We start from the raw sequence: 57671 nt of genomic DNA, 5'->3' as shown, positions 1-57671 counted from the left end.
ACCATCGAGGCTGACGCCACCGTTCGCGATCTGTTCGAACTGACCCGTCAACACAACATTTCCGGCGTGCCGGTCCTGCATGATGGCGAGCTCGTCGGCATCGTGACCTCCCGCGACGTGCGTTTCGAAAACCGTCTGGAAGCCACCGTTCGTGAAGTGATGACGCCTAAAGAGCGTCTGGTCACTGTTCGCGAAGGCGCCGACAAGTACGAAGTCCGCGACCTGCTGCACAAACACCGTCTCGAAAAAGTCCTGATTGTCGACGAGAAGTTCGCGCTCAAGGGCATGATGACCGTCAAGGACATCGAAAAATCCAAAGCCTACCCACTCGCCAGCAAGGACGATCAAGGTCGTCTGCGTGTTGGCGCTGCGGTCGGTACCGGTAAAGACACCGGCGAGCGAGTCAGCGCCCTGGTCGCTGCCGGCGTTGACGTCATCGTCGTCGACACCGCGCACGGTCATTCCAAAGGCGTGATCGACCGCGTTCGCTGGGTCAAGCAGAACTTCCCTGACGTACAGGTCATCGGCGGCAACATCGCGACCGGAGCGGCTGCTCGCGCGCTGGTCGAGGCGGGCGCTGACGGCGTCAAGGTCGGTATCGGCCCTGGCTCCATCTGCACCACCCGTATCGTTGCAGGCGTCGGCGTTCCGCAGATCAGCGCAATCGCCAACGTTGCCGCAGCGCTGGAAGGCACCGACGTTCCCCTGATCGCCGACGGTGGCATCCGTTTCTCCGGTGACCTGTCCAAGGCCATCGTTGCCGGTGCCTACAGTGTGATGATGGGCTCGATGTTCGCCGGTACCGAAGAGGCGCCGGGTGAAATCGAGCTCTTCCAGGGCCGTTCCTACAAAGCGTACCGTGGCATGGGTTCGCTGGGTGCGATGTCCCAGGCGCAAGGCTCCTCTGATCGGTACTTCCAGGATTCGTCCGAGGGCGCCGAGAAACTGGTACCGGAAGGTATCGAAGGTCGCGTGGCTTACAAGGGTTCGCTGGCGGCCATCATCCATCAACTGATGGGTGGTCTGCGCTCCTCCATGGGCTATACCGGCAGTGCCGATATTCAGGAAATGCGCACCAAGCCTGAATTCGTCCGCATCACCGGCGCCGGCATGGCCGAGTCTCACGTCCACGACGTGCAGATCACCAAGGAAGCGCCGAACTATCGCGTAGGTTGATCCGAAATGCGCCTGATAAACCGGGCGCGTTTCAAGAATTGTGTAGCGGGGCTGTTCATCACAGCCCCGTCTTGTTTCTGATTTTCGACGAGAATGACTCATGGCCCTCGACATTCACGCCCACCGTATCCTGATCCTCGACTTCGGCTCCCAGTACACCCAGTTGATCGCCCGTCGCGTGCGTGAGATCGGTGTGTATTGCGAACTGCACCCGTACGACATGGACGACGAAGCGATCCGCGAATTTGCTCCTAAAGGCGTCATCCTCGCCGGTGGCCCAGAGTCGGTACACGTCGCCGACAGTCCACGTTGCCCGCAAGCCGTTTTTGATCTTGGCGTTCCAGTCTTCGGTATCTGCTACGGCATGCAGACCATGGCCGAACAACTCGGTGGTCGCGTCGAAGGTTCCGAGCTGCGTGAATTCGGTTACGCCCGTGTCGACGTTGTCGGCAAGAGCCGTGTGCTGGATGGCATCGAAGATCACGTCGACGCTGACGGCGTTTTCGGTCTGGACGTGTGGATGAGCCACGGTGACAAGGTCACCGAAATCCCTGCAGGCTTCCACGTCCTGGCCAGCACTCCGAGCTGCCCGATCGCCGGCATGGCTGACGACACCCGTGGCTACTACGGTGTGCAGTTCCACCCGGAAGTGACCCACACCAAGCAGGGCGGTCGCATTCTCTCGCGCTTCATCCTCGACATCTGCGGCTGTGAAGCGCTGTGGACACCTTCGAAGATCGCTGAAGACGCCATCGCTCAGGTTCGCGCTCAGGTCGGCACCGACAACGTACTGCTGGGTCTGTCTGGCGGTGTTGACTCCTCGGTGGTTGCGGCACTGCTGCACAAGGCCATCGGCGATCAACTGACCTGCGTCTTCGTTGACAACGGTCTGCTGCGCCTGCACGAGGGTGAGCAAGTGATGGCCATGTTCGCCGAGAACATGGGTGTCAAGGTGATCCGCGCCAACGCCGAAGATCAGTTCCTCAACAACCTGGCTGGCGAAAGCGATCCAGAGAAGAAGCGCAAGATCATCGGTCGTACCTTCATCGACGTGTTCGATGCCGAGTCGAACAAGCTGCACAACATCAAGTACCTGGCGCAGGGCACTATTTACCCTGACGTGATCGAGTCCGCTGGCGCCAAAAGCGGCAAGGCACACGTGATCAAGTCGCACCACAACGTGGGCGGCCTGCCGGAAGAAATGAACCTGAAACTGGTCGAGCCACTGCGCGAACTGTTTAAAGATGAAGTCCGTCGTCTGGGCCTGGAACTGGGCTTGCCGTACGACATGGTCTACCGCCACCCGTTCCCGGGTCCGGGCCTGGGCGTTCGCATCCTCGGCGAAGTGAAGAAGGAATACGCCGACCTGCTGCGTCGCGCCGACCATATCTTCATCGAAGAGCTGCGCAAAGCCGACTGGTACCACAAAGTCAGCCAGGCCTTCGTTGTGTTCCAGCCGGTGAAATCGGTTGGGGTGGTCGGCGACGGCCGCCGTTACGCCTGGGTCGTTGCACTGCGTGCAGTTGAAACCATCGACTTCATGACTGCACGTTGGGCGCACCTGCCTTACGAGCTGCTGGAAACCGTCAGCGGCCGCATCATCAACGAAATCGAAGGCATCTCCCGCGTCACTTATGACGTGTCGAGCAAGCCGCCAGCGACGATTGAGTGGGAATGATTCCCGAGCTGAAGGCGTTGTAACGCGCTTGCAGTGACTGCGCGGAAAAGCCGGATGAACCCCTTGGGTTCAACCGGCTTTTTCGTTTCAGGCCGCTTGTTTCAAGCCGATCATATGGAGCGCCGTGATCAGCCCTTCGAGGGAGTTGAAGCGCCGCCCGCTGATCTGTGTCCATTTTGGGCGCTCTATGAACAGGCGACCACCATCAGACTTTATCGGCGTGCGGACGATTGACCCATTTGCACTGCGATGAAGCAGTTCTGCCTTGCCCGCGGTGCGCTGGATGATGAATGTCCCGACTCGGGACAGGCGAGATTCGACAGAAGTCGTGGGACCCGTTCCAGGAGGCTTGAGGCCGGCAACTTCCGTCTGGAGTCGTAAATCACTGGTGACTCGGCCTGCTGGTCGCCCCAGCGCGGTTATGGCGTCTTGTCCGGGATCCGGCGCGAATCCATGGGTTTGGCCGAGAGCAACGTCTTCCACTCGCAGACCGATCGCGCCTTCGAGCTCGGCCAAACCCGCGACACCCTTGAAGGTGTTCGCATGAGCATTGCCCACCAGCGCTATCCATTTTCCATTGTCCAAGGCCGCCTGATCCGCCCGGATAACGGTGTGAGCAAAATAGTTCATCATCTTGATTCGTAGCGAGCCGGACGGGTTCGACAAACCTGCGAGCCGGTAGCTGCTCATGCAGTCTATGGCGCGGATGCGAATGCGGTTTTCATTGGCAGCCTTCACAAGATTCAGAAACGTGTATTCGCCTGTACTGTCGGTGCGGTGGCCTCCATCCAGATACTCAAGATATGCTTTCAGTTTCTCCGGCATTTTTCCCGACTTGGCGAACAGGTCCAGGTCCGCCTGGTGCAGATCGGTTAACAGGTGTTCCAGATACAGCGTGCGGACTTTCTGTTTTGCCAACTGGCGCATGTTATCGATAAGGAATCGCTTGCTGCCAACGCTGTTGTGGCTTTCGCCGATGACGACGCCGGCGGTATCTTCATAAAGTTGTTTGAGCGCCTCCTTGGCGGTAGCCTCACTCGCTATGTGCGGTATGGTCGGGCGATCTGGAACCCGCGTATTCGCAAAAAAGGCTTCTGTGTCGCTCACCAGGTTGTTACGCATCACGAAGAAGGCTTCAAGGGCGCTGTTATCTGTCGCGGGGTTCAGGTAGCCCTCGAAAGGTTTGTCGTTGGGGTTTTCGATATCCGGACGAAGCACTTCCCTCAGGTTCTCCGGCATGTCGTAAGTTGTCGGCAGAGACGTACTTGAAGACGATGCAGGGCCTCTCCAGGGAAGCTTGCCCAGAAACTTACCGCCACCGCGCAGGCCAGGACGGTCGATCAACTCCCATTGCCCCGCATCAGTCATGCGCACGGGCGCATTGCGATAAAACGAGAAAGGGTTCTGCGGATCAATGATGACCCATGTGTTGAGTTCTTTGACATGGCGAACCTGATAGGCGAAGCCCTCGATCGAAATGTAGGTCTCGCCGATTTCATTCATGTAGATCCCGCGCATCGGGCCTTCTGTCGCAGGTGAGGCGAAGCCTTCCAGCAGTTCGTTGGTCTCGAATGTCGCCAGTATTTCATCCTGCCCTTCGGGATAGGTCGGGCCGGGCGGCAGAGGTTCAGGGGCCTTGACTGGCAGCGAGGACTCATCGGTCGGCTCCGCCAACCCTTCCGTTTCAACCTCAACGACCGGTTCGCCGGCCTCTGCGGATACTCCCCCAACCAAAAACAGGCTGTTGAGCAGCACGTCAATGCTGCCGAGGATGGCTCCCGTCACACCGCGCTTGCGTTCGGCAGTGGTGTGCCCGGTGACCGCCTGATCGATGTTCAGACCCACGTCGGCGATGCCGGCACCGACGACCGCCAGTGCCACAGGCCAGTCAATTGCGGCCATCGCGCCGAACACCTGATTGAAGGCGCGCAGATAGCCCATCCACATCTGTTTTCGCAGCTCGCCATTGGAGTGCAGTGCGAAGTCCGAATCCGCTTGCATCCGGGCTTTGGTAGCATCGCGAAGGTGGGTGAATGGATCATTGGTCAACGTGCGGTCGGCGCGGTTGATGACGGTTTGATCATGGTCACCCCAGTTGAAGAACATGAGGTCCAGCGCGTGGTGCAGACCTACCCCGTGGCCGCCCTCGGCATGGGTGGACATCGGGAAGTGCGACATGAACTGCGTGCGGTTGTCGATTTTATCGGTGTGGGTCATCAGCCACCACTGCAGCGCCTCCGGCGTTTCAAACACGTGGATGGCATCTGTCTCACCTGGCACATACAGGAATTGGCGGCCGCCGGGCTCGACGATACGCAGGATATCGCTGGCCTCGTAACCTGCAATATCAAGGGTCGCGACGCGCACGCCCTCAGCCAGAGGTGGTTGCGACTGCAGCATCGACACGCTGACGGGTTGGGAAAGGTCCAGGCCCAGCGCGGTGCTAAGCGCTGTGAACTCAGGTGTGCTCAGCATGCCGGCTTCGAGAGCGTCCAGTGCCTTGGCGATGAAGTTTGCCTTGGCCAGCGTTCTGAATTCATCCGCGCAGTCTCTCCAGAATGTGGCCATCTTGTCGTTGAACCGCGCTTTGACATTCAGCGTCCAGAACACGCTCAGTACGTCGGCGGGCAACAAACGCACTTCGTTGCTTTCGTCGAAGGTCTCTGCATCCGGCCCCGCGGTGTAAAAGCCGCCCATCATCTGCAGATTGTCGGCGTTGTCCTGGTCGTTGGCGCTGAAGCGGTGCATGACCAGTTGTGGCAACGTCAGCGATTCGACCGGTTTGCTCAGATGCTGCCAGCCGGTGAACGTCAGGGCGCTGCTGACGGAGCGGTCAAATCGATGCCAGTAAACGGTGTCAGGTTCGAGGTGGCTCAAACCAAACTTATGCAGGATGTCGTTGGCTACGTCGCGGGCCATTTGGCGCATGTCCGGGCAGGTGTCGACCAATTGTCGAGCCATCGCATTGAGCTGCTGGTGATCGGCAGAGGGCTGAGGAACAGAGGAAGTAAAGGAAGTCATATCCGTCGTCCTTGATGAATGAGCCGCCAGCTTCGGCGTTTGCCTCGTTCAATTGGTACTAAATATGTACCGCGCCTGACTTTTCCTAGTTTTCTATAAATGCAGGAGTATCGTATTCGCCGCTCGCATGTGCTCTTGGTTCCGCGTTCCCATTCGCTTTCATTGTTCAGGTGTTTTTGCTGATGTCCTTCACCCGTCGACAAATTCTCGGAGGTCTGGCCGGTCTTGCCGTGGTCGGGCTGGGCGCGGGCGGCGCTTCGCGTTACTGGCTCGGCAAGCGCGGTCCGGGAGAAGGGCATGACTACGAGCTGATCGCAGCGCCTTTAGATGTCGAACTCGTGCCCGGTTACCAGACACCGGCCTGGGCGTTTGGCGCGTCGGCACCTGGGACTGAATTGCGGGTTCGGCAGGGTGAGTGGTTGCGGGTACGTTTCATCAACCGGTTGCCGGTCGAAACCACGATTCACTGGCATGGCATTCGCCTTCCGCTGGAAATGGACGGCGTGCCGTATGTGTCCCAGCTACCGGTAAAACCGGGTGAGTATTTTGACTACAAATTTCGCGTGCCGGATGCTGGCAGCTATTGGTATCACCCGCACGTCAGCAGCAGCGAAGAGCTGGGGCGCGGCCTGGTCGGGCCGTTGATCGTCGAGGAGTGCGAAGCTACCGGTTTCCTGCATGAGCGGGTCGTCAGTCTGAAGAGCTGGCATGTGGACGAAGAGGGCGCTTTCACCGATTTCAGCATCACTCGCGAAGCGGCCCGGGAAGGTACTGCCGGGCGTTTATCGACCATCAACGGTGTGCCTCAGGCCGTTGTCGAATTGCCAGCGGGGCAAATTACGCGCGTGCGTATTCTCAACCTCGACAACACCGTGACCTATCGGCTGAACCTGCCGGGGGCGCAGGCGATGATCTACGCCCTTGACGGCAATCCGGTCAAACCGCGCGCGCTGGGCAAGGATTACTGGCTAGGGCCGGGGATGCGCATCTGTTTGGCGATCAAGGCGCCACCGGCAGGGGAGGCGTTGGCGCTGCGTAACGGGCCCGTGCGTCTGGGAACCTTTCGCTCGGTTGCCAACAATGATGCCCCCGGTGACTGGCCGCCAGAACTGCCGGCCAATCCGGTTGCCGAGCCTGATCTGGCCAACGCCGAAAAACTCAACTTCAACTTCGAATGGGTAGGCTCGATGTCGGTCAACGCCGAGGGCAAGCCGCCCAGCCTGTGGCAGATCAACGGCCAGGCCTGGGACATCACCGACAAGACCTGTGCCGACCGCCCCATTGCAAAGCTGATGAGGGGCAAGAGTTACATTTTCGAACTGAAGAACATGACCCAGTACCAGCATCCCATTCACCTGCACGGGATGAGTTTCAAGGTGATCGCCTCCAGTCGCAAGGAGGTGATCCCTTATTTCACCGACACCTATCTTTTAGGGCGAAACGAGCGCGCACGCATAGCGCTGGTAGCGGATAATCCCGGCGTGTGGATGTTCCACTGCCATGTGATCGATCACATGGAGACGGGTCTTATGGCAGCTATCGAGGTTTCGTAATGCGGCAGCCGCAAATCATTGATCGCAGCCGCGATCAGCATTTCATGCGCGAAGCACTGGTTCTGGCCTCCGAGGGCGCAATGCTGGGAGAGGTCCCGGTGGGTGCGGTTGTGGTTCAGGATGGCGTGATCATCGGGCGGGGTTACAACTGCCCGATCAGTGGCAGCGACCCGAGCGCCCACGCGGAGATGGTCGCGATTCGCAATGCCGCTCAGGCGGTGAGCAACTATCGCCTGCCGGGCGCCACGCTGTACGTCACGCTGGAGCCTTGCAGCATGTGTGCAGGTTTGATCGTGCATTCACGCATCACGCGTGTGGTCTACGGCGCCACCGAGCCCAAGGCGGGCGTGGTTCAAAGCCAGGGTCAGTTCTTTACCCAGCCGTTTCTCAATCACCGCGTGCTGTTCGAGGGCGGCGTATTGGGCGAGGAGTGCGGGACGATGCTGAGCGAGTTTTTCAGGATGAGAAGGGCGAGGTCTTAGCTCTGGGATTTGAGTACGCCGCTATTTTAATGGCGCTCATCCTATCCCCGGTTCTGCCTAACGGCAGAAGCGTTTCGACTTCGTCGAGTTACTTGGAAAAGCCCCAAGTAACCAAGGGCTTTTACTCCTGGCTGGGGTCTGACTTCGTCAGACTTCCTTCACTCCGGTCTCGCTCCGTGGGCCCGGCGTGAATGGGCCATCCATGGCCCACACGCCTCTCGCCGCATCCATGCGGCTCGACCCACTCCGCGAGACCTGCGTTCAGCCTGCACCCAAGTCGCGTTTGGCGGTGTCTGTGCCATTGCGCATCAAGATCAAAAACAAATCAAAAGCACGACACCTTCCTGCAGCAGTCCGGCTTGCCAGCGGTGGGGTCCTTGAGATCGCCGCCGCCGGCAAGCCGGACTGCTGCGTAAAGGTGTGGGGTTCTTGAACGCAAATCTTGCAGACGCCACAAATTGCGACTTTTCCCGGCCGGAGCACAGGTTTCGTGGAGTGGGTCGAGCGGCATGGATGCCGCGAGAGCCGCATCGGGCCATGGATGGCCCGTTTGCGGCGGGCCCACGGAACGGAACCTGTGCGCAGGGAACCCGACGAAGTCGGGCCGGGAAGGGAGCGCAGGCACTTGGTTACTTGGTGCTTTCAAGTAACTCGACGAAGTCGAAACAGGTCTGGCGTTAGCCAGAACAAAAAGCATCCCCGCAGCTAACGGATCAGCCCCCGACCTCAGCATCGACAAAAGACTAAAGCGGCGCCTTTTCTTCCGGCGGTTTGGTCTTGTCGACGCCAGGCACATGCAGATTACCTTCGGCCACCTGGCTGCCTTCCAGCTGTGGCTGGGTCACCCAGGTCAGGATGTCGTAATAACGACGGATGTTGGCGACGAAGCTGACGGGTTCACCGCCTCGGGCATAACCGTAGCGGGTCTTGCTGTACCACTTCTTCTGGGACAGACGTGGCAACATCTTTTTCACGTCCAGCCACTTGTTGGGGTTCAGCCCTTCGCTTTCCGCCATCTTGCGCGCATCGTCGAGATGGCCGGTGCCGATGTTGTAGGAGGCCAATGCCAACCAGGTGCGATCGGGCTCCTGAATCGTGTCCTCGAGCTGGTCCTTCACGTAGGCGAAATATTTCGCGCCGCCCTGGATACTCTGTTTGGCATCCAGCCGGTTGGACACGCCCATGGCCTGCGCGGTGCTCTGGGTCAGCATCATCAGCCCGCGAACGCCGGTCTTGGACGTCACGGCCGGTTGCCACAAGGACTCCTGATAACCGATGGCCGCCAACAGACGCCAGTCCACTTGCTCAGCCTTGGCCGCGGACTGGAAGTGCTTTTCGTACTTGGGCAGGCGTTCCTGCAAGTGCTGTGCGAAGGTGTAGGCGCCGACATAGCCCAGAACGTCGACGTGCCCGTAATAGCGATCCTTGAGCCGCTGGAGCATGCCGTTCTTCTGCATCTTGTCGAGGAAGCTGTTGATCTCGTTCAGCAGGCTGTTGTCATCGCCCAGGCCTACGGCCCAGCGCTGATCGCGGCCGTCACCCAGATCGAAACCGACGCGTACGTTGGGGAAGTACACCTGGTTCATCGCCAGTTCGTTGGAGTCGACCAGCGTCAGGTCGATCTGGCCCTCATCAACCATGCGCAGCAGGTCGACGACTTCGACCTGATCGGACTCTTCGTAGTTGATACCGGGGTACTTGAGCTTGAGCGCCGCCAGTTGCTCGGCATGACTGCTGCCCTTGAGTACCAGGATTCGCTTGCCGACCAGGTCGCCCGGATCGGTGGGGCGCGACTGGCCGTTGCGATAAATGACCTGGGGCGTGACTTCAAGGTAGGAATGCGAGAAACGCACCTGTTTGGCGCGGTTTTCTGTGCTGACCAGTCCGGCGGCGGCCAGGACCGGGCCACCCGGTTTGTTCATCTGGTCGAACAGGTCGTCAAGGTTGTCGGCTGTTTCGATCTTCAGCTCTACCCCCAGATCGTCGGCGAAACGCTTGACAAGTTCGTACTCGAAACCGGTTTCACCGTTGCGATCCTGAAAGTAGGTCGCCGGACTGTTGCGAGTGACAACGCGCAGAACGCCATCCTCCTTGACTCGTTCCAGTGTGTTGGGTTTCTCAACACAGGCACCGAGCAGCAGGAAGATTCCGGTTGCGATGAGCCACTTGGCACAGCGTGGGCGGAAATCGGATGGGGAAAACATCGGTGCAGTATACGCAAAGCGCACTGACCGCCATATCTCGACAGCGATGATCGCGTCTGATAGAGCGGTCAGATTTTTTACCGGTTTGGACATTCAATGCGTGAACACCGACATTCGGGCGCGTCGAGGCCGTGGTTTCGGGTGCCGAAAGTGGCGGTTTAGGCTAGAATGCACGGCCTCAAAGCACACCCCCTTCCCCGAGGCTGTCCCGACGATGTTGATCTTGCGTGGTGCTCCCGCCCTTTCCGCCTTCCGCCACAAGAAATTACTTGAGCAGCTGAACGATAAAGTTCCGGCTGTCAGTGGCCTGTACGCTGAATTCGCTCACTTCGCTGAGGTTACCGGCGTTCTGACCGAGGATGAGCAGCAAGTCCTTGCCCGTCTGTTGAAGTACGGCCCTAGCGTGCCGGTTCAAGAGCCTCGTGGCCGTCTGTTTCTGGTGCTGCCGCGTTTCGGCACCATCTCGCCGTGGTCGAGCAAGGCTACCGATATTGCCCGCAACTGCAGCCTGACCAAGGTCCAGCGTCTTGAGCGCGGTATTGCCTTCTATGTAGAAGGGCAGTTCAGCGAAGCTGAAGCACAGCTGATCGCCGACATCCTGCACGACCGCATGACCCAGCTTGTGCTGGGCGCGCTCGAGCAGGCAGCCGGTCTGTTCAGCCACGCCGAACCGAAGCCGCTGACTGCAGTCGACGTACTGGGTGGCGGTCGTGCCGCGCTGGAAAAAGCCAACGTCGAACTGGGCCTGGCCCTGGCCGAAGACGAAATCGATTATCTGGTCAACGCGTTCGTTGGCTTGAAGCGCAACCCGCACGACATCGAACTGATGATGTTCGCTCAGGCGAACTCCGAGCACTGCCGTCACAAGATCTTCAACGCGAGTTGGGACATCGATGGTCAGAGCCAGGAAAAAAGCCTGTTCGGCATGATCAAGAACACCTACCAGATGCACAACGAAGGCGTGCTGTCGGCGTACAAGGACAACGCTTCGGTCATCGTCGGTAGCGTGGCAGGCCGTTTCTTCCCGAACCCTGAAACCCGCCAGTACGGTGCGGTGCAGGAGCCGGTGCACATTCTGATGAAGGTGGAAACCCACAACCACCCGACTGCCATCGCTCCTTTTCCGGGCGCATCGACCGGTTCCGGCGGCGAGATTCGTGACGAAGGCGCAACCGGCCGTGGCGCCAAGCCAAAGGCTGGCCTGACTGGCTTCACCGTTTCCAACCTGAACATTCCAGGTTTCGAGCAGCCTTGGGAGAAGCCGTACGGCAAGCCCGAGCGTATCGTTACCCCGCTGGACATCATGATCGAAGGCCCGCTGGGCGGCGCCGCGTTCAACAACGAATTCGGTCGTCCGGCCCTGACCGGCTACTTCCGTACCTTCGAACAAAGCATCAACACCCCGCACGGCGAAGAAGTGCGGGGTTACCACAAGCCGATCATGCTGGCCGGTGGTATGGGCAACATCCGCGAAGAGCACGTACAGAAGGGCGAAATCACCATCGGCGCGAAGCTGATCGTGCTCGGTGGTCCGGCAATGCTGATCGGTCTGGGTGGTGGCGCGGCTTCGTCCATGGCGACCGGCACCAGCTCGGCGGATCTGGATTTCGCGTCCGTTCAGCGTGAAAACCCTGAGATGGAGCGCCGTTGCCAGGAAGTGATCGACCGTTGCTGGCAGCTGGGCGACGCCAACCCGATCGCCTTCATTCACGACGTCGGCGCGGGCGGTCTGTCCAACGCGTTCCCTGAACTGGTCAACGACGGCGGCCGTGGCGGTCGCTTCGAACTGCGTAACGTGCCGAACGACGAGCCAGGCATGGCGCCCCTGGAGATCTGGAGCAACGAGTCCCAGGAACGTTACGTTCTAGCCGTCAGCGCCCCTGATTTCGAGCGTTTCAAAGCCATCTGCGAACGTGAGCGTTGCCCGTTTGCCGTAGTCGGCGAAGCCACCGAAGAGCCACAACTGACGGTCACCGACAGCCACTTCGGCAACAGCCCGGTGGACATGCCACTGGAAGTGTTACTGGGCAAGGCGCCGCGCATGCACCGCTCGGCCACTCGCGAAACCGAGCTGGGCGACGATTTCGATCCGAGCACCCTGGACCTCGAAGACAGCGTACAGCGCGTGTTGCATCACCCGGCCGTGGCGAGCAAGAGCTTCCTGATCACCATTGGTGACCGCAGCATCACCGGTCTGGTCAACCGCGATCAAATGGTCGGCCCGTGGCAAGTGCCCGTGGCTGACGTCGCTGTCACCGCCACCAGCTTCGACGTTTACACCGGTGAAGCCATGGCGATGGGCGAGCGTACGCCGCTGGCATTGCTGGACGCTCCTGCGTCCGGTCGCATGGCAATCGGCGAGACCCTGACCAACATCGCGGCTTCGCGCATCGGCAAGATCTCCGACATCAAACTGTCGGCGAACTGGATGTCCGCAGCCGGTCACCCGGGTGAAGACGCGCGTCTGTATGACACCGTCAAAGCCGTCGGCATGGAGCTGTGCCCTGAGCTGGGGATCACGATTCCAGTGGGCAAGGACTCGATGTCCATGAAGACTCGCTGGAGCGATGAAGGCGCGGAAAAAACCGTCACTTCGCCGCTGTCGCTGATCGTCACCGGCTTCGCGCCAGTCACTGATATCCGCGGCACCCTGACCCCGCAACTGCGCATGGACAAGGGCGTCACAGACCTCATCCTGATCGACCTGGGCCGCGGCCAGAACCGCATGGGTGCGTCGATCCTCGCGCAGACCCACGGCAAGCTTGGCAAGGCTGCACCGGACGTCGATGACGCTGAAGACCTGAAGGCGTTCTTCGCCGTGATTCAGGGCCTCAACGCCGATGGTCATCTGCTGGCTTACCACGACCGTTCCGACGGTGGTCTGATGACCACCGCTCTGGAGATGGCCTTCGCCGGTCACTGCGGTCTGAACCTGCAACTCGATACGCTGACCGGCAAGCGTGAAAAAGCCGCGGCCATCCTGTTCAACGAAGAACTGGGCGCCTTGATCCAGGTGCGTCATGACGCCACCCCGTTGGTGCTCGCACAGTTCAGCGCAGCAGGCCTGGGCGAGAACTGCGTTGCCGTGATCGGCCAGCCGGTCAACAACAGCGAAGTGACCATCAGCCTGAACGGCGAAGAACTGTTCAAAGGCGATCGTCGTCTGCTGCAACGCCAGTGGAGCGAGACCAGCTACCAGATCCAGCGTCTGCGTGACAATGCCGATTGTGCCGATCAGGAGTTCGACGCACTGCTGGAAGAAGACAACCCGGGCCTGAGCGTCAAGCTGGGCTATGACGTCAACGACGACATCGCCGCGCCTTACATCAAGAAAGGCGTTCGCCCGCAAGTGGCGGTCCTGCGTGAGCAGGGTGTGAACGGTCAGGTGGAAATGGCGGCAGCGTTCGACCGCGCCGGTTTCGCCTCGGTAGACGTGCACATGTCTGACATCCTCGCGGGCCGTGTCGACTTGAACGAGTTCAAGGGGCTGGTCGCATGCGGTGGCTTCTCTTATGGCGACGTTCTCGGCGCCGGTGAAGGCTGGGCCAAGTCGGCACTGTTCAACACACGTGCACGTGACGCTTTCCAGGGCTTTTTCGAGCGCAGCGACAGCTTCGCCCTAGGCGTGTGCAACGGTTGCCAGATGATGTCTAACCTCCACGAGCTGATTCCGGGCAGCGAGTTCTGGCCTCACTTCGTGCGCAACCGCTCCGAGCAGTTCGAAGCGCGCGTCGCGATGGTCGAGATCCAGAAATCAGCGTCGATCTTCCTGCAAGGCATGGCCGGTTCGCGTATGCCGATCGCCATCGCTCACGGCGAAGGTCATGCGGAATTCAAGACCCCGGAGGCACTGTTGGAAAGCGATCTGTCCGGCACCGTGGCCATGCGCTTCGTCGACAACCACGGCAAGGTCACCGAAACCTACCCGGCCAACCCGAACGGCTCGCCGCGCGGTATCACTGGCCTGACGACTCGCGACGGACGCGTCACCATCATGATGCCGCACCCTGAGCGCGTGTTCCGTGCAGTGAACAACTCGTGGCGTCCGGATGAGTGGGCTGAAGACGGCGCCTGGATGCGCATGTTCCGCAACGCACGCGTCTGGGTTAACTGATCGACGATGTACAAGCTCGCCTTCTTCGTTCCGCCGAGCCATGTGGAGCAGGTCAAAAGCGCGTTGTTCGCCGCCGGTGCGGGGCGAATCGGCGCCTATGACAGCTGCTCATGGCAGGTGCTGGGTCGGGGCCAGTTTCGCCCGCTGGACGGCAGCCAGCCGTTCATTGGGCAGGCCGGCGAGATCGAGCAAGTGGAAGAATGGAAGGTCGAGCTTGTGGTCGCTGATGAGCTGATTCAACAGGCGGTGGCTGCGCTCAAGCACAGCCACCCCTATGAAACTCCGGCTTATGAGGTGTGGAAGCTGGAAAGTTTTTGAGTCACGTTTTGCATCCGACTCTGCCCTGGGGCCTGTCAGCCTGCCTTCACCATCCTCCGCAACGCCTCGCTCAACCCTTGAGCGTTTTCCCCCACCAACACATGCCAAACCCCATTGCCCAGACTTCTGACGCCCTGACTCCCCAGCGTTTCCAGCTGCGTCGCGGCCGGTGATTGCCCCTCCTTCAACTGCACCCGCAGACGCGTCAGTGCCACGCATTCGACATCCGCAATGCCGCTCCCGCCCAATGCCTTGAACCATTGCGCGGCCTGGCTGACATCCACTGGTTTTTGCGTCTCTGAAACCGCATGGGTATCAGTCGTGGAGGATTTGGTCGCAAGGGGCAAGGCTTCGCGCAACTCATCAGCAATGCTGTCTGCCAAAGGTCCGACCACAATCTGCAGGCTGCCGCCGTTGCCGGGCCGCACGACCGCCATCGCGCCCAGTGCCTTCAGTTCAGCGTCCTGCGCCAGATGGCGATCGACCATCTGAAGGCGCAGACGCGTGGTGCATGCGCCGATGCTCAGCAGGTTTTCCGCACCGCCCAACGCCTTGATATACGCGCCCGCACGATCACTTTGCGCAACATGAGCCGCCGTAGCGGTGACTTGTTCACGCCCCGGAGTCTTGAGGTTGAAACGCTTGATGCACTGGTCGAACACCACGTAGTAGACCACCGCATAGGCCAGCCCGAGCGGGAACACCAGCCAGCCGTTGGTGGACTTGCCCCAACCCAGCGCCATGTCGATGGCGCCGCCGGAGAAGGTAAAGCCAAGGTGGATGTTCAGCAGGTTGGCAAGCGCCATTGACAGCCCGGTCAGCAGGGCATGCACCACGTACAGCATCGGTGCGAGGAACATGAAGGCGAACTCGATGGGTTCGGTCACGCCAGTCAGCGCGGAGGTCAGTGCCATGGACAGCAGAATCCCGCCAATCAGCTTGCGTTGATCCGGCAGCGCGTTGCGGTACATCGCCAGACACGCAGCGGGCAGGCCGAAGATCATCATCGGAAACATCCCGGTCATGAACTGCCCCGCATGGGGATCGCCTGCGAAGTAGCGCGCCAGATCGCCGGTCACGGCGCGGCCGGTTTCAGGATCGGTGAAGGTGCCAAAGACGAACCATACCAGGTTGTTGAGGATGTGGTGCAGGCCCGTGATGATCAGGATGCGGTTCATCACGCCGAAGAAGAACGCACCGATACTCCCGCTCTCCAGCATTAACTGGCCCAGGCTGTTGATGCCGTTCTGCACCGGCGGCCAGATCAGGCCGAACAGCAAGCCAAGGGCCACGGCCGAAAGACCGGTAACGATCGGTACGAAACGTCGGCCACCGAAGAACGCCAGGTACTCCGGCAGGGCGATGTCCTTGAAGCGGTTGTACATCGCGCCGCCCAACAGCCCGGCGATGATCCCGGCGAGCATGCCCATGTCGATGTGCGGGTCGAGCACCTTGAGCGTCGAGGTCATGACCAGATAACCGATGGCGCCCGCCAGACCCGCCGTACCGTTATTGTCGCGAGCAAAACCTACGGCGATGCCGATGGCGAAGATCAGCGCCAGGTTGCTGAAGATCGCGTTGCCCGCCGAGTGGATGATCGCGATATCCAGCAGATCGCTGTCGCCCAGGCGCAGCAGCAGGCCGGCAATCGGCAAGATAGCGATGGGCAGCATCAGTGCCCGCCCCAGTCGCTGTAACCCTTCGATGAAGTGTTGGTACACGGCGTCTCTCCTTGTGTTCGTTCTTGTTATTCAGGCTCGTTCAGGCATTGGCGCGACGGGTCAGGACCTGGGTCTGAAAGGTGCTGCACGCCGCCCGGACATCGGCTGCGCCGCTCAGGCTGATCAGATGCTGCGCCAGCGCCTGACACTGTCGTGTGTCCAACTCGCGCACCTGCGCCTTGATTTCTGCAACTTGCGGCGGGCTCACCGACAACTCGCGTACGCCCAGCCCGATCAAAGCTGCTGTTGCCAGCGGATCGGACGCCAGCGCGCCGCACACGCCAACCCAGCGACCTTTGCTCGCTGCCGCCGTGCACGTCATGGCAATCAGGCGCAGCAGTGCGGGGTGCAGCGCATCGACACGCGCGGCGAGCCCGGCATGGTCGCGGTCCATCGCCAGCGTGTACTGCGACAGATCGTTGGTGCCAATGGAAAGAAAGTCAGCGTGTTCGGCCAATTGCTCGGCCATCAATGCGGCAGAAGGCACTTCGATCATCACGCCCAGTTCGGGGCGCTGGCTGATGCCTGCCTCACGCGCCAGTTCGTCAATGCGCTCGCGCACGGCCAGCAGTTCTCCGACCTCGGTGATCATCGGCAACAGGATGCGGCAACGCGCCAGTGGCTTGATCTGCAACAGCGCTCGTAACTGTTGGTCCAGCAATTCAGGGCGTGCCTGGCCCAGACGGATGCCACGCAGGCCCAGAACCGGATTGGCTTCGGCAGGCAGAGGCAAGTAGTCGAGCTGTTTATCGCCGCCGATATCAATGGTGCGGATGATGACCGGTTTATCGGGCATCGCATCGACCACCGACTGATAGGCCGTCAGTTGCTCGTCCTCGGTGGGTGCAGTGCTGCGATCGACGAACAGAAACTCGGTGCGCAGCAGACCTACCCCGTCTGCACCATTGAGTTGCGCGTTTTCGGCATCAGCGCGAGAGGCGACGTTGGCCGCGATATCGATGCTCACGCCATCCTGGGTCAAGGCGGGCAGATGGGCGTGTTGTTGCTGTACATGCCTTTGCTCTAACTTCTGCGCTCGCAGGCTGTGGATTTCTTTCAGCCGTGGGGCATCGGGCCAGAGCTCAAGGCGCGCGTTGTCGGCGTCCAGCACCACTTCCTGATTCGTCGATTCATGGACGATGTCCAGCAGCGCAGAACCCAGCGCCACCAGACAAGGCAGGCCCTTGCCCCGAGCGAGGATAGCGACGTGGGACGTGGCACCGCCTTCAGCCATGCAGATGCCGCCGATCCCGCATTGCGCGAGCATCAACAGATCGGAGGGTGTCAGTTCCCGGGCCACGACAATTGCCCCGGCGGGGACTTCGATATTGCGTGCCTCGCCGAGCAAGTTCAGCAGCACGCGCTGACGCAGGTCACGCAGATCGTTGGCGCGTTCGGCGAGCAGGGCGTTGCCGAGCTTTTCCAGTTTCGCGCATTGCGCCAGCACCGCCTGACTCCAGGCATGGGCCGCGCCCTGTCCCTGATCGATGGCGTCAAACGCGGCGTCCAGCAGGGCAGGGTCCTCGAGCATTGCCAGGTGAGTCGCGAAAATCGCGCCTTGCTCGTTGTGATCGTGGTCCAGCGACATACTGACGTCGGAGCGAACCTCCACCAGTGCTTCACTCAGGATCTGGCGTTGTTCTTCCGGCCGATGTCCGCCCGTATCGTCGTCCAGCTCAATGGCGTCCAGCCAGAACAGCGGGCCGCTGACCAGGCCCGGGGATGCGGTAACACCCCGCAAAATGCCGTTGGCATGATCTTTTTTCGCGTTCGGTCCGGGAGTGTCAACGGCCATCGCGCTATGAGGTTTTTCGTCGGGCGCAGGCGTCGAAAGGGCGTTGAGCAGTGCCTGCAACGCAACTTCACTGTCGTGACCCAGGCACACCACTTCCACTTCGTCCTGTTGAGTGATGCCCAGCCCCATCAACCCGGTGACGCTGTCGGTTGACGCGTGGGCACCTGCGAAATGCAGTTCTGCGTGGCTGGCGAACTGGCGCGCTGTCTGGCGTATCAGTGCAGCGGGTCGCGCATGCAGGCCGCCGTGGTGCGCCACGCGAATGCTGCCCCGCGCCTGTTTGGTGTGTACTTCAGAGCGCGCGCTCGGTTCGACGACCTGCGCCAGTGCGGTCACTTCCAGCAAGGGTTCGCCGACGTTCACCGAGCCTGATGCGCGAAGCTGTGCGAGGGAGAATTGATCGCCATTGAGCAGGATCAGCGCGCTCACCAGGCTGCGGCTGTTACAGGCCACTTTGTCCAGATCGAAGCGCAGCAGCGGTTGCCCCTCAGTGACGCGCTGGTTGTCTTTGACCAACGCTTCAAACCCTTCGCCGTTGAGCTCCACCGTATCGATGCCCACATGCAGCAGCCATTCACTGCCGTTGTCGGCGCGCAGGTTGATCGCATGGCGGGTGCGGGCGACGTTGATCACCACGCCCGCAAAGGGCGCGTGCAGCACGTCATCCAGCGGATCGATCGCCAATCCGTCGCCCATGGCGCCGCTGGAGAACACCGGGTCAGGAATGTTGGCGATTGTCAGTACGGCTCCGCTGAACGGGGCGCTGAACGTCATCTGTTTATTGTTATGCATGACATCGTCCTTGCAGGCGTCGGCCGAAGCGGCGCGGTATCAACGGGTTCTGGTGACTTTGCTCAAGTGCCGCGGCTGGTCCGGGTCAAGGCCGCGCGCGACAGCCAGCGCAGCGGCCATCACGTAGAAACTCTGGATGGCGAGAATCGGATCGAGGGCCGGGTGGTCGGCGCAACTGAGCGTCAGGTCGCGTTCGGCAATGTCGTCGGGGGCCGCAAGCAGGACCTTGGCGCCGCGCTGGCGCATGTCGCTGGCCAGCTGTAGAAGGCCCGCCTGTTCAGCACCGCGGGTTGCGAATATCAGCAGCGGATAGTGATCGTCGACCAGCGCCATCGGGCCGTGACGCACTTCGGCGCTACTGAACGCTTCGGCCTGAATCGCCGACGTTTCCTTGAATTTGAGTGCCGCCTCTTGAGCGATAGCGAATCCCGTGCCGCGTCCGATGACCATCAGGCGCTGACAGTCGCGAAGGGTCTCGGTGGCCGCTGACCAATCCTGACGTGCGGCTTCTTGCAAACGTTGGGGCAATGTCCGACCCGCCTGCAGAAGTGAGTCATCCTGCTGCCAGTGGGCGACCAGACGAGCGCTGGCGCTCAGGGTGGCAATGAAACTCTTGGTCGCTGCGACACTGAGCTCAGGGCCTGCGCTCAGCGGCAACACGTATTCACAGGCCTGTTCGAGTGGCGAACCCTCGACGTTGACCATGGCGATGCTCAGGGCGCCGCGCTCGCGCAACTTACGCAGACTGTCGACCAGATCCGGGCTTTCTCCTGACTGTGAAAACGCGATGGCGGGCTGGCCTCTCACCTGCATTGGCGAGTCGTGCAGAGTCACCACTGACATCGGCAACGAAGCGACGGGCACGCCGGTCAGCTGCATCGTCAGGTAGGCGAAATAGCTGGCCGCGTGGTCGGAACTGCCTCGCGCAACAGAGAGCACCACCTTAGGTTCAGACTGACGCAGGCGCTCGGCCACTTCGATCAGGCGAGGCTCCAGCACGTCCAGCTGACGCTGGATAACCTCTGCAGAGGCGAGCGCCTCATCGAGCATTTTTGAGTTCAATGGTTTCTCCTTCAACCATAACGGCGGTCAGTGTCAGATCACGATTCAGGTACACGGCATCGGCCCAGCTACCGGCTTGCAGGCGGCCGCGCTCTTCGATGCCGAGGTAGTCCGCAGGAAATTGCGACAGGCGCTGTGAGGCTTCGGCCAGCGGAAGGCCGATCTTCACCAGATTGCGCAGCGCCTGATCCATGGTCAGCGTGCTGCCCGCCAGCGTGCCGTCGGCAAGGCGCACGCCGCCCAGGCATTTGGTTACCGTGTGGCTGCCCAACTTGTATTCGCCGTCCGGCATGCCGGTGGCGGCAGTGGAGTCGGTTACGCAATACAGGCAGGGAATCGAACGCAGTGCGACGCGGATCGCCCCCGGATGCACATGCAGCAAGTCAGGGATCAATTCGGCGTAGCGGGCGTGGGCCAGCGCTGCGCCGACGATGCCTGGCTCGCGGTGATGCAACGGGCTCATGGCGTTGTAAAGATGGGTGAAACTGGTCGCGCCGGCCTCCAGCGCCTTGACGCCTTCTTCGTAGCTGCCCAGCGTGTGGCCGATTTGCAGCCGCACGCCCCTGGCAGCCAACGCCTGGATCAGCTCGACATGCCCGGCGATTTCCGGGGCGATGGTGATCACCTTGATCGGCGCGAGTTGCAGATAGTCTTCGACTTCGCCCAGCAAGGCCGCGTGGGCGTGATTGGGTTGCGCGCCGAGTTTTCCGGGATTGATGTAGGGGCCTTCCAGATGCACCCCTAGCACACGGGCAGTGCCTGACGCACGGCTCCGACAATAGCCGCCCAATTGTTCGAGTATCTGGCTGATTTCGCCGGCCGGGGCGGTCATGGTCGTGGCCAGCATTGACGTGGTGCCGAAGCGCAGGTGCGTGCGGGCGATGGTTGCGAAGCCTTGCGCGCCTTCCATGATGTCGCTGCCGCCCCCGCCGTGAACGTGCAGGTCGATGAAACCCGGCAGCACATAGGGCAGCTCATTGTCCCGTGGGTTGCAGGGCGTGCCGGAAATGCTCGTCACCCGACCGTCGCGATGCTGCAACTGGCCGCGAATCCAGCCGTCGGGGGTGAGGATGTTGTAATCGGACATGCAGGCTCCGTGTATGGCTGGCGCGTTTTAGCGGCGCAGCTCTGCGACGAAATCGTAGTAATCGTCGCGGCAGTAGGTGTCGGTCAGCTCGATGGGGGTGTTGTCGGCCAGGTAGCCGATCCGCGTCATCAGCAGCATCGCGGTACCGGCTTCGATGCCGACCAACGCCGCCATTTCTGCCGACGCATTGATCGCCCGGATGTGCTGTAGCGCACGGACCACCGGGCGGCCGATGGCGTCAAGGTGGGCGTATAGCGAATCGCCGATGGCTTGCGGGTCCGGCAACAGCGACGCCGGGAGCGCGCTGAGTTCGACGGCCATGACGGTGCCGTCTGCCTTGCGCAGGCGTTTGAGGCGCGCGACTTTTTCGGTGGGCGAAAGGCTCAGACGGATCAGTTCTTCGTGGGTCGGCAGGGCGATGTCGCGCTCCAGCCACTGCGAACTCGGCGTAAAGCCCTTGATGCGCAGCATCTCGCTGAAGCTGGAAAGCCGAGACAGGGGTTGTTCAAGGCGTGGGGTGATGAACGTGCCCGAGCCCTGGCTGCGCCGGATCAGGCCCTGTTCGAGCAGAATTTCGAGTGCCTTGCGAGCAGTGACGCGTGAGATGTTCAGGGCTTCACTGAGATTGCGTTCCGAGGGCAGTGCCTGCTCGGCCTTCCAGTGACCTGCGTGAATCGCCGCTTCCAGATTCCGCGCCAGCTGCAGATAGAGCGGTGTCGGCTGGCTGTCGTCGGGGCGCAGGTTGAGGATCGAATGCATGAACGTGTTCCGAAGTGATTTGAAATTATGCTCGGACTGTTTGCCGAAAATAATACCACTTGCATACCACGTCAACGGAATTGGTATTAGGGAGCGACGTTATTTGGTCACGGGATGGTGACTTTGCAGGATTTTGAGGCGGCGTAGCCTCGTAACAGACCGGTTTGTCGGCGGTGGCGATTTCGATGACGCCACCGTCGGCAAGCCGGACTGCTACAGGAAAGAGAGGTGGGTGGTATCAGAGGGGTTACGGCCGAATTTCGATCATCGTGCCGTCTTTGACCAGGTCCCAGACTTCGCGGATATCGCTGTTCTTCATGGCGATGCAGCCGTTGGTCCAGTCGAGCGTCTGGAAATACCACTCCGGGTAATCCTCGTCGACGGGGGTGCCGTGGATCATGATCATGCCGCCGGGGTTCACCCCTTCGCGGCGGGCGCGGGCGGAGTCGGAGATGTTGGGGTAGGAGATGTGCAGCGACAGGTTGAACGCGTCGCTGGTCTTGCGATAGTCCAGCCAGTAGAAGCCTTCCGGCGTGCGCTGGTCGCCTTCCTGCAGTTTTGGTCCCCTGGGGGATTTGCCCAGCGAGATGCGGTAGGTCTTCAAGGCTTCGCCCTTGCTGATCAACTGCAACTGATGCGCTGACTTGAGCACCAGGATCTTGTCGATGGTGCGGTCGGAGATGTCTTGGGTGTCGATGACCTTGCCGCCAATGAACTTCTGTTCACTGCCTTTGGGCACGATGGTCTGTGTGAACGCGGCCTGCGACAGCGGGACGAACGACAGACATAGAACGGCAAGCAACCAGCGCATTTACACGATATCCCTGAAGCCCGCGCAGTCACTGCGCGTCGTCATCTGATCAAGTGGTTTTAAGGGGCGGTGAGATAGACAGGCAATCGGTATGAACCGGGAATTCTTGATGCCGCCGGTCGATAAAGAAGCATTCTAGGGTACGTCGGACGGTGTGGAAAGCCAGCTCCGACCAGGGAATGTCGGCTTCGTCGAACAGCTTCACTTCAAGACTTTCGACCCCAGCGGCGAAATCTTCGCTGGCCATGTTGGCACGATAGAAAATATGGACCTGACTGATGTGCGGCACGTCGATCATCGAATACAGATGCAGGTCTTCGAGCACGGCGCAGGCTTCTTCAACCGTCTCCCGGCGCGCGGCCTGTTCGACGCTCTCGCCGTTCTCCATGAAACCTGCCGGCAGCGTCCAGTAGCCCAGGCGCGGTTCGATGGCACGGCGGCACAGCAGCACCTTGCCTTCCCAGACCGGCAACACACCCGCAACGATATTCGGGTTCTGATAGTGAATGGTGTGACAGTGATCGCACACGTAACGCAGGCGACTGTCGCCCTCGGGAATGCGCTGGATGACCTGTTCGCCGCACTGGCTGCAGAATTTCATGATCGAATCGGGTTCCTGTAGTCAGCGGCTATCTTGGCGTGCTGTGCAGGTGATCGGCAAGTGGCGTCTTTGTTTGTAATGTCTGCTCGTCCTGCAAGGGGTTGGGCGCCTTCCATCTTTGGTGCATCATGCCGGGTAGGCAACAGGACGAGAATTCCCATGCTGGACGAGCTACTTCGCCGTATAAGCAGCCACACGCCGGGCACTCTGGAGACGGATGCGCGTTTTCCCGAGGCGGCGGTGCTACTGCCCATCACTCGCAGTGACGAACCCGAACTGGTACTCACGCTACGTGCCAGCAGTCTGTCCACCCATGGTGGCGAAGTGGCGTTTCCCGGCGGGCGACGTGACCCTGAAGACCCCGACCTGGTGTTCACCGCCTTGCGCGAGGCCGAGGAAGAAATCGGTCTGCCCCCTGGCCTCGTCGAAGTCATCGGCCCGCTGAGCCCGTTGATCTCCAAACACGGCATCAAGGTCACGCCTTATGTGGGTGTGATTCCCGATTTCGTCGAGTACCGACCCAACGATGGCGAGATCGCCGCCGTCTTCACCGTTCCTCTGGCTTTTTTTCGACAGGACGCCCGCGAGCATACCCACCGGATCGACTATCAAGGCCGTAGCTGGTACGTGCCCAGTTACCGTTATGGTGAGTACAAGATCTGGGGGCTGACGGCGATCATGATCGTCGAGCTGATGAACGTGCTCTACGACAGCAACATCAGCCTGAATCACCCGCCCAAGCGCTCGATCATCCAGACCCTGAAGTCCTGATCCAACCCTTTCGTCCAACCGTGAGCCCTGCGCTCGACCCACGGCTTTAATGCCATGAGGAAAAAATAATATGAAATACCGTCTGGGGGATTCTCGTGTCGAAGCCCATCCTGAAAGCTGGATCGCACCCACTGCTACCCTGATTGGCAAGGTCAGGCTGCAGGCCAATGCCAGCGTCTGGTTCGGCGCGGTGCTGCGTGGCGATAACGAGCTGATCGACATCGGCGAGAACAGCAATGTGCAGGATGGCACTGTGATGCATACCGACATGGGCTCGCCGCTGACCATCGGCAAGAACGTGACCATTGGTCATAACGTCATGCTGCATGGCTGCACCGTAGACGACAACACGCTGATCGGCATCAATTCGGTGATCCTCAATGGCGCGAAAATCGGCAAATACTGCATCATCGGCGCCAATTCGCTGATCGGTGAGGGCAAGGTGATCCCCGATGGCTCACTGGTGATGGGCTCGCCGGGCAAGATCGTTCGTGAGCTGACCGACGCCCAGAAGAAAATGCTCGAAGCCAGCGCCGCGCATTACGTTCACAATGCACAGCGTTATGCTCGCGATCTCGCCCCGCAGGAAGACTGATGTCCACCGAACTACCGATGCACGTACAACCGCCCCACGAAAAGCCCGTTCGCTCACCCTGCGTGAGCATCTGTGCGCTGGACGACGCCGACATGTGCGTCGGTTGCCAGCGCACTGTGGCGGAAATCACCGGCTGGAGCCGCATGAGTAACGACCAGCGCCGAGCGGTGCTGGTGTTGTGCGATGAGCGGGCGAGGGCCAGCGGGCTGATGTTTTCGGTTCCACGGCCCGTCTGATGCTTTTTCTGCTCGCCTACATCAGCAGCGTCGTGCTGATCAATTATGCGTTTTCCACCGCCCCGGACCTGGACATCATCTGGTCTGCCTGGGGCGGGCTGGTCTTTGTCCTGCGCGACATGGTGCAGACCCGCTTCGGCCACGGCGCCATCGTGGCCATGCTCGCCGCGCTGGTGCTCTCCTACCTGACCAGCGACCCCGCCATCGCTGTGGCCAGCGCGACCGCCTTTGCAGTGTCCGAATGTATCGACTGGCTGGTGTTCTCCATCACCAAACGGCCGTTGCATGACCGGCTCTGGCTGAGTTCTGCGTTGAGCATCCCGGTGGACACCTTCCTGTTCTTCGGCATGATCGGCGCATTGACGCCCGCCGTGGTGGGCACCGCACTGGTATCCAAGTTCGCCGGTGTTACCGCCGTCTGGCTGATCATGGCGTGGCGCATACGCAAGAACGCTTGTCCGGGCTGAGGTCCTATTGGCGTGGTCTTCGTGGTAAATTGCGCGCCTTTCTCCCCTGCGGTTGCTCGCACATGGCGGGCTACCCTCGATATCTGCTCCACGAGGACCTGAGATGACTCAAATCGGAACTCCACTGTCGCCGACCGCGACCCGCGTATTGCTCTGCGGTTGCGGTGAGCTTGGCAAGGAAGTGGTGATCGAACTGCAACGTCTGGGCGTTGAAGTGATTGCCGTCGACCGTTACGCCAACGCTCCGGCCATGCAGGTCGCGCACCGCAGCCATGTCATCAACATGCTCGATGGCGCCGCGCTGCGTGCCGTGATCGAGGCCGAGAAGCCGCATTACATCGTCCCGGAAATCGAAGCCATCGCCACCGCGACGCTGGTGGAGCTCGAGTCCGAGGGGTTCACCGTCATCCCGACCGCCCGCGCCGCGCAACTGACCATGAACCGTGAAGGCATTCGTCGTCTGGCCGCTGAAGAGCTGGACCTGCCGACCTCGCCGTATCACTTCGCCGACACCTTCGAAGACTACAAGAAAGCCGTGGAAGACCTGGGCTTCCCCTGTGTCGTCAAGCCGGTCATGAGCTCCTCGGGCAAAGGTCAGAGCCTGCTGAAAACCGACGCCGACATCCAGAAAGCCTGGGATTACGCGCAGGAAGGCGGTCGTGCCGGCAAGGGCCGCGTGATCATCGAAGGCTTCATCGACTTCGATTACGAAATTACCCTGCTGACCGTACGTCACGTCGGCGGCACCACGTTCTGCGCACCTGTCGGCCACCGTCAGGAGAAGGGCGACTATCAGGAGTCCTGGCAGCCTCAGGCGATGAGCCCGGTGGCGTTGGCAGAATCCGAGCGCGTTGCCAAGGCCGTGACCGAAGCGCTGGGCGGGCGTGGCCTGTTCGGCGTCGAGCTGTTCATCAAGGGCGATCAGGTGTGGTTCAGCGAAGTATCGCCGCGTCCCCACGACACGGGTTTGGTGACCCTGATTTCTCAGGACCTGTCGCAGTTCGCGCTGCACGCTCGCGCCATCCTTGGCTTGCCGATTCCGTTGATCCGTCAGTTCGGCCCCTCGGCGTCGGCGGTGATTCTGGTGGAAGGCAAGTCGACCCAGACCGCATTCGCCAATCTGGAACAGGCTCTTGGCGAGCCGGACACCGCGCTGCGCCTGTTCGGCAAGCCAGAAGTCAACGGCCAGCGTCGCATGGGTGTGGCGCTTGCGCGTGACGAGTCGATTGAAGCCGCTCGCAGCAAGGCGATGCGTTCTTCGATGGCGGTTAAAGTCCAGCTGTAACCTGTCCTGCAATAAAAAAACGGCGCCTCAGGGGCGCCGTTTTTTGTTGCGGGGGGCAATAGGAGCGTGCTTGCCCGCGATTGCGGTGGGTCAGCACCCCATTTGTACCTGACACACCGCAATTGCGGGCAAGCATGCTCCTACACGTCAGGCATTACCTGATCGTATCCAGATCCGCATGCCGCGTTTCTTTCAGGCACAGCACCGCGATCAGGCTGATCAGCGCTGCCACCGACACATAACCGCCCACCCAACTCAGGCCACCCATCTCTACCAGTTTCTGTGCGAAGAACGGCGCAACCGACGCACCGACGATACCGCCGATGTTGTAGGCCGCTGACGCGCCGGTGTAACGCACGCGTGTAGGAAACAGTTCGGGCAGCAGGGCGCCCATGGGTGCGAATGTCACGCCCATCAGGAACAACTCGATGGACAGAAACAGGGCGACCGCCCACGTCGTGCCATGGGTCAGCAACGGTTCCATCAGGAAGCCCGACAGAATCGCCAGCACGCCACCGATGATCAGCACTGGCTTGCGGCCGAAACGGTCGCTCGCCCAGGCGGAAAGTGGGGTCGCCAAGGCCATGAACAGCACGGCGAAACACAGCATCGCAAGGAACGATTCGCGGGTGTAGCCCAGCGATTTGACTCCGTAGCTCAGCGAGAACACGGTCGAGATGTAGAACAGCGCATAGCACACCACCATCGACGCCGCGCCCAGCAGCATGGGTGCCCAGTACTGAGAAAACAGCTCGGCGATCGGCATTTTCAGGCGTTCGTGGCGGGCGATGGCCTTGGCGAAGATCGGTGTTTCTTCCAGCTTCAGACGTACATAAAGGCCGATCACGACCAATACAGCGCTGAGCAGGAACGGAATCCGCCAGCCCCAAGAGCGGAACTGCTCGTCAGTCAGGGTCATTGCCAGCGTCAGAAACAGGCCGTTAGCTGCGAGGAAACCAATCGAAGGGCCAAGCTGCGGGAACATGCCGAACCAGGCGCGTTTGCCCTTGGGAGCATTTTCGGTCGCCAGCAGCGCCGCGCCACCCCATTCGCCACCCAGCCCCAGGCCCTGACCGAAGCGCAGCACGCAGAGCAAGATGGGCGCCCATGAGCCAATGGCGTCATACCCCGGCAGCACGCCGATCAGCGTGGTGCAGATGCCCATCAGCAGCAGGGAAGCCACGAGTGTCGATTTGCGGCCGATACGATCACCAAAGTGACCGAACAATGCCGAACCTATCGGCCGGGCCAGAAAAGCGATACCGAATGTCAGAAACGCCGACAGCATCTGTGCGGTGCTGGAGGTCTGCGGAAAGAACACCGGCCCGATCACCAGCGCGGCGGCCGTGGCGTAGACGTAGAAGTCATAGAACTCGATGGCGGTGCCGATGAAGCTGGCGGTGGCGACACGGGCAGCGGAGTTGGCGGGACGTGCCTGGCGCTCGTCGCTCGGTTGATAGGCGGAAGTAGTGGTCATGCGGGTATCCCTGGCAGTCATCTTGCCTGTCAGCAGGGCGCGAAACATCGTACGCGTGCTGGGGCAATCGTTAATTATTTTGGGTACAGCGCTGATCAGACTAGCCCGGATGCGGGAGCAAGCGTTTGGCAGGGCTCGGGATGGGAGCGGCGCCAGGATGTCGCGTGAAGACGTCAGGCTGAGTGACTGGCCGGATCGCGCTGAGTGCGGGTAGCACGCGGATCGGCGGGGCTGGGTAAGCGGTTCGATTATAGGAAGGGCGCCAGCGTGGAAACAAGTGTTTCAAACACGCTGAATGCGCATTAAATGACGTCTTTGGTTCTTGTGTTCTGCCACATCAGGACTCGAGTGACGCGATTGTCCTCGGTTTCCAGCGTTTCCAGGCGATAGGGCCCGATCTTCAGGCATACCGAACTGTCGGGGATGGTCTCCAGCGCTTCGGTGATCAGGCCGTTCAGCGTCTTGGGGCCATCGGCTGGCAGATGCCAGCCCAGGCTTTTGTTCAGGTCGCGAATGGAGGCCGCACCTTCGATCACCAGGCGCCCGTCTGGCTGTGGGTGGATGTGCGGATTATCCAGAGACTGCTCACTTTCGAACTCGCCGACGATCTCTTCGAGAATGTCTTCGAGGCTGACGATACCCAGCACTTCGCCGTATTCGTCCACCACCACGCCCATGCGACGTTGCTGCTTGTGGAAGTTGAGCAACTGCATCTGCAGCGGCGTGCTTTCCGGCACGAAGTAGGGTTCGTAGCACGCGGCTTTCAACGTTTCCTTGGTCAGTTCTCCCCGTGGCAGCAGGTGGCTGATCATGCGGGTGTTGAGTACGCCTTCGACCTGATTGATATCGTTGTGATAGACCGGCAGGCGCGTATGGCGCGAGATGATCAGCTTGTCGGTGATTTCCTCGATGGTGTCGTCAAGGTTGATACCGTCCACTTCGCTGCGCGGCACCAGAATGTCGTTGACGCTCATGCTGTCCAGCGCATGAATCCCGGAAATGATGTGCGCGCGGCCGAAGTGGCTTTCGTTGTCCTGATAGACCGTAGCGCCCATGTCGTCGTCATCGTCGGTGGTGTCGGGACGGCGCCTGGACAGGAACGGCCGCAACAGCAGCTTGGCGACGTTCTTGTAAATCCAGGTCAGTGGGCGCAGCAGGCGGATGGGAATCCGCAGCACATTGTTGCCCAGCAGCAGAATTGCTTCGGGGCGGCGAGCGGCAAGCTTGCGCGGAATGAACTCGGTGATGATCACCAGTCCACTCGCTACCGCGATCCAGGCGATCAAAGGACCGTGGAAATACCAATGGGCTATCGCGAGCAGCGTCGCGAGGATCGTGATCAGCGTCTTGAGCAGGGTGTTGCCGAGGATCAGGCTGTTGAGGTTGAACGCCAGCGTCGGTTTTGGCGGCTCGGTCGAGCGCGGGTTGACGCGTGCGGCACGCAAGTTGTGGTGGGCCGCTTCGACCGCCGTAAACAGCGCTGACCACGGCGTGAGCAGGGCCAGGAGCGCGAGCATCGTGCCGGTGGGCAAGTTATCCATGATCAGCGCCCGTCAGATGTGCAGGATATATTCGCGAACGAGTTTGCTGCCGAAGTAGGCCAGCATCAGCAGCAGGAATCCACCCAGTGTCCAGCGGATGGCCTTGTGGCCACGCCAACCCAGACGCGTGCGCCCCCACAGCAATACGCTGAAGACGATCCAGGCAAGGATCGACAGCAAGGTCTTGTGCACCAGATGCTGGGCGAACAGATTCTCAACGAACAGCCACCCGGAAATCAGCGACATCGACAGCAGCGTCCAGCCGGCCCAGAGGAAGCCGAACAGCAGGCTTTCCATGGTTTGCAGCGGCGGGAAGTTGCGGATCAGGCCGGAGGGGTGCTTGTTTTTCAACTGATGATTCTGCAGCAACAGCAGTAAGGCCTGGAACACGGCGATGGTGAACATGCCGTAGGCCAGGATCGACAGCAGAATGTGCCCGATCAGACCGGGTTCGGCCTCAATCGGCTGCAGCGTGCCCACGGGTGCGAACTGCGCCATCAGGGTGGTCAGCAGGCCCAGCGGGAACAGCAGGATGAGCAGGATCTCCACCGGAATGCGAATGCAGGCCAGCATCGTCACGATAATGACGGCGACGGCGATCAGGCTGGCGGCGCTGAAGAAGTCCAGGCCCAGACCGATGGGGCGCACCAGTTGGCCGAAAAGCGCACTGGCCTGGCAGGCGACAGCAAGGGTGCCGATCAGGCACAGCAGCCATTTATCGGCTTTTTTGCCCTGACGCAGGCGGATGCCTTGATAGAGAGTCGCAGCGGCGTAGAGGACGGCGGCGGCGAGGCTGAATAGCAAACTCGGTGACAAGGGGAACATAGATCCTGAAGGGCGTGCCCGAAAGCCGCTGAGTTTGGCATAGAACCGACAGTGCACGAAAGACCACAGAAGCAGACGTCATGGTGTCCGTGCGCAAGACTCTTCGCTATAATCCGCGACCTGCTCAAGCCACAGGCTCGCCGAGCGCTGCTCCCTCTTTATATACGCATCGTTTTCAACCGGTGCCCGGGGGCAGAGCCGTCATGGGCCGGGCCGCATCAACCGGGGTTCAGACGAACCTAAAGGATCGCGCATGTTTGAAAATCTGACAGATCGTCTCTCGCAGACGCTGCGCCAGGTCACCGGCAAAGCCAAGCTGACCGAGGACAACATCAAGGACACGCTGCGTGAAGTGCGTATGGCTCTGCTCGAAGCCGACGTCGCCTTGCCGGTCGTCAAAGACTTCGTCAATCGCATCAAGGAACGCGCTGTCGGCACCGAGGTGTCGCGCAGCCTGACCCCGGGCCAGGCGTTCGTGAAGATCGTCCAGGCCGAGCTGGAAGAGATGATGGGGGCGGCCAACGAAGAGCTGACCCTCAACGTTGCGCCACCGGCGGTCATCCTGATGGCGGGTCTGCAAGGTGCGGGTAAGACCACCACCGCAGGCAAGCTGGCGAAATTCCTCAAGGAACGCAAAAAGAAAACCGTGATGGTGGTGTCTGCCGACGTCTACCGTCCTGCGGCGATCAAGCAGCTCGAAACGCTGGCCAATGACATCGGCGTGACGTTCTTCCCGTCCGATATCAGCCAGAAGCCGGTAGCCATCGCCGAAGCGGCTATCAAGGAAGCAAAACTCAAGTTCATCGACGTCGTTATCCTCGACACCGCCGGCCGTCTGCACATCGACGCCGAGATGATGGGCGAGATTCAGGCGCTGCACGCGGCGGTCAAGCCGGCTGAAACCCTGTTCGTGGTCGATGCCATGACCGGTCAGGACGCGGCCAACACCGCCAAGGCGTTCGGCGATGCGTTGCCACTGACTGGCGTGATCCTGACCAAGGTCGACGGTGACGCCCGTGGTGGTGCTGCGCTGTCGGTCCGCGCCATTACCGGCAAGCCGATCAAGTTCATCGGTATGGGTGAGAAGAGCGAGGCGCTGGAGCCGTTCCATCCGGACCGTATCGCGTCGCGCATCCTTGGCATGGGCGACGTTCTCAGTCTGATCGAACAGGCCGAGCAGACCCTCGACAAGGAAAAGGCCGACAAGCTGGCCAAAAAGCTGAAGAAGGGCAAGGGCTTCGACCTCGAAGACTTCCGCGATCAGCTGCAACAGATGAAAAGCATGGGCGGCCTTGGCGGGCTCATGGACAAACTGCCGACCATGGGCGGCGTGAACCTGTCGCAGATGGGTAATGCCCAGACGGCGGCCGAGAAGCAATTCAAGCAGATGGAAGCCATCATCAACTCGATGACCCCGGCCGAACGTCGCGACCCTGACTTGATCAGCGGTTCGCGCAAGCGCCGTATCGCCATGGGTTCCGGTACCCAGGTGCAGGACATCGGGCGTCTGATCAAGCAGCACAAACAGATGCAGAAGATGATGAAGAAATTCTCCACCAAGGGCGGCATGGCAAAAATGATGCGCGGCATGGGTGGAATGTTGCCAGGCGGCGGCATGCCAAGAATGTGATTTGCACCGCGCGGGAGGATCTCCCGCGCGTCCTTCTTTGGGACATACGTCCCACTGGCCTGCTCGCGCAGGCGCCTAACTTGCCGTTGTTGACGACGGCTCCATGGCAAATCTTGATGGCCTGACGGCGTGCGCCGGAAAAAGTCATTTGCAAACGTCCGGATATTCCTTAGAATATGCGGCCTTTCGGGCACCCGTGCCCGCGATGCATCTTAGATTTGCAGCTCCGACTACAGGAAATTGTTCAATGCTAACAATCCGTCTTGCCCTTGGCGGCTCCAAAAAGCGCCCGTTCTACCACCTGACTGTGACCGACAGCCGTAACCCACGCGACGGTTCGCACAAGGAACAAATCGGTTTCTTCAACCCGGTTGCCCGTGGTCAGGAAATCCGTCTGTCCGTGAACCAAGAGCGTCTGGCCCACTGGCTGAGCGTTGGTGCACAACCTTCTGAGCGTGTTGCTTCGCTGCTGAAGGAATCTGCTAAGGCTGCGGCCTGAGCAATATGAACGCGACGCCAGTTGTTGCCGATGATTTGATCGTTATTGGCAAAATCTATTCTGTTCATGGCGTTCGCGGCGAAGTGAAGGTGTATTCCTTTACTGATCCGACTGAAAACCTGTTGCAGTACAAAACCTGGACGCTCAAGCGCGAAGGCAGCGTGAAGCAGGTTGAGCTGGTCAGCGGACGCGGGAGCGATAAGTTCCTGGTCGCGAAGCTCAAGGGTCTTGATGATCGTGAAGAAGCTCGTCTTCTGGCCGGTTATGAGATCTGCGTGCCGCGCAACGTGTTCCCTGAACTGACCGACGGCGAGTACTACTGGTACCAGCTTGTGGGTTTGAAGGTCGTCGACCACCTTGGGCAATTGCTCGGGAAGATCGATCATCTTCTGGAAACCGGCTCGAACGATGTAATGGTGGTCAAGCCCTGCGCAGGCAGTCTGGATGATCGCGAACGCCTGTTGCCCTATACGGAGCAATGCGTGTTGGCCGTCGATCTGGTTGCAGGCGAGATGAAGGTGGATTGGGACGCGGATTTCTAAGCGATGGCTAGCCTGCGCATAGAAGTCATCAGTCTGTTTCCCGAGATGTTTTCCGCCATCAGCGAATACGGCATTACCGGCCGTGCGGTAAAACAAGGGCTGTTGCAGCTTACTTGTTGGAATCCGCGGGACTACACCACGGATCGACATCACACCGTGGACGATCGCCCGTTTGGCGGTGGCCCTGGCATGGTGATGAAGATCAAGCCCCTGGAAGACGCTCTGGTTCAGGCCAGGCAAGCTGCCGGGGATGCGGCGAAGGTAATTTACCTGTCGCCACAAGGCCGCAAGCTGGATCAGTCTGCGGTGCGCGAGTTGGCGCAGGAAGAAGCACTTATCCTGATTGCCGGTCGTTATGAAGGCATCGACGAGCGTTTTATTGATGCTCATGTCGATGAAGAGTGGTCGATTGGAGACTATGTGTTGTCGGGCGGTGAGTTGCCCGCCATGGTCCTGATAGATGCGGTTACGCGACTGCTGCCTGGAGCTTTAGGGCATGTGGATTCCGCGGAGGAAGATTCCTTCACGGATGGTCTGCTGGATTGCCCGCACTACACCCGACCGGAGGTGTATGCGGATCAGCGTGTTCCCGACGTATTGCTAAGTGGCAATCACGCACACATCCGGCGTTGGCGTTTACAGCAGTCCCTTGGGCGGACCTATGAACGACGCGCCGATCTTCTGGAAAGCCGCTCGCTTTCTGGAGAAGAGAAGAAGCTGCTGGCGGAATACCTCCGCGAGCGGGACGATAGTTAACGTATCGATGGTAAATCCGATTGATTTACCTTAGGAGCACAGCATGACTAACAAAATCATCCTTGCACTCGAAGCAGAGCAGATGACCAAAGAGATCCCTCCCTTTGCCCCGGGCGACACCATTGTCGTTCAGGTGAAAGTGAAGGAAGGCGACCGTTCGCGTCTGCAAGCGTTCGAAGGCGTTGTTATCGCCAAGCGTAACCGTGGTGTGAACAGTGCTTTCACTGTTCGTAAAATCTCCAACGGTGTTGGCGTTGAGCGTACTTTCCAGACCTACAGCCCGCAAATCGACAGCATGGCTGTGAAACGTCGCGGTGACGTTCGCAAGGCCAAGCTGTACTACCTGCGTGACCTGTCCGGTAAAGCAGCTCGCATCAAGGAAAAACTGGTTTAATTCCAGGCTTCCGATGCAGAAAAAAGCAGCCTACGGGCTGCTTTTTTGTTGTCTGCGATTTATGCAGCGGCCGATGTTCATAGCCTGTAGCCGTCCGGCTTGCCGGCGCAGGCGTGCGCGAAATCGCCACCGTCGGCAAGCCGGACTGCTACAGGGGACAAGGCCCGAGCTGTAAGATGTGCATCGTATTCAATCCGCGAAGGAACACAGGTTCACATGCCCGCTCTTGACCACCCCATGATTGACCGCTTCCTCGACGCTTTGTGGCTGGAGAAAGGCCTCTCGGACAACACCCGCGATGCTTACCGCAGCGACCTGGCGCTGTTCAACGGCTGGCTGCAGGAGAGGGGGATTGACCTGATGAGTGTCGGGCGCGGGGCTATCTTCGATCACTTGGCCTGGCGGGTGGACAACGGCTACAAGGCGAGGTCCAGCGCACGATTCCTGTCCGGCGTGCGGGGCTTCTATCGTTATCTGTTGCGCGAGAAGCTGATCGCGGTCGACCCCACTTTGCAGGTTGACATGCCGCAACTGGGCAAACCGCTGCCCAAATCACTGTCCGAGGCAGACGTCGAGGCATTGCTCGCAGCGCCCGACTTGAGCGAAGCCATCGGTCAGCGTGATCGCGCCATGCTGGAAGTGCTGTATGCCTGCGGCCTGCGCGTGACCGAACTGGTCAGCTTGACGCTGGAGCAAGTCAATTTACGCCAGGGCGTGTTGCGGATCATGGGCAAGGGCAGCAAGGAGCGGCTGGTGCCCATGGGAGAAGAGGCCATTGTCTGGGTGGAGCGCTACTTGCGCGACGCTCGTCAGGAAATCCTCGCTGGCCGGCCCAGTGACGTGCTTTTCCCCAGTCTGCGCGGCGAGCAGATGACCCGACAGACCTTCTGGCACCGGATCAAGCTTCAGGCCAAAGTTGCGGGTATCGGCAAATCCCTGTCGCCGCACACCTTGCGCCATGCCTTCGCCACGCACTTGCTCAACCATGGCGCCGACCTTCGTGTGGTGCAGATGTTGCTGGGCCACAGCGACCTGTCCACCACGCAGATCTATACCCATGTCGCGCGTGCCCGGTTGCAGGATCTGCACGCCAGACATCACCCACGCGGGTAAGTCATCACCGGGAATTTACGACGAGTCTTACATCAGTCGGCGTCGGACTCGCGGGCCTTATGTGATAGGCTTTGCCGGTTTCGCAGATCGGCGTTTCGAAAAATCCCCGGTACGTTCGCGTCCGCTGTTTTCAATCCCGCCCATCTGCCCACCGCTCGAGGAGTTTTCATGCGCGTGACTCGTATTATCGGTGCTGCCGTTGTAGCGCTGGCCAGCACTTTCAGCCTGTTCGCCCACGCCGACGAAGCGTCCGACAAGGCCATCCGCAAGACCCTGGAATCGCTGAATCTGGAGATTCCGGTCGAGAGCATTTCCAGCAGCCCCCTCAACGGCCTGTACGAAGTCAATCTGAAAGGCGGTCGTGTGCTCTACGCCAGCGCCGACGGCCAGTTCGTGATGCAGGGCAATCTGTATCAGATTCAAGGCGGCAAACCGGTCAACCTCACCGAGAAGGTCGAGCGCCAGGCCATCTCCAAAACCATCAATGGCATTCCCGCCGCAGAAATGGTCGTGTACCCGGCCATTGGCGAGACCAAGTCCCACATCACCGTCTTCACCGACACCACCTGCCCGTACTGCCACAAACTGCATGGCGAAGTACCGGAGCTGAACAAGCGTGGCATCGAGGTGCGTTACGTGGCCTTCCCGCGTCAGGGCCTGGGCTCGCCGGGTGACGAACAACTGCAGGCTGTGTGGTGTTCCAAGGATCGCCGCGGTGCCATGGATCGCATGGTCGACGGCAAGAACATCGAAGCGCCGAAATGCGACAACCCGGTCACCCGACAATTCGAGATCGGCCAGTCGATCGGTGTGAACGGCACACCGGCCATCGTGTTGGCCGACGGTCAGCTGATTCCGGGCTATCAGCCGGCACCGCAAGTCGCCAAACTGGCACTCAGCGCCAAGTAATCAACAGCGAGCCGCAATTCACTGCGGTTGTTTTCACGGCCGGCCTCGCGTCGGCCGTTTTATGGGGAGTTCATAGTGAAACCGGTCAAAGTAGGCATCTGTGGGCTGGGTACTGTCGGTGGCGGTACCTTCAATGTGCTAAAGCGTAACGCCGAAGAAATTGCCCGCCGCGCCGGGCGTGGAATCGAAGTCGCGCAAATTGCCGTGCGTACGCCAAACCCCAATTGCCAGATTACCGGTACCCCGACCACTACCGACGTTTTCGACGTGGCGAGCAACCCTGAGATCGAGATCGTCATCGAATTGATCGGTGGCTACACCATTGCCCGTGAACTGGTGCTCAAGGCCATCGAGAACGGCAAGCACGTAGTGACTGCCAACAAGGCGTTGATCGCCGTTCATGGCAACGAAATTTTCGCCAAGGCTCGCGAGAAGGGCGTCATCGTGGCGTTCGAGGCTGCGGTTGCAGGCGGTATCCCGGTGATCAAGGCGATCCGCGAGGGCCTCTCCGCCAACCGCATCAACTGGGTGGCCGGCATCATCAACGGCACCGGCAACTTCATTCTGACCGAGATGCGCGAGAAGGGCCGTACTTTCCCGGACGTTCTGGCCGAAGCCCAGGCGCTGGGTTACGCAGAAGCGGATCCGACCTTCGACGTCGAAGGCATCGACGCTGCGCACAAGCTGACCATTCTGGCGTCGATCGCCTTCGGTATTCCGCTGCAGTTCGACAAGGCCTACACCGAGGGCATCACCAAACTGACCACCGCCGACGTCAATTACGCCGAAGCGCTGGGCTACCGCATCAAACACCTGGGCGTTGCTCGCAGCACTCCGGCCGGTATCGAGTTGCGCGTGCATCCGACCCTGATCCCTGCCGACCGCCTGATCGCCAACGTCAACGGTGTGATGAACGCTGTGATGGTCAATGGTGACGCTGCCGGTTCGACCCTGTTCTACGGCGCCGGTGCTGGCATGGAACCAACCGCTTCGTCCGTCGTGGCCGATCTGGTCGACGTGGTTCGTGCGTTGACCACCGACCCGGAAAATCGCGTCCCGCACCTGGCGTTCCAGCCGGACTCGTTGTCGGCCCATCCGATCCTGCCGATCGAGGCGTGCGAAAGCGCTTACTACCTGCGGATTCAGGCCAAGGATCACCCAGGCGTGCTGGCACAGGTGGCAAGCATCCTGTCCGAGCGTGGAATCAACATCGAATCGATCATGCAGAAGGAAGTCGAGGAACAGGACGGTCTGGTACCGATGATCCTGTTGACCCATCGCGTGGTCGAGCAGCGCATGAATGACGCCATCCAGGCGCTTGAAGCGTTGCAGGACGTGGCTGGGCCGGTCGTTCGCATCCGCGTCGAACACCTCAACTAAATTGAAGCAGCGGCAAGCTTTGAGCGACAAGCCGCACGCACAATCAAACAGCGGCGCGCTTCACACTGCCGGCGGCTGGTAAGAGCAGGTTTGCTTTTATCCATCGCTTGCAGCTCGAAGCTCGCAGCTCAAACCGAAGGTTTGAAGACATGCGCTATATCAGTACCCGTGGCCAGGCACCGGCCCTGAATTTCGAAGACGTGCTGCTCGCCGGACTCGCCAGCGATGGCGGCCTTTACGTGCCTGAAAACCTGCCTCGTTTCACTCAGGAAGAGATCGCTTCCTGGGCAGGTTTGCCCTACCACGAACTCGCATTCCGCGTGATGCGTCCGTTCGTTACCGGCAGCATTCCGGACGCCGATTTCAAGAAGATCCTGGAAGAAACCTACGGTGTGTTCGCCCACAGCGCAGTGGCTCCGCTGCGTCAGCTGAACGGCAATGAATGGGTGATGGAACTGTTCCATGGCCCGACGCTGGCGTTCAAGGACTTCGCCCTGCAACTGCTCGGTCGTCTGCTGGATTACGTGCTGGAAAAACGCGGCGAGCGCGTGGTGATCATCGGCGCGACATCCGGCGATACCGGCTCTGCGGCGATTGAAGGCTGCCGTCGTTGCGATAACGTCGACATCTTCATCCTGCACCCGAACAATCGCGTGTCGGACGTTCAACGCCGCCAGATGACCACGATCTTCGGTGACAACATCCACAACATCGCCATCGAAGGCAACTTCGACGACTGCCAGGAAATGGTCAAGAACAGTTTCGCTGACCAGAGCTTCCTCAAGGGCACTCGCCTGGTGGCTGTGAACTCGATCAACTGGGCGCGGATCATGGCCCAGATCGTTTACTACTTCCATGCGGCACTGCAACTGGGTGGTCCTGCGCGTTCGGTGGCGTTCTCGGTGCCGACCGGCAACTTCGGCGATATCTTCGCCGGTTACCTGGCCCGCAACATGGGCCTGCCGATCAGCCAGCTGGTTGTCGCCACCAACCGCAACGACATCCTGCACCGTTTCATGAGCGGCAATCAGTACGTCAAGGAAACCCTGCACGCCACGCTGTCGCCATCGATGGACATCATGGTGTCGTCGAACTTCGAGCGACTGTTGTTCGACATGCACGGGCGCAATGGCGCGGCCATCGCAGCCCTGATGGACAGCTTCAAGCAAGGCGGTGGTTTCAGCGTCGAGGATGACCGCTGGACAGAAACCCGCAAGCTGTTCGACTCGCTGGCCGTCAGCGATGAACAGACCTGCGAGACCATCGCGCAAGTGTTCGCCAGCACCGGCGAGTTGCTCGACCCGCACACCGCCATCGGCGTGAAGGCAGCGCGTGATTGCCGTCGCAGTCTGGATACTCCGATGGTGATCCTGGGCACTGCACATCCGGTTAAATTCCCGGAGGCCGTACAGAAAGCCGGTGTAGGAAAAGCGCTCGAGCTGCCTGCACATTTGTCTGATTTGTTCGAGCGCGACGAGCGTTGCACCGTCCTGCCCAACGACCTCAAAGCCATGCAGGCCTTTGTCAGCCAGCATGGCAACCGGGGCAAACCGCTGTAACGGTCTCTCCGTGTAACAACTTCAGGCCCGCCCACCAGCGGGCCTTCTTGTTTTTGCGTGCCACACTTGCGGGGTATTTTCGAATTCACGGATAACCCAGTGGCTGTAAAACCCATGAAGATGCGTGCCCCTGTGGCGCTCCTCCAAACCAGAATTTTTCGCTACGCGCTTGGCACGTTGTTGCTGCTGGCATGTATCTGGAGCCGAATGGGCGGTGCGGCAGAAAGCCTGCCGTTTGCCCTTGGCGCCCCGTTTCTGAGCCAGCAGGCGCTGGAGCTCGCTGCGACCGACCGTCAGTGGCTCGATGCCCACAAGGAGTTGCGAGTCGGGATCGCGATTGCCGACTACGAACCCATCGACATCACCAGTGACCGCAATCGCTATCAAGGGCTGAGTGCCGATTACCTGAGTCTGGTCAGTGCAAAGCTCGGCATTCCGGTGCGGATCCTTGGATTCGCCAAGCGCGAGCAAGGTGTCCGAGCGTTGCTCAACGGTGACATCGATTTATTGACCAGCGCCAATGGTTACGAGCGCGGCGTCAGCGGGCTGGCTTTCACGCGCGACTATCTGCCGGACCGGTCAGTGGTCGTGGGGCGTGGCGACGATTCCAGCCTGTCGAGCACGCTGAAGGGCAAGCGCGTGGCCTTGCTCGATGGTTATGCGGATGCAGATGTGCTGCATCGCGCCTATCCGGACAGTCAGATCGTTCTGGCGCCCACGCTGTTCAGCGCGATGGAGGCGCTTGCGCAAGGCGACGTCGATGCGTTCATCGGTAATGAAGTCATCGTGCGTTCCTATAACGCGCTGCGCCCTTTTTTGCGGTTGCAGATCAAATTCGACAGCCTGTTGCCTCCCACCGGTTTTTCGTTTGCGTTGCGCAAGGACGACACACGGTTGATGACCCTGTTCAATCGGTCACTGGCCGAACTGGACGAGTCAACCAATCGCGAGATTCTCGGCCGCTGGACGGTAGGCCTGGGCGCCGATGTCGCAGGCCAGCGCATTCGTCTCACCGCGGCCGAGCAGTCATGGATACGCCGGCACTCCCATGTCACCGTCGCGTCCACGCAGCACCCGCCCTATATCTTCAAGGACGGCAATGATCGATGGATCGGTCTGAACATCGACATCCTCAATCGCATTTCGCGGATGACCGGCCTCAAGTTCGTCCATCAGGCGATGCCTTCTACCCAGGCCGCACTGGAGACATTGAGTGCAGGGGCGGCGGACATGAACACTACGCTCGCCGAAACCCCCGAGCGCAGGGCGCTGCTTGATTTCACCTACGCCTTTGGCGGAAACAGTTGGGTGTTCGTCGTGCGTTCGGATCGTCCATCGCAGATCAGTCTGGCAAAGCTTTCCGGGAAAACACTGGCACTGCCAGCACGGCACGCGCTACAGGAGTTCATTCAGCGGACGTATCCGGGCATCCAGTTGCGTCTGGTCCCCACCTATGACGACGCCCGTCATCTCGTGGAAATCGGCCAGGCCGATGCGACCATCCAGAGCGAGGCGGGCGCCTGGCTGTATCCGCCCGGAAAGCTGAAGGTGGGGCGCAGCGTAGAGGGCAAATGGTCCCCTGATCGATTTTCCGTGGTGAAGGACGAGCCTGAGTTGCTGAGCATTCTGAACAAGGCGCTCAACGAGTTCCCTGTCGCCGAGATGCGCGCAATTCGCATGAAGTGGCTCGGTGCGGTGATTTCCCAACCCTCGCTGTGGCAGCGCATTCCCGGCTGGGTTTACTGGGCAATTGCCGTAGCGTTGTTGCTGGGCCTGGTGTCACTGACGTGGAGCAGCCGCCTCAAGTTTCAGATACGGCAGAGGCAACGGGCAGAAGAGCAGCTCAGCGATCAGTTGGCATTCCAGCGCGCCTTGCTCGACGGCATTCCCAATCCGATTTACGTCAGGGACCTGACCGGGCGGCTGGTCTCCTGCAATCGCAGTTATGAAGAAAGCTTTGGTATCAGTTACGAACAAATGAATGGACGACGTCTGATCGACGTCGATCTGATTCCTCGGCCTAGCGCCGAGCAGATGCACGCCGATTACATGACCTTGTTGCAAACCCAGGAACCCGTGTTCGCGGACCGCAGCATGGTACTGGCCGGGCAGCACATCGATGCCTGGCAGTGGACCGTGCCGTTTTACCGGGCCGATGGACAGCTTCAAGGGTTGTTGGGTGGCTGGGTCGACATTACCGAGCGCAAGCGGCTGGAGCGTGAGTTGACCATTGCCCAGCAGCGGGCCGAACAGGCGAACCGGGCCAAGAGCGCTTTCCTGGCCAATATGAGCCACGATATCCGCACCCCGATGGGCGCGATCGTCGGGTTGCTCGAGCTGGAACGCGAACGCGCACGTCAGCGCGGCGAAGCGGCGTCCGAAGGGCTGGAAGTCGCTCTTCGTGCAGCACGGGAATTGGTTGAGTTGATTGGTGAAGGGCTGGACCTGGCCAAGATTGAATCCGGCAAGCTGGAGCTGTCCACCGTTATCACAACGATACGGCCGTTCGTTGAGGGCGTCTGTCAGTTGTTCCAGGCGCGAGCATTGGAGAGTGGGTTGTCGTTGACGCTGGATATCGCGCCCGAGGTCGAGCAGGCGTACTGGCTCGATCCTCTGCGCCTGCGGCAGATCCTGCATAATCTGGTGGGTAACGCGCTCAAGTTTACCGCCCAGGGCTCGGTTTCGATCAGGATCGCCGGGCGTCATGCCGGATCCGCCCGAACGGGACTGCGCATTGAAGTCGCCGACACCGGCGCAGGCATGAGCCCCGAGCAACAGTCGCGTATCTTTCAGCCATTCAGCCAGGGGGATGAACAGGCAACTGGTCAATTTGGCAGCAGTGGACTTGGGCTGAGTATCTGCAAACAACTGGTCGATCTGATGGGAGGCGAGATCACGGTTATCACCGCCGAGGGGCAGGGGACCCGGATAGAGATCGAGTTGCCGCTCATAGCCGCCGAGCCTATGGATAAGCCCCGGCACCAGCAGGACAGCTTGCCTGCAGCGCAGACGCGTCAGCGGATTCTGGTGGTGGATGACCTTTCGGCCAATCGGCTGGTGCTGGTGGGCCAACTGGAATTGCTGGGGCATGAAGTAGTGGCGGTCGAAAGCGGCGAACAGGCTCTTCAGGCCTGGCAACATGGCGGGTTCGACGCGCTGATCACCGACTGCAACATGCCGGGTATGGACGGCTATGAACTGACCCGAACCCTGCGCGCCATCGAGAAGCAGGAACAGCGTTCGCCCAGCCCGGTCATCGGCTGCACCGCCAACGCGATGGAAGACGAGCGCGATCGCTGTGCGCAGGCGGGGATGGATGCGCTGCTGGTCAAGCCGGTTTCGCTATCGCAGTTGGCCGACACGCTTGAGGAGTGCATTGCCCATCCAGCGTCGATACAAGCGCCGTTCGATATCCATGTTCTGCATCACATGACTCAAGCCAATGAGGCGCAGATCCAGCGCATGCTCGCAGAGTTGTGGAAGAACCTCAGGCAAGAGCAAAGCGCGCTCGCACCGGCCATCGCCGAACGAAACTGGAAGTCCATCGGCGCCAGTCTCCATCGTCTCAAAGGGGTGGCTTGTCTGATCGATGCGGTTGCGCTGGCAAAGGCATGTGCGCAACTGAGCACGGATGTGCAGGAAGAGGCCGTCTCCAGCATCGACGAATCCTGGCGATTGCTGGGTATCGCCATCGACGCGTTGGTCGAGGCGATCGAGTCCCACCTGAGCGAATTGCCTGCACTTTAGGACGCGTCCTATGGGGTGCAGTTTGCCGGATCTTTAGAGTGCAGATTCCGTAGCCCGAGTGGGCTTCGCCTGCAGAGGGTCCAGCGTGTGCGTTCGCTCAAGGTTTTGATACTCGAAGACAACCCGTTCCAGATGATGGCGTTGCATCAAATGCTCAACGCCAATCAGGTATTCGATGTCCTCACAACCGACAGCGTCGAGTCGGCGATGAATTCGCTCGACCGGCGCGGTCCGGTCGATATCGCCATCTGTGACCTGCAGATGGACGGTCGCGATGGCTTGTCGCTGATCGGCCACCTGGCAATGACCGGTCTTGCCCGATCGGTGATCATTCTGAGCAGTGCCGAACAATCGGTGCTGGATAGCGCTGCTCAGCTCGCGCGGCAGCAGGGAGTCGACGTACTGGGTGTCATGCGCAAGCCCGCTTCGGTCGCCTTGATTGGCAAGCTGTTGACCAAATGGCTGCGTGTCCGATCGGGTTTGCCGGAAGACGACGAGCCGTCGGAAACGGTCGACACAGCCGTGTTGGCGCCCCTTAAGGCCGGTCAGGATTACTCCGCACAATGGGTTGCGCACTTTCAGCCCTAGGTCGGCCTGGACGGTGAACTGGCGGGCGTCGAGCTGCTGGCCCGCTGGGAGCATCCAGAACACGGTTTGTTGATGCCGGGCCGGTTTCTATCTCTGGTGGAACAGGCCGGTCAGATGACCGAGCTGACCTGGCACATGCTGGAAATGGCGCTCAGCCTGTCGTATCAACGGTTGCTTTCGCGGGGGCGCGCGCTGCCGGTGGCGGTCAATATCGCACCGATGATGCTTGATCAGCCCGATTTCGTGCCGCGCCTGTTGTTGCTGCTCGAGCGTTTCCCGGTCCGCCCGCAGATGCTCACGCTGGAGGTGATCGAACAGCCGGCTCGGCAGATGGCGGTCGTGCAGTTCGAGAACCTGTTGCGACTGCGCATGGCGGGTTGCCGCCTGTCCGTCGATGATTTCGGGACAGGGGCTTCGAACATTCAGCGGCTGCTGGAATTGCCATTCAATGAGCTGAAGATCCCTGCCGAGTTCGTGCGTGGCCTGGCCGATGACAGACGCAAGACCGCAGTGGTGGGCGGTGCTTTGTTCATGGCGCAGAAAATGGCACTGGATGTCGTGGTCGAAGGCGTTGAGACCCTCGATGATTATGAGGCGTTGCTGATGCTGGGGAACCCGGTCATTCAAGGCTATTTCATCGCTCGGCCAATGGCGGAGGCCGACTTGCTGAAATGGCTTCACGCACTTGAGCATTACCCTGAGCGGGTATTGCCCCTCGAGGCGATCAGGTCAGACCGTGCTCCTGCAGGTATATGAAGAGTGCAGCGTCATTCGCCAGCCCCAGCTTGCGCATGGCGCTGACCTTTTGTGCGCTCACTGTCTGTTTGCTGCGGTTGAGTTGTGCAGCGATGGCGCCCACCGACACGCCGGTGGCGAAAAGCCGCAGCACTTCCAGTTCGCGAGGTGACAGCTGCTTGAGTGCAACCAGCGTGTCGGATCCATAATCCGCCGCTTCCATGAGGCTGTGTCGCACCGAGTCGGCAATGAATGGTTTGCCGCGACTGACACTGTCGATGGCGCTGGGCAGTTCGTTCGCCATGCTGGCCTTGCTCAAAAGGCCCTGAACGTTCAGCGCGAGCATCGACCGGAACAGTCCGGCGTTATTGAGCATGGTGACCACGATGATCGGCAGGGTCGGATGTTCACGACGGATGCGTTCGAGCAGGCGTAATCCGTCGTTCTGATCCTCTACCGGCATCATGAAGTCAGTGATCAACAGGTCGCACGGTTGCTCCCTGAGTTTGCCGAGCAACTCATCCGGCGCGCTGGCCTCGGCGATCACTGTGGCGCGCTGATTCTGCTCGATCACTACCTTGAGGCCGATGAGGAAAATCGGATGATCATCGGCCAGGATGACGCGCATCGGTTTATGGTCGGCTGGCATTGTCGCCGCTCCTTCGAATGAGTTTCGGACGCGTCCTAAATACCGTGAGTCAGCTCTGGCCCAGACTCACGGCCAGTCGTCTTGAAGCGGGAGTCAGCGATGCACACTTGCAAGCAACACAGGGATTGTCGGGTCAGAGACAGCACTTCTAAAGCGCTGCGCACGAGTTATGTGGCGCGTATCACGCCTTGCCGCTATTCGGTCCGCCGGGCAATCGACCGCTATCGCGACATCCAGAGCAACGAGGACGGCGACTTGGCATCGGCCATTGTAATAGCCCTCGGGTAGCGATACGGCTCTGTTCCGGTGACTCAGAATAGTGAAGTCTATCTGTCACATTCAGCAGGCATGCTCCAATGATCAGGTTGCGGTACCCCCGGCTCGCGTAAACGATTGAAGCGAAAAAGAACTTTCCGCTTCTGCCGGTGGTCATTTATAAGCACCTTTGCATTCAAACTGTTGAGTGGTGATCCAGATGGAAAATATCAGCTTTCTGCTAAGCGAAGCACTGGCACCTTATCAGGCGAGCCTTGGGGCCGCCGGTGTTAATGGCGAGCGTCTGGTGACGCTGAGAAATGCAGCCGGTGCGATCGTGATAGAACGTATCTATTCTGCTGCCCAATTGTGCGACAAACGTCAGTTGACCGACGTGGTTGATGGTCTTCATCGCGACTTGATGGTTGCCGAGGGCCGTATTGAGCCATGCGTCATCGCCGCAATGCGTAATGCGTCACAACCCAATGCCGTCGGTCGGGCTTTTGGCTGACCTCAGGGGAACCTTATCGTTTGAGTAGGCTCCTATTCATTACGGCAGGTGCAGGCATTGTGCTCCGGTGTTTTTGTCGCCTGCCGTACGGGTCCAAGAAGGACCACGGTTGACCCCGAGCAGTCTCCCCGCTGCTCGGGGTTTCTTTTTGCCTGCAATTTGCCGCTCGGTTCGAATCCTCCGAAGATGCCACTGGGTTCGAATCCTTCGAACAGCTTCTAGCAGTCCGGCTTGCCGGCGGTGCCGGACTCCAGGAGCGCTACCGAGGGCAAGCCGTGCTGCTACAGATTGAGTGCGCGCGGCGGCGTTTCAGTTTTCCGGTTCATCGAAAAACGTCTGCGCATCGCGCAGGTATTCCTCTTTCTTGACCATCCAGTCTGCATAGAAGCCAATCAGTTTGGTGACGCGCAGCACGCGCATCTCTCGGTTGATGATTTCCATGGCTTTACGACCCCTGTCGTTTCTCGAGCAGCCGATGTGGGCGAACTGGTATTTGGGTGCACCCTTGACCGGGAAGAATTCAAGTTCCGTCAGCGGGATGCCTTGCTGCTGCGCGTGATAGCGCGCTTCTGGCCAGTAACTGATGATCGCCTGGAAGCGATCCATTCGTTCCATCTGCAACATGCTGCCCACGGCGGCGTTGCCGTAATGCAGGATCAGGCCATCCTGCTCAGCGGTTGCATGAAGGATCTTGTCGATCACTGGCCCATAGCTGCGTTCGGCGACGATACCGATCTTGACCGTATTGCTGGCGAGCAGCGCCGCCAGATCCAGATGCCCGTCTTCAGTCAGAAAGGGCGCGAACAGCCCATGATTGCTGCGCTCGATGGTGATGCCGTTTCCAGGTGTGGCATACGTGGGAATGGAAAACAAAATGATCTTTTCCCGCTCCGGCGTCCACAACAGCGTCGGGTCACAGGCGAACGCTTCCGGATCCTGCAACATCTGCGTACCGCGAGCGCGGTTGACGTGCATGACCTGGTGATTGTATTCGGGCATCCGCGCGATCAGCTCCGGCATCAACCTGTCGATGGCGCCTTGGCCGGTCTGCGGCCCGGAGAAGATCGTCAACGGCGGAAAATCACGCAGCACCCAGGTCAATGTCTCCTTGGCGTGCGCAGTACCGGGCGTGGCGCTCAGTACCGATGTGACGAACAGCGCGAGGAGCCTTGCCTGGGTTGAGTGCGGATAACGATTGACCATCCGTCGATGTAAATCCCGAAAAAGCTGTCTGAGGCCGAACTCGGCACGATCACGACCACCGAGGCCTGGTTTCGCAGTGGGCCGCTCTGTGTACTTCATGCTAGAGGGTCTCGCATCAAGGTATCGGCGTTGTGGATCATTTGTTTAACACCCGTCACCTTCGGATGAGTAAAGCACTGCCGCGGGGGGCCGGCACATTCAATTTGTGCGCCCTGACCGATCAATCATCAGCTTCGGTCGTTCAACGGTCCGGGTTCGGTTAGACTTGGCGCCTTTCCTGTCTTTAGAAGCCCGTTCATGGCACAGCCGTCCACGACCTACAAATTCGAACTGAACCTCACTGACCTCGACCGTGGGGTTTACGAAAACGTCAAACAGACCATCGCCCGCCATCCTTCGGAAACCGAAGAGCGCATGACGGTGCGTCTGCTGGCCTATGCGTTCTGGTACAGCGAGCATCTGTCGTTTGGCCGGGGGCTGTCCGATGTGGACGAGCCCGCCCTGTGGGAAAAGAGCCTGGATGATCGGGTTTTGCACTGGATCGAAGTCGGCCAGCCGGACGCTGACCGTCTGACCTGGTGCTCGCGTCGCACCGAGCGCACCAGCCTGCTGGCTTACGGCAGTCTGCGTGTGTGGGAAGGCAAGGTCGTGCCAGCGGTGAAGACGCTGAAAAACGTCAACATTGCTGCCGTGCCTCAAGAGGTGCTTGAAACCCTGGCCAAAGACATGCCGCGGGTGATCAAGTGGGACGTGATGATCAGCGAGGGCACGATCTTCGTTACCGACGACCGTGGTCAGCATGAAGTGCAATTGCAGTGGCTGGCCGGTGAGCGCGGCTGATCGCCGAAGGCTCTGAACGCAACGCTTCAATCAGCTCCAACAGAAGAACATCAGCGGAACCCGAATGCGCATCGAACCACGCCAGTTGCCCGACACCCTGCCTTTTCTTGGCGATCTGCCGCCTTTGCTGACCCGCCTGTACGCTGCGCGCGGTGTGGTGTCGCAGGATGAGCTGGACAAGGGGCTGGCGCGGCTGATTCCGTATCAGCAACTCAAGGGCATCGAAGCGGCGGTGGACTTGCTGGTGACCGCCTTGCAGCAACGCCAGCGCATTCTCATCGTCGGCGATTTCGATGCCGATGGCGCGACCGCCAGTACGGTTGGCGTGCTCGGTTTGCGCCTGTTGGGCGCCGCTCACGTCGATTATCTGGTGCCGAACCGCTTCGAGTACGGTTATGGCCTGACGCCGGAAATCGTCCAGGTCGCCCTTGAGCGCCAGCCCGAGCTGTTGATGACCGTGGATAACGGCATTTCCAGTGTCGAGGGCGTCGCCGCTGCCAAGGCCGCGGGTCTGCAGGTGCTGGTCACCGACCACCACTTGCCGGGTAACGAGTTGCCTGCTGCCGACGCCATCGTCAACCCCAACCAGCCTGGCTGCACGTTCCCGAGCAAGGCGCTGGCTGGGGTCGGCGTGATGTTCTACGTGTTGATGGCCTTGCGCGCCCGTTTGCGTGAGATTGGCTGGTTCGAGGCCAATGGCCGGGCTCAGCCGAACCTCGGCGAGTTGCTCGACCTGGTGGCGCTTGGCAGTGTTGCCGACGTGGTGCCGCTGGATGCCAACAACCGTATCCTCGTGCACCAGGGCCTGATGCGTATCCGGGCCGGTCGTGCGCGTCCTGGCCTGCGCGCCATTCTGGAAGTCGCCCGCCGGGAGCCTTCGCGGATTACCTCTACCGATCTGGGGTTCATTCTGGGGCCGCGGCTGAACGCGGCGGGTCGTCTGGATGACATGAGTCTGGGCATCGAATGCCTGCTCTGTGATGACGAAACGCTGGCGCGGGAAATGGCCGTGCAGCTCGATGAACTCAATCAGGATCGCAAGTCCATCGAGCAGGGCATGCAGCGCGAAGCCCTGGCCCAACTCAAGGACCTGCCGGTCGAGTCGATGCCGTTCGGTCTGTGCCTGTTCGAAGCCGAATGGCATCAAGGCGTGATCGGCATCCTGGCCTCGCGCCTGAAGGAGCGTTACCACCGGCCGACCATCGCGTTCGCCAGTGCCGGAGAGGGTGTGCTGAAAGGCTCGGCCCGCTCGGTGCCGGGCTTTCACATTCGTGACGCGCTGGATGCGGTGGCGGCCAGACACCCGGAGTTGATCAGCAAGTTCGGCGGCCATGCCATGGCGGCCGGATTGTCGCTGCCGCAAGCGAACTTCCCGGCGTTCGCCGAGGCATTCGATGTCGAAGTGCGGCGCCAGTTGAAGGAAGAGGACTTGACCGGTCGCCTGCTGTCGGATGGCTCCCTGGCGGTCGAAGAGTTTCATCTGGAGCTGGCGCGCGCGCTGCGCAATGCCGGGCCTTGGGGGCAGCACTTCCCGGAGCCGCTGTTTCATGGGGTGTTTCAGTTGGTAGAGCAGCGCATCGTCGGCGAACGGCATCTGAAGATGGTCCTCAAGACCGAGTGCGGCACGGTGAAGCTCGATGGCATTGCCTTCAGCATCGACCGAGACGTCTGGCCCAATCCGGGCATTCGTTGGGTCGAACTGGCATACAAGCTGGACCTGAACGAGTTCCGTGGCAACGAGACCGTGCAACTGATGGTGGCGCACATTTCGCCGCGCTGACCAGGGCAGTGCCGCGCAGCAGGAACCTCAGCTTCTCTCGGGTTGTCGACTAGTCTCAAGGTTCAGAATGAAAGGACCTTAAAGTCGACTTGAGAGGTGACCATGAGCCTGCTGCTTGAACCTTACACCCTTCGCCAACTGACCTTTCGCAACCGCATCGCGGTATCGCCGATGTGCCAATACTCCTGCGTCGACGGCCTGGCCAATGACTGGCATCTGGTCCATCTGGGCAGTCGTGCGGTCGGGGGCGCCGGGCTGATTTTCACCGAAGCGGCTGCGGTGACTCGGGACGGTCGCATCACCCCGGAGGACCTCGGCATCTGGAACGACGACCAGATTGAACCGCTGCAACGCATTACCCGGTTCATCACCGCGCAGGGCGCAATTGCCGGGATTCAACTGGCCCATGCCGGTCGCAAGGCCAGCACCTGGCGCCCATGGCTTGGCAAGCACGGCAGCATCAAGCCGGAAGATGGCGGATGGATTCCGTGGGGCCCCTCGAAGATCGCCTTTGACCCGCAGCACACCCCACCTGTGCCGCTGGAAGAAGACCAGATCCAGACCGTCATTCAGGCGTTCGTCGATGCCGCCAAGCGTGCATTGACCGCAGGTTTCAAAGTGGTCGAAATCCATGCCGCCCACGGTTATCTGCTGCATCAGTTTCTGTCGCCGTTGAGCAACCAGCGCCGTGATCAGTACGGCGGCTCGTTCGAAAACCGCATTCGTCTGACACTGGAAATCACCAAGGCCGTACGCGACGTGTGGCCCGAAGAGCTGCCGCTGTTCGTGCGTGTGTCGGCAACCGACTGGGTGGAGGATGGCTGGAACCCTGACGAAACTGTCGAGCTCGCCAAACGCCTGAAAGCGTTGGGTGTGGATCTGATCGACGTGTCGTCAGGCGGGACTGCAGCCAATGCGGAAATCCCGGTTGGACCGGGGTATCAGACGCGTTTCGCTGAGCGGGTGAAAATGGAATCGGGTATCGCCACTGGTACCGTGGGCATGATCACCGAGCCAGCGCAGGCCGAACACATCCTGCGCACCAAGCAGGCCGATCTGATCCTGCTGGCCCGTGAGTTGCTCCGCGATCCATATTGGCCGCTGCACGCCGACGATGACCTGGGGGGGCGCAAAGCCGTCTGGCCCGCACAGTATCAGCGAGCGACGCACCGTGATCAGCCGATTCATGAGTCGGATTTGCGGGATTGACTGCCGAACTCTGAACCCTGTAGCAGTCCGGCTTGCCGGCGGTAGCGTCATAGAAATCGCTACCGCCAGTAAGCCGTGCTGCTACAGGTTTCGCTCAAAAGTCAGTTGCATTGCCAACAACCGTTCACTCCTCCAGCAACCCCTTGACCCGCTCAGTGAGCGTCGGAATCGAAAACGGTTTGGTCAGCACGTGCATGCCCGGATCAAGGCGGCCGCTGCCCAGCGCGGCGTTCTCCGCATAACCCGTCACGAACAGCACCTTGAGTCCGGGTCGCAACGAGCGTGCGGCATCGGCGAGTTGTCGGCCGTTCATACCGCCAGGCAGCCCAACGTCAGACAGCAACAGGTCTATGGTCTGTCGCGTCTGCAGGATTTGCAGGGCCACGGCACCGGTCTCGGCTTCCAGCACCCGATAGCCCTGATCGGTCAGCACTTCCGCCATCAAAGCTCGCACCGACGGCTCATCATCGACTACCAGCACTGTCTCGCCACCGGCCACATGGTCGAGCGGTTCGGACCTGACCGGTTCGCTGGCGGGGGACATGACCGTTTCGGTATAGGCGGGCAAATAGATGCACACCTCTGACCCTCGTCCTGGCGTGGAATGTATGTGCACGCTGCCGCCGGATTGGCGTGCAAAACCGTAGATCATCGACAAGCCGAGTCCGGTGCCCATGCCGATAGGTTTGGTGGTGAAGAACGGATCGAAGGCGCGCTTGACCACCTCGCTGCTCATTCCCGTGCCGTTGTCGCTGACGCACAACGCGACATAGGCGCCTGCGGGCAGCTCGAACTCTTGGGCGTCATCGACTTCCAGAAGCTTGTTGCTGCTCTCGATCAACAATTGCCCGCCATCGGGCATCGCATCCCGCGCGTTCAGACACAGATTGAGCAGCGAGTTTTCCAGTTGATGCGGGTCCACCAGCGTCGGCCACAACCCCCGCGTCCCGATGACGTCCATGGCGATGGAGGGACCGACCGTTCGACGGATCAATTCGGCCATGCCGTCGACAAGTTGGTCGACATCGGTGGGTTTCGGATCGAGTGTCTGCCGACGGGAAAATGCCAACAGCCGATGGGTCAACGCCGCGGCCCGGCGCAAACCTTCGAGTGAGGCGTTGATGAAGCGACCCAGGTCCTCGGTGCGACCTTTGGCCACCCGGTTTTTCAGCAGCTCGATGTTGCCACTGACGCCCATCAGCAAATTGTTGAAGTCATGGGCCAGACCGCCAGTGAGCTGCCCGACCGCTTCCATCTTCTGCGCCTGACGCAGCGCTTCCTCGGCGGTGCGAAGCGCCTCTGAGCGCTCCTTTTCAGCGGTCATGTGTTTGCCAAGGGCGAAAATCACCCCGTTGTCGGCGGCGGCCGTCCAGCCTATCCACCGATAACTGCCATCCTTGTGCCGATAGCGGTTTTCAAACAGCGGCAATGCGTCATGCAGGGTATGGTCGAGAGCGGCTTCGGTGGCCGCGACGTCCTCGGGATGAGCGAGGTCGAGCACATGCCTGCCGATCAGATCGGCAGGCTGATAACCGAGAATGGTGGTAAACGCGGGGTTGATCTGCAAAAAGATACCTTTGAAGTCCACCATCGTCAGCAAATCCGGCGAGATGTCCCAGAGGCAGTTCAGCTCGGCGGTCTTGGCTGCCAGTTCCTCTGCCTGCTGCTTTTCACTGGTGATGTCTCGGGCGCTGCAGTACATCTTCCCGCCTTCCGGAACGGCGACCCAGGACAGCCAGCGATAGCTGCCATCCTTGCGTCGGTATCGATTCTCCAGATTCAGCACAGGATGATTTTTCGCCAGCGCACTCAGGGCATGCTGACTGCGGGCGGTGTCATCAGGGTGTAGAAGGTCTGCGAACGAAAAGCCCGACAATTCTTCCTCCGACCAGCCCAGTGCAAGCCGCCAGGCCGGGTTGCTGGTCTCGAAGTGCAGGTCAGCGGTCATCACCGAGAGCAGATCGGGGCTCACCTGCCACGTCAGACCCCGTTCGTGGGAGCGCTCGATCACCTGACGTTCCAGGTCGGCGATCAGATCCAGGCGGCGCTGTTCACTGGCTCTAAGCGCACGCTGGTCGAGTACGCGCCTCGTGGTTTCGTTGGTCACGCAGAACATGCCGACCACGTCGTTGTGTTCATCGATCATTGGCGAGAACGTGAACGACCACCAGGTGCGTTCGATTTCGCCGTAGCGCGCCATCGTCAGCGGCAAGTCCTCACATTCATAAGGGATGCCGCTCAAGGCATTTTCGACATAGGGTTGCACTTGGTCCCAGACATCCGACCACAGCTCTTGCATGCGCGCGCCCATTGCCTTGTCGACACGCGGACCGAGGATCGGGGCGTAGGCGTCGTTGTGGAAAAACAGCAGATCCGGCCCCCAGAGCAGGTACATCGACTCGGGAGAATTGAGGATCAGGTTCAAATGAATTTTCAGCGCTGCCGGCCACTGGTCCGTCGGACCGAGCGCCGTCGAGCCCCAGTCGATCCCGGCGATGGTTCGGCCTGCCTCACTGTCACCTGCGGGGAAGCGCGGATATCTGGTCAACGGGTCAAGCTCCAGTCAGGAGAAATCAATGAGCGGAGCCGGAAGGAAATCCTCACCTTTCATATCCACTTGAAGGGTGGTCGAATCGTCTTTTGGGTGTGTATCACTCGTATGAGTGACAAAAAAGCCCCCGCGATCTCGAAGCAGCGTCAAATGGGTTGACCATGAAAATTCGCAGGGGTTGCGTGGTGATGTCAAATTCTAATCAGTTTTTGCGGCATGGCGGAGCAGGTCGCTGACCCACACGTTGATGCTTTTGTGGGCGAGTTCGGCGTTACAGGCAATATGATCGTTCCCACGCGGGGTAACGCCGTCCCGGACGCTCCGCGTCCACCGTGTGACGCAGAGCGTCACTGGATGCATGCCCACGCAGAGCGTGGGAACGATCAAACCGCAAAGCAGTTCCCCTGCGGGAGCGGATTTATCCGCGGTGGTGTCGGGCGCGGCTAACGCATCTCAATGCTTGAACATCACATGGCGCACAGTGGTGTAATCCTCCAGCCCGTACATGGACATGTCCTTGCCATAGCCGGACAGTTTCTGACCGCCATGGGGCATTTCGCTGACCAGCATGAAGTGTGTGTTCACCCAGGTGCAGCCGTATTGCAGGCGCGCCGAGAGGCGGTGCGCACGGCCGACGTCCTGAGTCCAGACCGATGAGGCCAGGCCATAATCCGAGTCGTTGGCCCAGCCCAGCACCTGTGCTTCATCTTCGAACTGAGTCACCGACACCACTGGGCCGAACACTTCTCGGCGGACGATCTCGTCATCCTGTTGCGCGTCGGCAATCACCGTTGGCTGAAAGAAGAAACCGTTGCCCTCGATGGCCTTGCCGCCTGTGATCAGGCGAGTGTGGGATTGAGCGATGGCGCGCTCGACGAAGCCTGCTACGCGGTCGCGATGCTGCGCGGTGATCAGTGGCCCGAGCTCGGTTTCAGGATCGTCCTGCTGACCGACCTTGATGCTGCTGACCGCTTCGCCGAGCTTCTGCACGAACTGTTCGTAGATGCCTTTTTGCGCGTAGATGCGGCACGCGGCGGTGCAATCCTGCCCTGCGTTATAGAAGCCGAAAGTGCGAATGCCTTCGACCGCTGCGTCGATGTCGGCGTCGTCGAAAATGATCACCGGGGCTTTGCCGCCCAGTTCCATGTGCATGCGTTTGACGCTGTCGGCAGTGCTGGAAATGATGTGAGAACCGGTGGCGATAGAGCCGGTCAGCGAGACCATGCGCACCTTGGGATGAGTCACCAGCGGGTTGCCGACGGTCTGGCCGCGACCGAACACCAGGTTCAGAACGCCGGCGGGGAAGATGTCGCTTGCCAGTTCCATCAGACGCAAGGCGGTCAGCGGCGTTTGCTCAGACGGCTTGAGCACCACGGTGTTGCCTGCGGCCAGCGCCGGGGCGATTTTCCAGGCGACCATCATCAGTGGGTAGTTCCAGGGCGCAATCGAGGCGATCACGCCTACCGGATCGCGACGAATCATTGAGGTGTGGCCCGGCAGATATTCACCGGCGGCCGAACCGCTCATGCAGCGGCTGGCGCCTGCGAAGAAGCGGAACACGTCGGCAATCGCCGGAAGCTCGTCGTTCAAGGCCGCGTGATAGGGCTTGCCGCAGTTGTCCGATTCAAGTTTCGCCAGTTCCTCGGCGTTTTCATCGATGGCGTCGGCCAGTTTCAACAGCAGCAGCGAACGGTCTTTCGGCGCGGTCTGCGACCAGCTTTCAAAGGCAGCATCGGCGGCGCGCACGGCGGTATCGACCTGCGCCTCGGTGGCCTCGGCGATTTCTACCAGCACCCGGCCCAGCGCAGGGTTGAACACAGGCTGCGCGGGACCTTCACCGGCGACCAGTTGGCCGTTGATCAGCAGTTTGGTTTGCATCGTTTTTGACCTCTTTGTTTGCCAGGCCTGAAGGAGCGCGCTTGCCCGCGATGGCGTTGTGTCAGTCCACACTTCTGGTGCAGACAAATCGCCATCGCGGGCGAGCGCGCTCCTACAGTGTTCAGTATTCACTTCCCGCCACTGCCAGCCACGCTTTCACCGCCGCGTGTCAGGTAATAGGCGCCGAGAATCGGCAGCATGGTCACGATCATCACCAGCATCGCGACGACGTTGGTCACCGGCACATCCCGTGGGCGGCTCAGTTGGTTGAGCAGCCAGATCGGCAGGGTCCGTTCGTGGCCAGCGGTAAATGTCGTGACAATGATTTCGTCGAACGACAGCGCAAATGCCAGCATGCCGCCGGCCAGCAACGCCGAGCCGAGGTTGGGCATGATGATGTAACGGAAGGTCTGCCAGCCGTCGGCACCGAGGTCCATCGAGGCTTCGATCAGACTGTGGGACGTGCGGCGCAGGCGGGCGATGACGTTGTTGTAGACGATCACCACGCAGAAGGTCGCGTGGCCGACGATGATGGTGAACATGCCCGGCTCGATGCCCAGCGTCTTGAAAGCCGACAGCAGGGCAAGGCCAGTGATGATGCCGGGTAGGGCGATCGGCAGGATCAGCATCAACGAGATGCCGTCCTTGCCAAAGAATTCGCGTCGATACAGCGCTGCCGACGCCAGCGTACCGAGCACTAGCGCAATCAACGTCGCGACGCAGGCAATTTGCAGCGAGAGCTTGATCGACTCCAGCACATCCGGCCGCGAGAAGGCCACGCTGAGCCACTTCAATGTGAAGCCTTGCGGCGGAAAGCTGAACGCGGCGTCTTCGGTGTTGAAGGCGTACATGAAGATGATCAGGATCGGGAAGTGCAGAAACACCAGGCCGCCCCATGCAGCGATCTTCAGTCCCCAGGAGGCTTGATCGCCTTGTTTGAAAGCAGGCTTAGAGCGCATCGAAGGCCCCCAGTCGTTTGACGATGGACAGGTAAATGGCGATCAGCACGATGGGCACCAGCGTGAATGCAGCCGCCATGGGCATGTTGCCGATGGCGCCTTGCTGGGCGTAGACCATGCTGCCGATGAAGTAGCCGGGAGGGCCGATCAACTGCGGCACGATGAAATCGCCAAGGGTCAGTGAAAAGGTGAAGATCGAACCGGCGGCGATGCCCGGCACCGAGAGCGGCAGGATCACCTGCATGAAGGTTTGCCGAGGTTTGGCGCCGAGGTCGGCGGAGGCTTGCAGCAGCGATGGCGGCAGGCGTTCCAGCGAGGCTTGAATCGGCAGGATCATGAACGGCAGCCAGATGTAGACGAACACCAGAAAACGCCCCAGATGCGAGGTAGACAAGGTGCTGCCGCCAACCCCGGGAATCCCCAGAATCAACTGCAGCACCGGATCCAGCCCCAGATGCTGAACGAACCACTGCGCCACGCCGCCCTTTGCCAGCAGCAGCGTCCAGGCGTAGGCCTTGACGATGTAGCTTGCCCACATCGGCATCATCACCGCGATATAAAAGAACGCCTTGGTTTTACCCGTGGTGTAGCGCGCCATGTAGTAGGCGGTGGGAAAGGCCACGATGGCGCTGGCGATGGAGACGGCGATGGCCATGCACAGCGTGCGCTGAATCACATCGAAATTGGCCGGGCTGAACAGCGCGGCGAAGTTGGTCAGGGTCAGGTCCGGCGTGACCGTCATGCTGAAGTCGTCGAAGGTGTAGAACCCTTGCCACAGCAACGTCAGCAGCGAGCCGAGATAGATCGCGCCGAACCACAGAAGGGGTGGAATCAGCAGCAGCGAGAGGTAGAGATTCGGCCGTCGATACAGCACATTGGAGAAGCGCCGCAACGGCGATTGTCCTGATACCGGCGCCGAGTGGGCGAGTGTCTGGCTCATCTCAATGGGCCTCGGCAACGGCGTCGGCGAGTGGAATCATTGCCTCGCGCGCCCACCGTGCGGTAATGCGCTGGCCGGTCTGGTGCTGGGCGCTGGTGTCCAGCCATTGTGTGTTGGCCTGGCTGACGCTGAGCGTCTGGCCGTTGTCCAGTCTCAGCTCGTAGCGGGTGGCGCTGCCCTGATATTGAATGTCGTGCAGCAAGCCGCTGACTTCGATTTCGTGGCTTCGCGCAGGACCCTCGGCGAAGCGAATGTGTTCAGGACGAATCGAAAATGCGCTCGGGTTGCCGCTCAACTGTTGCGCCAGTTCGCCGCGCAGCACGTTGGAGGTGCCAACGAACTCGGCAACGAACGTGGTCGCCGGTTTCATGTACAGGTTGCGCGGGGTGTCGACCTGTTCGATACGACCCTTGTTGAACACCGCGACGCGGTCAGACATCGACAGCGCTTCGGTCTGATCGTGGGTGACGAAAATAAAGGTGATGCCCAACTGGCGCTGGAGTTTCTTCAACTCGCTTTGCATCTGTTCGCGCAGTTTCAGGTCGAGTGCGCCGAGCGGCTCGTCCAGCAGCAGCACACGTGGGCGATTGACCAGGGCGCGGGCGAGGGCCACACGCTGGCGCTGGCCGCCAGACAGTTGCACCGGTTTGCGGGCGCCGTAGCCGTTCAGCGC

Annotated in this window: 46 protein-coding genes (1 of these 46 only partly in view); 27 read left to right on the top strand and 19 right to left on the bottom strand. The window is 60.3% G+C overall.

Annotated elements, in window-relative coordinates; translation table 11 throughout:
• Both guaB and guaA read left to right on the top strand, forming a co-directional pair.
• On the top strand, positions 1–1176 hold the 3' portion of the coding sequence (gene guaB, locus D3M70_RS10130) for an IMP dehydrogenase (protein ID WP_120125623.1). It extends 294 nt beyond the left edge of the window; the window shows 1176 of its 1470 coding nt (coding positions 295–1470); its start codon lies beyond the left edge, outside the window; the stop codon is at positions 1174–1176.
• A gap of 100 nt (positions 1177–1276) precedes the next feature.
• On the top strand, positions 1277–2854 hold the full coding sequence (guaA, locus tag D3M70_RS10125) for a glutamine-hydrolyzing GMP synthase (RefSeq protein ID WP_120125622.1): 1578 nt from the start codon (positions 1277–1279) through the stop codon (positions 2852–2854).
• Between the two features lie 87 nt (positions 2855–2941).
• Here guaA and D3M70_RS10120 read toward each other — a convergent pair whose 3' ends face one another.
• Positions 2942–5875 carry a membrane-targeted effector domain-containing toxin gene (locus D3M70_RS10120; protein WP_120125621.1) on the bottom strand — a complete coding sequence of 978 codons (2934 nt, stop codon included), beginning with the start codon at positions 5873–5875 and terminating at the stop codon, positions 2942–2944.
• Positions 5876–6057: 182 nt separating this feature from the next.
• Here D3M70_RS10120 and D3M70_RS10115 point away from each other — a divergent pair, with 182 nt between their 5' ends.
• Both D3M70_RS10115 and tadA read left to right on the top strand, forming a co-directional pair.
• Positions 6058–7428, top strand: coding sequence for a multicopper oxidase family protein (locus D3M70_RS10115; RefSeq protein ID WP_120125620.1), 1371 nt, complete (start codon positions 6058–6060; stop codon positions 7426–7428).
• The gene (gene tadA / locus D3M70_RS10110; protein ID WP_120125619.1) at positions 7428–7910 is read left to right on the top strand and encodes a tRNA adenosine(34) deaminase TadA; all 483 of its coding nucleotides are present in this window, start codon (positions 7428–7430) and stop codon (positions 7908–7910) included. Before D3M70_RS10115 ends, tadA begins: the two co-directional genes overlap by 1 nt.
• A gap of 743 nt (positions 7911–8653) precedes the next feature.
• On the opposite strand, the gene mltF is transcribed toward tadA, so the two are convergent.
• Positions 8654–10114: a membrane-bound lytic murein transglycosylase MltF gene (mltF, locus tag D3M70_RS10105; RefSeq protein WP_120125618.1), complete on the bottom strand. Its 1461-nt coding sequence runs from the start codon at positions 10112–10114 to the stop codon at positions 8654–8656.
• A gap of 214 nt (positions 10115–10328) precedes the next feature.
• Here mltF and purL point away from each other — a divergent pair, with 214 nt between their 5' ends.
• Both purL and D3M70_RS10095 read left to right on the top strand, forming a co-directional pair.
• The gene (gene purL / locus D3M70_RS10100; protein ID WP_120125617.1) at positions 10329–14228 is read left to right on the top strand and encodes a phosphoribosylformylglycinamidine synthase; all 3900 of its coding nucleotides are present in this window, start codon (positions 10329–10331) and stop codon (positions 14226–14228) included.
• Positions 14229–14234: 6 nt separating this feature from the next.
• A complete protein-coding gene (locus D3M70_RS10095) occupies positions 14235–14546 on the top strand; it encodes a YqfO family protein (RefSeq protein WP_120125616.1) in 312 nt (103 codons plus the stop codon).
• 35 nt (positions 14547–14581) lie between these two features.
• Here D3M70_RS10095 and D3M70_RS10090 read toward each other — a convergent pair whose 3' ends face one another.
• The 7 genes from D3M70_RS10090 to D3M70_RS10060 form a co-directional block, all read right to left on the bottom strand.
• Entirely contained in the window at positions 14582–16219 is a 1638-nt protein-coding gene (locus D3M70_RS10090) for a PTS transporter subunit EIIC (RefSeq protein WP_375232944.1), read from the bottom strand.
• Positions 16220–16307: 88 nt separating this feature from the next.
• On the bottom strand, positions 16308–18854 hold the full coding sequence (ptsP, locus tag D3M70_RS10085) for a phosphoenolpyruvate--protein phosphotransferase (RefSeq protein ID WP_120125614.1): 2547 nt from the start codon (positions 18852–18854) through the stop codon (positions 16308–16310).
• A 39-nt stretch (positions 18855–18893) separates the two neighbouring features.
• On the bottom strand, positions 18894–19916 hold the full coding sequence (locus D3M70_RS10080; protein ID WP_120125613.1) for an SIS domain-containing protein: 1023 nt from the start codon (positions 19914–19916) through the stop codon (positions 18894–18896).
• Positions 19894–21003, bottom strand: coding sequence for an N-acetylglucosamine-6-phosphate deacetylase (nagA, locus tag D3M70_RS10075; protein ID WP_120125612.1), 1110 nt, complete (start codon positions 21001–21003; stop codon positions 19894–19896). Before nagA ends, D3M70_RS10080 begins: the two co-directional genes overlap by 23 nt.
• A gap of 27 nt (positions 21004–21030) precedes the next feature.
• Positions 21031–21762, bottom strand: a complete 732-nt coding sequence (locus D3M70_RS10070) for a GntR family transcriptional regulator (RefSeq protein WP_120125611.1) — start codon at positions 21760–21762, stop codon at positions 21031–21033.
• A 247-nt stretch (positions 21763–22009) separates the two neighbouring features.
• Positions 22010–22573 (bottom strand): murein L,D-transpeptidase family protein, encoded by a 564-nt coding sequence (locus D3M70_RS10065; RefSeq protein ID WP_120125610.1) that lies wholly within the window; start codon positions 22571–22573, stop codon positions 22010–22012.
• Between the two features lie 49 nt (positions 22574–22622).
• A complete protein-coding gene (locus tag D3M70_RS10060; protein WP_120125609.1) occupies positions 22623–23174 on the bottom strand; it encodes an NUDIX hydrolase in 552 nt (183 codons plus the stop codon).
• Positions 23175–23333: 159 nt separating this feature from the next.
• Here D3M70_RS10060 and D3M70_RS10055 point away from each other — a divergent pair, with 159 nt between their 5' ends.
• The 5 genes from D3M70_RS10055 to purT all read left to right on the top strand — a co-directional run bounded on the left by D3M70_RS10055 (position 23334) and on the right by purT (position 26528).
• Entirely contained in the window at positions 23334–23945 is a 612-nt protein-coding gene (locus tag D3M70_RS10055; RefSeq protein ID WP_120125608.1) for a CoA pyrophosphatase, read from the top strand.
• Between the two features lie 70 nt (positions 23946–24015).
• The gene (locus D3M70_RS10050) at positions 24016–24540 is read left to right on the top strand and encodes a gamma carbonic anhydrase family protein (protein WP_120125607.1); all 525 of its coding nucleotides are present in this window, start codon (positions 24016–24018) and stop codon (positions 24538–24540) included.
• Between the two features lie 17 nt (positions 24541–24557).
• Positions 24558–24776: a DUF1289 domain-containing protein gene (locus tag D3M70_RS10045; protein WP_120125738.1), complete on the top strand. Its 219-nt coding sequence runs from the start codon at positions 24558–24560 to the stop codon at positions 24774–24776.
• Complete coding sequence (locus D3M70_RS10040) at positions 24776–25243, top strand: VUT family protein (RefSeq protein ID WP_120125606.1); 468 nt, start codon at positions 24776–24778, stop codon at positions 25241–25243. The genes D3M70_RS10045 and D3M70_RS10040 overlap by 1 nt, the downstream gene beginning before the upstream one ends.
• Positions 25244–25346: 103 nt before the next feature.
• Complete coding sequence (gene purT, locus D3M70_RS10035; RefSeq protein ID WP_120125605.1) at positions 25347–26528, top strand: formate-dependent phosphoribosylglycinamide formyltransferase; 1182 nt, start codon at positions 25347–25349, stop codon at positions 26526–26528.
• A 154-nt stretch (positions 26529–26682) separates the two neighbouring features.
• Here purT and D3M70_RS10030 read toward each other — a convergent pair whose 3' ends face one another.
• From D3M70_RS10030 to D3M70_RS10015, 3 genes are all read right to left on the bottom strand, one after another.
• Entirely contained in the window at positions 26683–28005 is a 1323-nt protein-coding gene (locus tag D3M70_RS10030; RefSeq protein WP_120125604.1) for an MFS transporter, read from the bottom strand.
• A gap of 302 nt (positions 28006–28307) precedes the next feature.
• Positions 28308–29546: a CNNM domain-containing protein gene (locus tag D3M70_RS10020; RefSeq protein WP_120125602.1), complete on the bottom strand. Its 1239-nt coding sequence runs from the start codon at positions 29544–29546 to the stop codon at positions 28308–28310.
• A gap of 12 nt (positions 29547–29558) precedes the next feature.
• A complete protein-coding gene (locus D3M70_RS10015; RefSeq protein ID WP_120125601.1) occupies positions 29559–30371 on the bottom strand; it encodes an inner membrane protein YpjD in 813 nt (270 codons plus the stop codon).
• 253 nt (positions 30372–30624) lie between these two features.
• Here D3M70_RS10015 and ffh point away from each other — a divergent pair, with 253 nt between their 5' ends.
• From ffh to D3M70_RS09955, 12 genes are all read left to right on the top strand, one after another.
• Positions 30625–32001: a signal recognition particle protein gene (gene ffh / locus D3M70_RS10010; RefSeq protein WP_120125600.1), complete on the top strand. Its 1377-nt coding sequence runs from the start codon at positions 30625–30627 to the stop codon at positions 31999–32001.
• Between the two features lie 247 nt (positions 32002–32248).
• Entirely contained in the window at positions 32249–32500 is a 252-nt protein-coding gene (gene rpsP / locus D3M70_RS10005; RefSeq protein WP_081565778.1) for a 30S ribosomal protein S16, read from the top strand.
• Positions 32501–32505: 5 nt separating this feature from the next.
• Complete coding sequence (rimM, locus tag D3M70_RS10000; RefSeq protein WP_120125599.1) at positions 32506–33042, top strand: ribosome maturation factor RimM; 537 nt, start codon at positions 32506–32508, stop codon at positions 33040–33042.
• Between the two features lie 3 nt (positions 33043–33045).
• The gene (gene trmD, locus D3M70_RS09995) at positions 33046–33798 is read left to right on the top strand and encodes a tRNA (guanosine(37)-N1)-methyltransferase TrmD (RefSeq protein ID WP_120125598.1); all 753 of its coding nucleotides are present in this window, start codon (positions 33046–33048) and stop codon (positions 33796–33798) included.
• A 43-nt stretch (positions 33799–33841) separates the two neighbouring features.
• The gene (rplS, locus tag D3M70_RS09990) at positions 33842–34192 is read left to right on the top strand and encodes a 50S ribosomal protein L19 (RefSeq protein WP_008018567.1); all 351 of its coding nucleotides are present in this window, start codon (positions 33842–33844) and stop codon (positions 34190–34192) included.
• 216 nt (positions 34193–34408) lie between these two features.
• Positions 34409–35305 carry a site-specific tyrosine recombinase XerD gene (xerD, locus tag D3M70_RS09985; RefSeq protein WP_120125597.1) on the top strand — a complete coding sequence of 299 codons (897 nt, stop codon included), beginning with the start codon at positions 34409–34411 and terminating at the stop codon, positions 35303–35305.
• Between the two features lie 168 nt (positions 35306–35473).
• Positions 35474–36214 carry a bifunctional protein-disulfide isomerase/oxidoreductase DsbC gene (dsbC, locus tag D3M70_RS09980; RefSeq protein WP_120125596.1) on the top strand — a complete coding sequence of 247 codons (741 nt, stop codon included), beginning with the start codon at positions 35474–35476 and terminating at the stop codon, positions 36212–36214.
• A gap of 75 nt (positions 36215–36289) precedes the next feature.
• Entirely contained in the window at positions 36290–37594 is a 1305-nt protein-coding gene (locus D3M70_RS09975; RefSeq protein WP_120125595.1) for a homoserine dehydrogenase, read from the top strand.
• A gap of 149 nt (positions 37595–37743) precedes the next feature.
• Positions 37744–39153 carry a threonine synthase gene (thrC, locus tag D3M70_RS09970; RefSeq protein ID WP_120125594.1) on the top strand — a complete coding sequence of 470 codons (1410 nt, stop codon included), beginning with the start codon at positions 37744–37746 and terminating at the stop codon, positions 39151–39153.
• A gap of 207 nt (positions 39154–39360) precedes the next feature.
• On the top strand, positions 39361–42900 hold the full coding sequence (locus D3M70_RS09965) for a transporter substrate-binding domain-containing protein (RefSeq protein WP_256659789.1): 3540 nt from the start codon (positions 39361–39363) through the stop codon (positions 42898–42900).
• Between the two features lie 87 nt (positions 42901–42987).
• Entirely contained in the window at positions 42988–43488 is a 501-nt protein-coding gene (locus D3M70_RS09960; RefSeq protein WP_120125593.1) for a response regulator, read from the top strand.
• 6 nt (positions 43489–43494) lie between these two features.
• Positions 43495–44244, top strand: coding sequence for an EAL domain-containing protein (locus D3M70_RS09955; RefSeq protein WP_120125592.1), 750 nt, complete (start codon positions 43495–43497; stop codon positions 44242–44244).
• Here D3M70_RS09955 and D3M70_RS09950 read toward each other — a convergent pair.
• On the bottom strand, positions 44213–44872 hold the full coding sequence (locus D3M70_RS09950; protein WP_256659788.1) for a response regulator transcription factor: 660 nt from the start codon (positions 44870–44872) through the stop codon (positions 44213–44215). The two genes, D3M70_RS09955 and D3M70_RS09950, sit on opposite strands and share 32 nt — an antisense overlap.
• Positions 44873–45347: 475 nt before the next feature.
• Here D3M70_RS09950 and D3M70_RS09945 point away from each other — a divergent pair, with 475 nt between their 5' ends.
• Complete coding sequence (locus D3M70_RS09945) at positions 45348–45638, top strand: DUF3509 domain-containing protein (RefSeq protein WP_120125591.1); 291 nt, start codon at positions 45348–45350, stop codon at positions 45636–45638.
• A 309-nt stretch (positions 45639–45947) separates the two neighbouring features.
• Here D3M70_RS09945 and D3M70_RS09940 read toward each other — a convergent pair whose 3' ends face one another.
• Positions 45948–46841, bottom strand: coding sequence for a TIGR02285 family protein (locus D3M70_RS09940; RefSeq protein ID WP_120125590.1), 894 nt, complete (start codon positions 46839–46841; stop codon positions 45948–45950).
• 297 nt (positions 46842–47138) lie between these two features.
• Between D3M70_RS09940 and D3M70_RS09935 the strand changes: the two genes are divergently transcribed.
• From D3M70_RS09935 to D3M70_RS09925, 3 genes are all read left to right on the top strand, one after another.
• A complete protein-coding gene (locus tag D3M70_RS09935) occupies positions 47139–47681 on the top strand; it encodes a YaeQ family protein (protein WP_120125589.1) in 543 nt (180 codons plus the stop codon).
• Between the two features lie 64 nt (positions 47682–47745).
• Positions 47746–49461, top strand: a complete 1716-nt coding sequence (gene recJ / locus D3M70_RS09930; RefSeq protein WP_120125588.1) for a single-stranded-DNA-specific exonuclease RecJ — start codon at positions 47746–47748, stop codon at positions 49459–49461.
• Between the two features lie 102 nt (positions 49462–49563).
• Complete coding sequence (locus D3M70_RS09925; RefSeq protein WP_120125587.1) at positions 49564–50670, top strand: NADH:flavin oxidoreductase/NADH oxidase; 1107 nt, start codon at positions 49564–49566, stop codon at positions 50668–50670.
• A 124-nt stretch (positions 50671–50794) separates the two neighbouring features.
• Here the strand turns inward: D3M70_RS09925 and D3M70_RS09920 are convergent, their stop codons facing one another.
• The 5 genes from D3M70_RS09920 to D3M70_RS09900 form a co-directional block, all read right to left on the bottom strand.
• Positions 50795–52870, bottom strand: coding sequence for a PAS domain-containing sensor histidine kinase (locus D3M70_RS09920; RefSeq protein WP_218568413.1), 2076 nt, complete (start codon positions 52868–52870; stop codon positions 50795–50797).
• A gap of 804 nt (positions 52871–53674) precedes the next feature.
• Positions 53675–55099, bottom strand: a complete 1425-nt coding sequence (locus D3M70_RS09915; RefSeq protein WP_120125586.1) for a gamma-aminobutyraldehyde dehydrogenase — start codon at positions 55097–55099, stop codon at positions 53675–53677.
• Positions 55100–55227: 128 nt separating this feature from the next.
• Entirely contained in the window at positions 55228–56058 is an 831-nt protein-coding gene (locus D3M70_RS09910) for an ABC transporter permease (RefSeq protein ID WP_120125585.1), read from the bottom strand.
• Positions 56048–56998 carry an ABC transporter permease gene (locus tag D3M70_RS09905; protein ID WP_120125584.1) on the bottom strand — a complete coding sequence of 317 codons (951 nt, stop codon included), beginning with the start codon at positions 56996–56998 and terminating at the stop codon, positions 56048–56050. The genes D3M70_RS09910 and D3M70_RS09905 overlap by 11 nt, the downstream gene beginning before the upstream one ends.
• A gap of 1 nt (position 56999) precedes the next feature.
• A partial coding sequence (locus D3M70_RS09900; RefSeq protein WP_256659786.1) for an ABC transporter ATP-binding protein occupies positions 57000–57671 on the bottom strand: 672 nt, incomplete at its 5' end.

Source organism: Pseudomonas sp. LS-2 (assembly GCF_003605735.1).
In the GTDB taxonomy this organism is placed as follows: Bacteria; Pseudomonadota; Gammaproteobacteria; order Pseudomonadales; family Pseudomonadaceae; genus Aquipseudomonas.
The sequence above is the reverse complement of the archived record's forward strand: the minus strand, read 5'-3'. Positions and strand labels throughout refer to the sequence as shown.

Bases quoted from the DNA above. Each gene is read 5' to 3' on its own strand.
- guaA (WP_120125622.1), top strand. From the start codon at position 1,277: ATGGCCCTCGACATTCACGCCCACCGTATCCTGATCCTCGACTTCGGC.
- D3M70_RS10120 (WP_120125621.1), bottom strand. From the start codon at position 5,875: ATGACTTCCTTTACTTCCTCTGTTCCTCAGCCCTCTGCCGATCACCAG.
- D3M70_RS10115 (WP_120125620.1), top strand. From the start codon at position 6,058: ATGTCCTTCACCCGTCGACAAATTCTCGGAGGTCTGGCCGGTCTTGCC.
- tadA (WP_120125619.1), top strand. From the start codon at position 7,428: ATGCGGCAGCCGCAAATCATTGATCGCAGCCGCGATCAGCATTTCATG.
- mltF (WP_120125618.1), bottom strand. From the start codon at position 10,114: ATGTTTTCCCCATCCGATTTCCGCCCACGCTGTGCCAAGTGGCTCATC.
- purL (WP_120125617.1), top strand. From the start codon at position 10,329: ATGTTGATCTTGCGTGGTGCTCCCGCCCTTTCCGCCTTCCGCCACAAG.
- D3M70_RS10095 (WP_120125616.1), top strand. From the start codon at position 14,235: ATGTACAAGCTCGCCTTCTTCGTTCCGCCGAGCCATGTGGAGCAGGTC.
- D3M70_RS10090 (WP_375232944.1), bottom strand. From the start codon at position 16,219: ATGCTGCCCATCGCTATCTTGCCGATTGCCGGCCTGCTGCTGCGCCTG.
- ptsP (WP_120125614.1), bottom strand. From the start codon at position 18,854: ATGCATAACAATAAACAGATGACGTTCAGCGCCCCGTTCAGCGGAGCC.
- nagA (WP_120125612.1), bottom strand. From the start codon at position 21,003: ATGTCCGATTACAACATCCTCACCCCCGACGGCTGGATTCGCGGCCAG.
- D3M70_RS10070 (WP_120125611.1), bottom strand. From the start codon at position 21,762: ATGCATTCGATCCTCAACCTGCGCCCCGACGACAGCCAGCCGACACCG.
- D3M70_RS10065 (WP_120125610.1), bottom strand. From the start codon at position 22,573: ATGCGCTGGTTGCTTGCCGTTCTATGTCTGTCGTTCGTCCCGCTGTCG.
- D3M70_RS10060 (WP_120125609.1), bottom strand. From the start codon at position 23,174: ATGAAATTCTGCAGCCAGTGCGGCGAACAGGTCATCCAGCGCATTCCC.
- D3M70_RS10055 (WP_120125608.1), top strand. From the start codon at position 23,334: ATGCTGGACGAGCTACTTCGCCGTATAAGCAGCCACACGCCGGGCACT.
- D3M70_RS10050 (WP_120125607.1), top strand. From the start codon at position 24,016: ATGAAATACCGTCTGGGGGATTCTCGTGTCGAAGCCCATCCTGAAAGC.
- D3M70_RS10045 (WP_120125738.1), top strand. From the start codon at position 24,558: ATGCACGTACAACCGCCCCACGAAAAGCCCGTTCGCTCACCCTGCGTG.
- D3M70_RS10040 (WP_120125606.1), top strand. From the start codon at position 24,776: ATGCTTTTTCTGCTCGCCTACATCAGCAGCGTCGTGCTGATCAATTAT.
- purT (WP_120125605.1), top strand. From the start codon at position 25,347: ATGACTCAAATCGGAACTCCACTGTCGCCGACCGCGACCCGCGTATTG.
- D3M70_RS10030 (WP_120125604.1), bottom strand. From the start codon at position 28,005: ATGACCACTACTTCCGCCTATCAACCGAGCGACGAGCGCCAGGCACGT.
- D3M70_RS10020 (WP_120125602.1), bottom strand. From the start codon at position 29,546: ATGGATAACTTGCCCACCGGCACGATGCTCGCGCTCCTGGCCCTGCTC.
- D3M70_RS10015 (WP_120125601.1), bottom strand. From the start codon at position 30,371: ATGTTCCCCTTGTCACCGAGTTTGCTATTCAGCCTCGCCGCCGCCGTC.
- ffh (WP_120125600.1), top strand. From the start codon at position 30,625: ATGTTTGAAAATCTGACAGATCGTCTCTCGCAGACGCTGCGCCAGGTC.
- rpsP (WP_081565778.1), top strand. From the start codon at position 32,249: ATGCTAACAATCCGTCTTGCCCTTGGCGGCTCCAAAAAGCGCCCGTTC.
- rimM (WP_120125599.1), top strand. From the start codon at position 32,506: ATGAACGCGACGCCAGTTGTTGCCGATGATTTGATCGTTATTGGCAAA.
- trmD (WP_120125598.1), top strand. From the start codon at position 33,046: ATGGCTAGCCTGCGCATAGAAGTCATCAGTCTGTTTCCCGAGATGTTT.
- rplS (WP_008018567.1), top strand. From the start codon at position 33,842: ATGACTAACAAAATCATCCTTGCACTCGAAGCAGAGCAGATGACCAAA.
- xerD (WP_120125597.1), top strand. From the start codon at position 34,409: ATGCCCGCTCTTGACCACCCCATGATTGACCGCTTCCTCGACGCTTTG.
- dsbC (WP_120125596.1), top strand. From the start codon at position 35,474: ATGCGCGTGACTCGTATTATCGGTGCTGCCGTTGTAGCGCTGGCCAGC.
- thrC (WP_120125594.1), top strand. From the start codon at position 37,744: ATGCGCTATATCAGTACCCGTGGCCAGGCACCGGCCCTGAATTTCGAA.
- D3M70_RS09965 (WP_256659789.1), top strand. From the start codon at position 39,361: ATGGGCGGTGCGGCAGAAAGCCTGCCGTTTGCCCTTGGCGCCCCGTTT.
- D3M70_RS09950 (WP_256659788.1), bottom strand. From the start codon at position 44,872: ATGCCAGCCGACCATAAACCGATGCGCGTCATCCTGGCCGATGATCAT.
- D3M70_RS09945 (WP_120125591.1), top strand. From the start codon at position 45,348: ATGGAAAATATCAGCTTTCTGCTAAGCGAAGCACTGGCACCTTATCAG.
- D3M70_RS09940 (WP_120125590.1), bottom strand. From the start codon at position 46,841: ATGGTCAATCGTTATCCGCACTCAACCCAGGCAAGGCTCCTCGCGCTG.
- D3M70_RS09935 (WP_120125589.1), top strand. From the start codon at position 47,139: ATGGCACAGCCGTCCACGACCTACAAATTCGAACTGAACCTCACTGAC.
- recJ (WP_120125588.1), top strand. From the start codon at position 47,746: ATGCGCATCGAACCACGCCAGTTGCCCGACACCCTGCCTTTTCTTGGC.
- D3M70_RS09925 (WP_120125587.1), top strand. From the start codon at position 49,564: ATGAGCCTGCTGCTTGAACCTTACACCCTTCGCCAACTGACCTTTCGC.
- D3M70_RS09920 (WP_218568413.1), bottom strand. From the start codon at position 52,870: ATGGCGCGCTACGGCGAAATCGAACGCACCTGGTGGTCGTTCACGTTC.
- D3M70_RS09915 (WP_120125586.1), bottom strand. From the start codon at position 55,099: ATGCAAACCAAACTGCTGATCAACGGCCAACTGGTCGCCGGTGAAGGT.
- D3M70_RS09910 (WP_120125585.1), bottom strand. From the start codon at position 56,058: ATGCGCTCTAAGCCTGCTTTCAAACAAGGCGATCAAGCCTCCTGGGGA.
- D3M70_RS09905 (WP_120125584.1), bottom strand. From the start codon at position 56,998: ATGAGCCAGACACTCGCCCACTCGGCGCCGGTATCAGGACAATCGCCG.